Raw genomic sequence first — 57,671 nt, forward strand, 5'->3', positions numbered from 1 at the left:
GCGGATGCGCCATGGGCGGCGCGGGCGGCGGCCAGGCCCGCGACATCGGCGGCGGGAAGGAGGGCGAAGGGGGCGAGGTCAGCGGAAGGATCACCGTCTGGTCGTGGGACGTGGCCGCCAAGGCCATGAAGCGCCTCGCCCGCACCTTCGAGGAGCACCACCCCGGCACCACCGTCGACATCGTCGACATCGGCTACGACAACGCCTACGACAAGATCACCGTGGGCCTGCGCGGCGGCTCGGGCCTCGCCGACGTCCTCACGGTCGAGGGCAGCCACATGCCGCGCTACCTGGGCAACTTCCCGGGCGGTTTCTACGACCTGACGAGCCTCGGCGGCCGCTACGGGGGCGACTTCGACCGCGCCGCGTGGCGCACCGTCACGGGCAAGGGCAGCACCGTCTTCGCCCTGCCCTGGGACATCGGCCCCTGCGCGCTCTACTGCCGCACGGACCACTTCCGTGCCGCCGGAGTCGACCCCGCGTCACTGCTGACCTGGGACGACTATGTGGCAGCGGGCGTCCGTATCAAGCAGGCCACCGGCCGCAAGCTGCTCATCATGGACTCCACCGACACCGGGATCCTGCCGATGCTGCTCCAGCAGCAGGGCCAGCTCTACTTCAGGAACGGCCGGGTCGCCGTCGACACCCCTCAGGCAGTGAAGGCCCTCACGCTGATGAAGACCCTGCACGACAGGGGGCTCGTCGACTACGAGAAGGGCTGGGACGGGCTCGTCACCGGCACCAAGGAGGGCAAGGCCGCCACCACGCCCACCGCCGCCTGGTGGACGGGCACCATCACCGACGAGATGCCGGAGCTGAAAGGGAGGTTCTCGGTGGTGCCGCTGCCCGGATTCACCCCCGACGGCATCCGCACCTCCAACATCGGCGGCTCCACGCTCTGCGTCCCCGCGCAGAGCAAGAACCCCCGCCTCGCCTGGGCGTTCATCGAATTCCTGCTCACCGGCAAGGCCAACCAGGTCTCCATGCTCAAGCGCGAGGGACTCTTCCCCGCCTATCTGCCCGCACTCGACGACCCGTACCTGAGCACGAAGCGGGAGTACTTCGGCGGGCAGGCGGCCCTCGACGTGTTCGCCCGGCTCGCCCGCAACATCCCGCCGGTCGAGTACGACAAGGACGACGCGAAGGCCACCGACATCATGGTCTCCGCCGTCACCGGCGTGATGCTGCGCGGCAAGGACCCGCGCGCCGCCCTGGACTCGGCCGCGCGACAGCTCGCCACGGCCACCGGCCGCGAAAGGGTGAAGTAGCCCGATGGCAGTCCCCACCACCCACGACCGGCCCATGGCTCCCGCCCGCGCCCCGGCCCGGGCGCGCCGCGGACGGCGGCGTCCCACCGCCTGGATCTTCGCCGGACCGGCGGCCGTCCTCTTCGCGCTCTTCTTCGCCTACCCGCTGGGCGCGAGCCTCCTGCAGAGCTTCACCACCGAGGACGCCGGCGCCATCCACTGGGCCGGACTCGACCAGTACCGGCGCATGACCGACGACCCCGCCTTCCTGGAGTCGCTCGTCAACACCGGGATCATCCTCGTCGTCCAGGTCCCCGTGATGATCGGCCTGGCCCTCGTCCTCGCCGTCCTGCTCAACCAGTCCTGGCTGCGCTTCCGCGGCACCTGGCGAGCGGTCTACTTCCTGCCCGCCGTCACCACACTCGTCGCGTACGCCGTCGTCTTCCAGGTCCTCCTCAAGACCGACGGCGGCCTCGTCAACCAGATCCTCGGCGCCGTCGGCATCGGCCAGGTCGACTGGCTCAACAGCCCCACCTGGGCCCGCGTCTCCCTGATCGCGTCCCTGACCTGGCGCTGGACCGGCTACAACGCCATCATCCTGCTCGCCGGACTCCAGTCCATCGGCAAGGAACAGTACGAGGCCGCGGCGATCGACGGCTCCGGCACCCTGTCCACGTACACGCGCGTGATCCTGCCGCAGCTGCGCCCGGTCGTCCTGTTCTGTGTGATCACCTCCACCATCGGCACCCTCCAGCTCTTCGACGAGAACTACGTCCTCACCCGCGGCGGCCCCGACGACGCCACCCTCACCCCGGTCGTCTACCTCTACAAGGTCGGCTTCCAGCAGCTCGACTTCGGCTACGCCGCCGCCATCGCCTGGGTCGTCGTCGCCCTCATAGCCGCCGTCTCGGCCCTCCAGTACGTCGCCTTCGGAAGGGAGCGCCGCCGGTGACCGCCCCCCAGCAGGCCCCCGTACGCATCCCCCCGGCCCGGCGCGCCGGCCGGTACCTCGTCCGCCTCCTCCTCGCGGCCGGCGCGATCGTCAGCCTGGTGCCGTTCCTCTGGATGGCGATCGCCGCGACACACTCCACGTCCGAGCTGTTCCACTCGCCGCCGCCGTTCCTGCCCGGCGGCAGACTCCTCGACAACCTCGTCCGGCTCCAGGACACCATCGGCTTCGGACGGGTCCTCCTCAACAGCGTCGGCATCGCCGTCGTCCACACCGCGCTCAGCTCGCTGATCTCCGCCATGTGCGGCTACGGACTGGCCAAGTACCGCTTCCGCGGCCGGGGTCTGCTGCTCGGCGCGGTGCTCGCCACGATGATGATCCCGTTCCAGGTACTGCTCGTGCCGCTGTTCCAGATGATGGCGAGCGTCGGCTGGATCGACTCGTACCAGGCGGTGGTCCTGCCGTTCCTGGCGAACTCCTTCGGCATCCTCCTGATGCGGCAGAGCTTCGTCGACTTCCCCGACGAACTCCTCGAATCGGCCCGGATCGACGGCTCCGGCGAGCTGCGCACCTTCTACCAGGTCGTGCTGCCGTGCGTGCGCCCGCAACTCGGCGCCCTGGTCATCTTCACGTTCATGGCGCAGTGGAACAGCTTCATCTGGCCGCTGCTCATGCTGAACTCCGAGGACAAATACACCGTGCCTGTAGCACTCAACACCCTCACGGGGCTCTCCCACGTCGACTACTCGGGCCTGATGCTCGGCTCGCTCCTCGCCACGCTTCCGCTGATGCTCCTCTTCCTGGTCTTCCAACGGCAGTTCGTCGCCGGACTCCTCGGCGGGGCGGTGAAGGGATGAGCCGCCTGACCCGTGTCCCCGGGGTCCTCTACGGCGGTGACTACAACCCCGAGCAGTGGCCCGAGGAGGTCTGGGCCGAGGACGCCGGGCTGATGCGCGAGGCCGGAGTCACCATGGTGACCGTCGGCGTGTTCTCCTGGGCCCGGCTCCAACCCGGCCCGGAATCCTGGGACTTCGACTGGTTCGACCGTCTCCTGGACCTGCTGCACGCCCATGGCATCGCCGTCGACCTGGCCACCGCGACCGCGTCACCGCCGGCCTGGCTGGTGCGCGCCCACCCGGAGATCCTGCCGGTCACGGCCGACGGCGTACGCCTCGAATTCGGCTCGCGCCAGCACTACTGCCCGTCCTCGCCCGACTACCGCGCCGCCGCACTCCGGCTCACCCGCACCCTCGCCGAACGCTACGCACACCATCCCGCCCTCGCCCTGTGGCACATCCACAACGAGTACGGCGATCACGTCACCGAGTGCTTCTGCGCCCGCTCCGCCGCACACTTCCGCGCCTGGCTCACCGACCGCTACGGCACCGTCGGCGCCCTCAACCAAGCCTGGGGCACGGCCTTCTGGTCGCAGCGCTACAGCACGTACGACGAGATCGAACCGCCCCGCACCGCCCCTGGACCGGTCAACCCGACGCAGCTGCTCGACTGGCGGCGCTTCTGCTCCGACGCCCTCCTCGAATGCCACCGGGCCGAGCGCCGGGCACTCGCGGAGATCGCCCCCGGCACCCCGGCCACCACCAACTTCATGTCGATGTTCAAGGCACTCGACTACTGGAAGTGGGCCGAGCACGAGGACCTCGTCGCCGACGACGCCTACCCGGACCCCGCCGAACCCCGCGCCCATGTCGACGCCGCCCTCAACTACGACCTGATGCGCTCCCTCAAGGGCGGCCTGCCCTGGCTGCTCCTCGAACAGGCGCCGTCCGCCGTCAGCTGGCGGCCGGTCAACGTCCCCAAGAAATCCGGCCTGCAACGCCTCTGGTCCCTCCAGGCACTGGCCCGCGGCGCCGACGGCATCATGTACTTCCAGTGGCGCGCCTCCCGCGCCGGAGCCGAGAAGTACCACAGCGCCCTGCTCCCGCACCGGGGCACCGCGTCCCGGGGCTGGCGCGAGACGGTGCGCTTCGGCGCCGAACTCGCCCGGCTCGGCGAGGTCACCGGCACCACCGCCCCGGCGGAGGTGGCGATCGTCCTCGACTGGGACTCCTGGTGGGCCCTGGAGGCCGACGACCACCCCTCGGCCCGGATGCGCTGGCGCGAGCTGCTGCGCCCCTGGTACGCGGCGCTCCACGCCCGCGCCGTCACCATCGACTTCGTTCCCCCGCACGCCCGCCTCGACGGCTACCGGGCCGTCCTCGCCCCCAACCTCCATCTGCTGCGGCCCGAGAACGCCGCACGCCTCGCCGCCTACGTACACGGCGGCGGCCACCTCGTGTGCGGTCCCTTCTCCGGCGTCGTCGACGGCCACGACCACATCCACGACGGCGGCGCGCCCGGGCCGCTGAGGGACGTGCTCGGCGTGTCCGTCGACGAGTTCTGGCCGATCCCCGACGGCGTGGCGGTGCCCCTGGCCTCCGGCGCCGAGGCCACCCTGTGGAGCGAGTGGATCGAGCCCGGAGGCCCGGACACGGAGGCCGTCGACTCCTACGGGGCCGGCGAGCTCACCGGCCGCCCCGCGATCACCCGCCACCCCTACGGCACCGGCACCGCGTGGTACGTCAGCGCCCACCTAGGCGACGGCATCGCGGCCGTGCTCGACGGGGCGCTGGGGGCGGCGGGCGTACGGCCCGTGCTCGACGTCCCCGAGGGCGTCGAGGCGACCGTGCGCTCCGGCGCACAGGGCACGTACCTCTTCGTCCTCAATCACAACGACCACACCACCCGGACCCCGCTGACGGGCCGATACGCCATCGGCGGTACCGACCTGCTCACCGGAAGAACCGTCCGCGGCCACATCGACCTCGGCCCACTCGGCGCCGCCGTCCTGCGCATCGCCACCGACACCCCTGGAGAGACCGGGAAATGACCCGATCGAGAGACCGACACCCGACCGGACGCCGATCCCTGAGCGCCCTGACCGCGCTCCTCCTGGCGGGCGGTGCCCTCGCCGTACCGCAGGCGGCGAGCGCCCACGGGCACCCGAAGCCCCCGCCTGCGTACGCCGACGTCCTCGACCTGCACGGCACCCCCGCCGCCGCGCAGCCCGGCGACGACGAGGACAACAATCCCGTCAACGTCTTCGCCGACCAGGGGTCCTGGCACGCCTATGCCCTCCCGGAGGCCGGCGACAAGGACGCGTACGGAGGCTTCTCCGGGCCCCTCTACATCGCCCAGGAATACCCCTGGTGGCTCAGCAAGTCCTTCAGCCGCATCCGCCTCACCGAACACGGCCGCACTGTGGACCTGGCCGGCGGCGGTGCGCCCCGGCTCACCTCGCTCCCGGGCCGCCTCCTCCAGTCCTACGACCTCGGCCGCGGCCTGCGCCTCACCCTCGAACTCCGTTTCGCCACCGACCGCAGCGCCCTGGTCAGGGCGGAGGTCCGCAACACCGGCCCGGCGCCCCGCACCCTGGGCGCCGACTGGACGGGCAGCCTGCTGCGGCCCGCCGACAAGCCGATGCGCGACGCACCGTCGCTGACCGCCACCGGCTCCGGCGTCGGCGTCGACTTCGCGAAGGTCCGCGAGACATGGGACTACCTCACCGACGGCACGGAGCGCTTCGAGGTCACCCACAGGGACCGCGTCCGCACGACGGTGGACGGCGACAGCTACCGCACCGAGGCGGCGGACCCGGTGACCCTCGCCCCCGGCCGCTCGCACAGCTTCGACTGGACCGAGTCCTACACCTTCACCGCCGCCGAGCGCGGGAAGGAGCGGGCGAAGGTCCGCGAGGTGCTGGCCCGCCCCGCATCCGTCGTGTCCGCGTCCGACGCGCGCTGGCGTGGCTACGTCGCCGGGGTCACCCGGGGCGTGCCCGCCGACCGGCGGCGTACGGCCGTGAAGTCCCTGGAGACCCTCGTCACCAACTGGCGCAGTGCCGCCGGGCAGATCAAGCACGACGGGATCACACCGTCGATCTCCTACAAGTGGTTCACCGGCGGCATCTGGGCCTGGGACACCTGGAAGCAGGCCGTGGGCATCGCACGCTTCGCCCCCGGGCTGGCCCAGTCTCAGATCCGCTCCATGTTCGACTGGCAGATCCGCCCCGGCTCCACGACCCGCCCCCAGGACGCCGGGATGATCCCCGACGTCATCTTCTACAACGACCCCGCACGCGGCGGCGGCAACTGGAACGAACGCAACTCCAAGCCCCCGCTGGCCGCCTGGGCGGTGTGGGAGGTGTACAGGAAGACCGGGGACAGGGCCTTCCTGCGCGAGATGTACCCGAAGCTCGCCGCGTACCAGGCGTGGTGGTACCGCAACCGGGACCACGACCACAACGGTCTCGCGGAGTACGGTGCCACCGTCGACCCCGCCAACGACTCCCCCGAGGAGCGGCGTCTCGCCGCCGCCTGGGAGAGCGGCATGGACAACGCGCCCCGCTTCGACGCCACCCTCGGCACCGGCATCGTCGCCAACAGGGCCGCCGACGGAACGCTCCTCGGCTACTCCGTCGACCAGGAGTCCGTCGACCTGAACTCCTATCTCGCCTCCGACCAGGGGTACGTGGCGCGCATCGCGGGCGCGCTCGGCCGCGGCGCCGACGCCCGGCACTGGCAGCAGCGCTCCGAGGCCACCGCCACCGCCGTCCGCACGACGATGTACGACGCCACGGACGGCTGGTTCCACGACACCGCGCTCGGCACCGGCACACCGCTCACCTCCCGGGGCCGTGGCATCGAGGGTGCCGTCCCGCTGTGGACCGGCACGGCGTCCGCCGCACAGGCCCGCTCCGTGCGCGACAAGCTGACGGACCCGGCGGAGTTCGCCACCACCGTGCCCTTCCCGACGGTGGCGAAGAGCTCCCCCTACTTCTCGCCGACCGCTTACTGGCGCGGCCCCGTCTGGTTCGACCAGGCCTACTTCGCCCTCGGCGGCCTGCGCCGCTACGGCTACGGCAAGGACGCGGACGCCCTGACGGAGCGCCTCCTCACCCGCGCGTCGGGCCTCGCCGGCAACGGACCGATCATGGAGAACTACGACCCGACCACCGGGGCGCCGCTCAACTCGCCCAACTTCAGCTGGTCCGCGGCGTTGCTGCTGCCGATGCTGACGGGAGACAGGTAGCGGGCGGACCGCAGCCGTCCTCGGAGCGGGCGCGGGCAGGGCGGTCATGCTCGCGCCCATGTTCTCGCCGCACCGTCCGGGCCTGCCCGAGGACCTGCCCGATCCCCGGCCGATGCGGGCCGGACGGGGACTGTTCGCCGTTCGGAGGCGACCCCGCGGGAGGAGTACCGCCCGGACCGGACCGGACCGGACCGTACCGGACAGAACCGGACAGGACCGGTCACGGGCTCGGAGCGGCCCGCGCCGGACGAGGACGAGACACCCGGCCTCGCCGGGCGGCGGGGTGCCGGCCGGTGGCCGTTCGGCACCCACCCCGCCCCGCCGGTCACACCCGTCCGGTGCGCAGCCGCACCGGACCCAGCAGGCCGCTGACCCGCTGCCCGGGAAAGACGAAATGGGTCGGGCTCGTCGCGTCCAGGCGGGGTGCCAGCGTCCCGAACACGGTGATCTCCACAGCATTGGCCCCGGGCACGACCAGCCCCGTCAGCTCGAAGACGTACGGGGAACACACCCGCACCCCCGCCTCGGTGCCCCCGACCCGTACCTCCGCGGTGCCCCGGACCCGCCCGAGGTCCAGCCACACCGGACCCGCCGCGGCATCGGCGGGCACGGTCAGCACGCGGCCGTACCGCACCCCGCCGCTGTACTCGGCCAGGCCCTGGCTCTCCCAGTCGCCGAGCCGGATCCGCCCGGGGCCCACCGCGCACCGCAGCGGACCCGCCAGCGCGGCACCGCCCTCGTACCCGGGGCGCGTCCGTACCCGCAGGGCCGCGGTCCGCGGCCCGCCGCGACCGGCGGGCGGCAGCTCGGCCGTCACGGTGCGCACCCCCCGGGCATCGACGGCGGTCACGGTGGCGGGGCATTCGCAGCCGTCCACATGGACCGTGACCACGCCGTGCACCGTTGCCGTCAACCGACGTGTACCGGGCGGGAGTTCGCACCACAGCCACTCCACACCGCCCCGGCGCCCCGGAACCGCGAACCGTACCGGCACCACCGTGCCGTCGTCGGCCTCCGGGTCCAGCCACGCGGCACCCGGCAGCGGATGGGGGCGGCGGCGCAGGAACAGGGCGGCGGGATCACCCACCGGCTCCCGGCGCACCCGGACCGGCCCGCGCCCCCGCGTGTCCTCGGCCCACCAGCGGGAGTCGCTGTGCAGGGTCGCGAGCCGCCCGCCGTGCCCGTCTTCGAGGACCGCGTCCACCAGGACCGCGCGCTCGCCGTCGCCGGACGTCGCGACCGTGATCTCGTTGTCGCCGGGGCGAAGAGCGGCCGCCACGTCGTACCGCCGCACATGTGGCACCGCGTGCTCGGCGTACGGGTCGAAGCCGCCCTGCCTGCCGATGAGCCGTCCGTTCACCCGCAGGGTGCAGGGCACCCGGGAGGCCACCTGGACGACGGCCCGGCCGGGGAGCACCGACAGGTGCAACGCGGTGCCCATCGTGCCGGGTGCGTGGATCCACTCCGGGCGCCGATAGCGCCCGGGATCCCGCACGAGGGCGAAGTGTGCACGCAGCTCGCCGTCCTGATGTGCAGTCAGGTCCAGTTCGAGGAGATGGACTCCGGCCGTTGCCCGCACCGGGCCCATCGCGAGATGGCCCCCGTCGTCGAGAGCCACCGGCACGCCGTCGATCCGTACCCGCTTGGCCGCCGCGGCACCGATCGCGAGATGCCCCTCGAAGGACTCGTCCAGCCCCAGTGCCACCCGCAGCCGCACCACCTCCCCGGCGACCACGCGGCCGATGTGCGCGAACTCCTCGGGCACATGCCCCTTCGGCCCCAGAACCGCACGGTGCACCGGGTCCTTGTACACGCCCAGGGTCTCCGACCATTCGAGTACCGAGGCGTCGCGGTCCCGGCCGGGTTCCTCACGGAGCACGACCGCGCGCGGGCCGAAGGTCGCGTGGACCGTGGCCCCGGCCGTACGACCGGGGCCGCGGGGCGCGGCCCAGCCGTCCCGGACACCGTCCTCACCGGCCGCCTCCACCCGGTGCCGGAAGGTCCGGCACTCCGTGACGGCCGTACCCGTGGGCGGCCCGGTCGCGGGGCGGGCGAAGTCGCCCCAGGTGTTGTCGAGCGTCGGGACGAGCACCATGTCCCACTCCGCGTCCGGAGGGATCTCCACCACGGTGGCACCCGGCCCGGAACGGTGCGCCACGGGCGCGGCCGGCTCCCGGTCGTGCGCCGGGAAGACCAGCACGGCCGCGGGCCCGGTGTCGAAGGGCACCACGACCTCGACGGCCCGCGCGTCGTCCTCGGCGGGCAGCGTCGGCAGCGTCCGCGGAGCACCGCCGAACGGGTCCACCAGCACGGCCGGCCCCGAAACGTCCCGCACCCGTACCCGGGCCCGCCGCGCGTAGCGGCCGGGGTCGAAGTCGTAGCGGGCGTCCAGCCAGCCCAGCGCGGCGCCCCGCTCGTCGGGGGCGGCGACGGACGCGCGGGTCGCCCGGGGCGCGGCCGCGGTCAGGAACACCACCGTGGCGCCGTCCACCCGGCGCGCGAGCGCGGGCACCGGGGCCCGGACGACCGGGTGCGCACCGCCGAGGGCGGCGGCGAGCGGACCGGCCGGGTCGTCCGTCGTGGGGATGTGCACGGCCCGGCCGTCCGCGAAGCACTCCCGCAGTCCGGCCGGGGTGTCCGTGCCGGGGCCGACCAGCTGCCCGGGGAGATCGCCCAGTGCGATCAACCGCCCACCGGCGGAGGCGAATTCGACGAGCCGCCGCGCCGTCTCCCGTTCCAGGACGGTGCACGAGGGCAGCACGATCGTGGCGTACGCCTCGTCCGCGACCCGCAGCCGTACCCCGTCGTCGAGCCGGGAGACCCGGGCGCGGGCCAGCGAGGCGTCGTCGATGACATCGGCATCGAGGCCGAGGCGGTCCATGATGCCGGGCCGGGTACGGAACCAGGCCATGTCCCCGACGAGTGCGAGGTACACCGACTGGGCGCGCCGCGCCGCTTCGGTGACCCCGTCCAGGGCGGTGCCCGCCTGGGCGGTGGTGGTGGGCAGCAGGATCGCGATGTCGCACAGATGATGACCGAGGCTCAGGATCGCGCACAGCCGGGTCACGGCGTCCGCGAAGACACGGTGGTGGCGCCAGTACGGCTGGCGCCAGTCGGTCGCGGGCGGCGCCCACTCCCACCAGCCGCCCTTGGTCGTGTAGTAGACGGCATGCGGGTTGTAGAGCGTGGCGCCGGCCCGCAGCCACGGCAGCAGCCAGTCGAAGGTCTCCTCCAGGGTGCCGCCCCAGCCGGTGGAGTGGAAGGCCTCGACCCAGGTGCGGCGGTGGCCGTAGAGGTGGGCGAGCGAGGAGTGCACGCGGGCGTCCCCGTGGTGGTCGGAGCCGGGCGCCGAGAACCAGCGGTGCGTTCGCGCGTAGTCGGCGTACAGTTCCACGCCGGCCACCGGGTGCCCGGCGCGGGCGGGGTCCTGCTGGTCGCAGCCGATGAGCAGTCCATGACGTTCGTGCCAGGCTGCCAGCGGCCGGAAGAACGCCGCCTCGGCCAGTTCGGCCCGGGTCAGGTGGTAGTCGCGGCGGACCCGGTGGACGTCCGGGTCCGCGCAGCCGTCGTACAGGGCGTCGAGCCGCTCGCCGATGTCGTACCCGTGAAGGCGCCGGAAGGCGTCGGCGAAACCGGTGGACCAGGTGGGGAGGGAAGGCAGCTCGTCCTGGAACGAGCCGACGACGACGGACCCGAGCCGGTCGCCGAGCCGGCGTTCGAACTCCCCGTGCACCCGGTCCAGCAGCGCCGCACAGGCCTCGGCGCCCAGGTAGTCGAAGCCCAGCGGCACATGGTGATGGAGCGTCAGCCGCCAGTGTCCGGGGCCGGGCGCCCGTACCGCCCCGTCGGACACCGCCACCGGGACCGCCGGGCCGGTACTCCGGCCGTCGGCGTCGAGCGGTTCGGCGCTGCCGGCGAGCGGCCGGCCGTCCGGCGGACAGCGCAGCTCGCCGGCCCGGTCCGCCGCGGACTCCACCACGGCCCGCACCCGGTCGAGCCGCCGGCCCGCGTGGGCGGGCCGCTCGTCGACGAGGCGTGCCTGCAGATCGGCGCCGGAGAAGCCGAGCTGGTCGTAGAACCAGAGAGCGACCCCCAGCTCCCGGGCGTCCTCGCACACCCCGTCGAGCAACGCCCACCACGCGTCGGAGAGAAACGGCGGATCGTCGGCGTCGGAGCCGAACAACGGCCCCGACGGCGCAAGATTGAGAAGCACGAGATTGTGCACCCCACCCTGCGCGAAGCGCTCCAGCTGAGCCCGCAGCCGGGCCCGTTCGAGCCGCTCCCCGCTCCACCACCAGATCGCGACGGGTGAGAAGGCACGCGGCGGCCCGGCGAGGACCGCCGCGATGCCCGGCGGGAGGAGGGGGCCGTCCTCCAGATGTGTCATGGGAGCTCCTCAGCCCTTGAGACCGCCCGCGAAGCCCTTGATCACATAGCGCTGGAGGACCACGAAGACGATCAGGACCGGCAGCGCGGCGAGGACCAGCCCGGCGAAGACGAGTCCGTAGTCCGAGACGTACTGGCCGACGAAGGCGAAGATGCCCACCGGCACGGTCTCCTTGTCGGAGCCGCCCAGGTACAGCAGCGGAGTGAAGAAGTCGTTCCAGATGAACACGGCGTTCAGGATGATCACGGTGCCGGTGATGGGGCGCAGCAGCGGGAACACGACCCGGGTGAACGCCTGCCGGTGGTTGCAGCCGTCGATCAGCGCGGCCTGCGCGTAGTCCGGCGGCAGCGCGCGGATGAACCCGGTGTACAGGAAGACGGTGAAGGGCAGCTGGATGCCGGTGTAGAAGAGCACCATGCCCTGGTACGTGCCGAGCCAGCCCAGGTCGTCGACGAGTCTGTAGAGCGGGATCATGCCGAGCTGGAACGGCAGCACGATGCCCAGCAGGAACAGGATGTACAGCCCGTAGCCGAGGCCGCGGGCGCACCGCGCGAGGTAGTAGGCCCCCGTGGATCCGAGGACGATCAGCAGCAGCAGGCTGACCGCCGTGATGACCGTGCTGTTGACCAGGGCGGGCCCCAGCGAGGCGGAGGACCAGGCGTCGCCGAAGTTGCCGAAGGTGGGCGGCGAGGGCAGCGAGAGGGGCGATTCGGAGATCTGCCGGGGGTCCTTCATCGCCAGGGTGATCAGGGCGTACACCGGGAACAGGAAGACCACCGCGACGGCGATCATGACCAGTTCGAGGACGTACCGCCCGTACGGCGGTCTGCGGCGCCCGCGCCCGGGTGCTGCCGTTCCCGGGCTCGTCGAGGTGCTCACGCGGTGACCTCCCTCGCGCGCAGGTAGCGGAGCTGGACCAGCGAGACGGCGGCGACGAACAGCGCGAGGACCAGGGCCACGGCGGTGCTGTAGCCGAACTTTCCGTAGACGAAGGCCTCCTTGTACAGGACCGTCGACAGCGTCTCGCTGGAGGTGCCGGGTCCGCCGTTGGTGGCGGCGTAGACCTGGTCGAAGAGTTTGAGTCCGCCGATGGTCGACAGCATCAGGTTGATCGTCAGCGCCGGGGCCAGCAGCGGCCAGGTGACGTAGCGGAAGCGCTGCCAGGAACCCGCCCCGTCGATCCGGGCCGCCTCGTGGAGCTCGGCGGGTACGCCCTGGAGTCCGGCCAGGAAGACGACCATCGAGTAGCCCGCGTACTGCCACACGACCATCGCCGCGACGGACCACAGGGCGAGCGAGGGGTCGCCGAGCCAGTCCTGACGCAGTCCGCCGAGCCCGACCGCACCGAGAAGACCGTTCAGACCGGCGCCGTTCTCCGGGTTGTAGACGTACTTCCAGAGGATCGCGACCATGACCGGGCTGACCACGGCCGGCGCGAAGAAGATCAGCCGCAGTACCGCCCGGGACCTGATGTTGGTGTGGACACCGAGTGCGAGCAGCAGGCCGATGCCGTTCTGGACCACGACCACGGCGACGGTGAGCAGCAGGGTGTTGCCGACGGACTCCAGGGCCCGGCCGTCGTCGAGCAGGGTGCGGAAGTTCTCCGTCCCGGTGAAGGAGAAACCGCCGATCCCGGACCAGTCGGTGAAGGCGTACATCACCCCGGCAAGGCTCGGGTAGAGCACCACGAAGGCGTAGACGACGAGTGCCGGGACGACGAAGAGCCAGGGCGGGACGGTGTGGTCGCGGTGCCGGACCGGACGGCCGCGACCGGCCCCGGGACCGTCCCCGGCCGTACCTGCCGGGCCGGGGACCGTCTTCTCGGAGGTGCTCGTCACGACTTCTTCCCGTAGGCCTCGTCCATCTGTCCCAGCGCGCCGTCGACGTCCGTCTTGCCCGCGAGGAGGTTCTGCACGGCGGCGAAGTGGGCCGGCTGCACCTCGGCGTTGGGCCAGCTCTGGTCCATGAAGGGGACGGCCCGGTTGCCGTCGATGAGGGGCAGGAAGCCGTCGAGGACCGGGTCGGTCTTCGTCGAGGCGCCGCGCTTGAACGGGATCGCGGCCACGGACTGCGCCCAGCGGTCGACGTTCTCCTGCTTCCCGAGGAACTCGATGAACCGCTTCGCAGCGGCCGACTTCCTGGACCGCGCGGACACCCCGAGCCCGACGACGATGCCCGCCGGGATCCACAGGTCCGCGGCGTCGTCACCGCCCGGGAAGGGGAACATGCCGAGGTCGTCCGGATTCCGTGCGGCCTGGCGGAAGTTGGCGAGCACGGCGGAGACCTGGACGGCCATCGCCGCCTTGCCGCTCGCGACCATCGAGGTCTGCTGCTCGTACGTCGTACCGTTGGGGTTCTCGTTGAAGAAGCCCCGGCGTTGCAGCTCCTGGTACTTGCCCATTGCATCGGCCCACCCGGAGCCGCGGAAGTGCGCCTTGCCGGAGGCCATCTCGGCGTCGAAACCCGGGTTCTTCGCATAGACGGCGTTGGGGACCAGCGCGTAGGTGATCAGCTGGGTGACCCAGGGCGTCTGCGTGCCGAGCGCGATCGGGATGATGCCCTTGGCCTTCAGCTTCGCGCAGACATCGAGGAGTTCGTTCCAGGTCTTCGGCGGTTCGACTCCGGCCTCGGCGAAGGCCTTCTTGTTGTGGATGGCGCCGATGACGCTGCTCCCCGCCGAGTACAGATACGTTTTTCCTTCGTGCCGGTAAGCGGGGTGGAAGTTCGCCGGGACCTCTTTGGCCCACGGCTGCGCGCTGAGGTCGGCGAGCAGTCCGGCCTTGGCCAGCTCGACCATGGACATGGCGCTGCCGCTGCCGGGATAGAGCACATGGACATCGGGGGCGTTGCCCCCGGCGAGCTGGGTGCGCACCACCGTCTGCACCTGGTCCGTGGGCGCGAAGGAGGTGGCGAACTCGTCGTCGGGCCGGGACTTTCGGTAGAGGGCGACGAGCTCTTCTATCGGTTTCTGCTGGTCGGCGACGCCGACGACGCGCAGCTTGCCCGAACCGCCGGAATCCGAACAGGCCGTCAGAGCGGGCGGAAGGGCGGCGAGCGCCGCGACCCCGCCGCCGATCCGGAGAAACCCCCGGCGGCCGACCGTGCTGCGGTCCGGCCGGAAGCGAGAACCCGTCGTCATGGTGTGTCCTCCTCGTACGAACGGGCGAACGAAGGTTTCGCCGCCGGTCCTGATGTGCGTCGGCTCGGGGTGGTGGACGGCCGCGGACGGTCCGCCCCGGGCGGGTCGCCGACCGGGGGATGGGCCGCGGTGAAGCGGTAGGCACCCGAGGAAACCCGGTAGAGCACATGGTCGGCAGCGGTCGAGACCGCTGTGATGTGGCGGTCCCCGGCATCCGGGACCAGGCCCGATTCGCGGACCGACCCCGGGTCCGTCGTGGGCACGTACACCTCGGCGGTGGCGCCGGGCGGCACCAGGACACGCAGGGCGATCCGGCCGCCCCGCCGCTCCCAGGTCACCGAGACGGTGCCGCGGACCGACTCGTAGCGGGCACTCGCGTGGCGGAGCCCGCCGGGGCGCGGCCGGATCCGCAGCGTCCGGTACCCGGTGGAGTCCGGTGCCTGGTCCAGGCCGGCGACACCGCGGTAGAGCCACTCGCCGACCGAGCCGAGCGCGTAGTGGTTGAAGGAGTTCATCGACGGCGCCCTGAAACCGGCGTCGGGGGTCCACCCGTCCCAGCGCTCCCAGATGGTGGTGGCGCCGTGCCGCAGCGGAAACCGCCACGACGGCACCTCGTCGCGGAGCAGCAGCGCGTGGGCGAGATCGGCCCGTCCGTGGGCGTCGAGTACGGGCGCGGCCAGCGCCACTCCGAGAAAACCGGTCACCAGGGCCGGGCCCGCCGACTCCACGAGTTCGGCGAGACGGCGGGCGGCGGCCCCGGCGAGCCCGGCGGGCAGCAGCTCGAAGGCGAGCGCGAGGAGATACCCGGTCTGGGTGTCGCCCGCGACGCGCACGCGAAGGCCCTCCACGGCCTCCTCCGTGGTGACGAAGTGCTCGTTGAACGTGCGGCGGATGTCGTCCGCGAGCCGGTGGTGGCGCTCCCCGACGTCCTTCTGCCCGAGGGCCTCCGCGGCCTGTGCGGTGAGCCGGGCACTGTGCGCGAAGTACGCGGTGGCGACCACGTCACGCGGGGTGGGCGTGCCGGGGGCGAGCCAGTCGGAGAAGTGCGGACCCACCCGGTGGCGCCAGACCAGCCCCGGGTTGTGACGGCGGATCAGGTCGACCCAGGCGCACATGCCCGCCAGGGACCGGGCGAGGAACCGGGGATCGTTGTAGACGCGGTAGAGGTGCCACGGAATGATCACCCCCGCGTCCGCCCAGCCGGGCGCGCCCTCGTCGGCGACTCCCACGAGGCGCGGGGCGACATTGGTGAAGCCGCCGTCGGGGGTGCGGGCGTCGTCGATGTCGCGCAGCCATTTGGTGAAGAATGCGGCGACATCCGCGTTGAGCGCGGCCGTCGGCAGGAAGACCTGCGCGTCGGCCAGCCAGCCGAGCCGCTCGTCGCGCTGCGGACAGTCCGTGGGGACACTGACGAAGTTCGAGCGCTGCCCCCACGCCACACAGTCGTGGAGCCGCCTCAGTTCGGCGTCCGAACAGTCGAACTCCCCGGCCCACGGCGTGTCGCTGTGCAGTGCCACGGCGACGACATCGGACTCGGCCAGCTCCGGGATGCCGCTGATCTCCGCATACCGGAACCCGTGATACGTGAAGCGCGGCTCGAACACGAGGTGCTCGCGGCCGTCCCCGACGAGCACATCGGTCGCGGCGGCGGTGCGCAGATTGGCGGTGTACAGCCGCCGCGACCCGTCCAGCACCTCGGCGTGACGGATCACCACCCGCGCCCCGGCGGCGAGCCCACGGACCGTCAGCCGTACCCGTCCGGCGAGGTTCTGGCCGAAGTCGACGACGTGGGTGCCGGAGGAGACGCGTTCGACCGAGCACGGGCGCAGCTCGGCCATCGCCCGGACGGGCTCGTCGGCGGACGCCACCAGCAGGCGGTGATCAATCTCCGTGACCAGCGCCGGGGACCAGCCGGAATCGTCGAAACCGGGCAGCTCCCAGCCCTCGGCGGCACACCGCAGATCGTGGCATTCGCCCATCAGCAGATCCGCGTGGCGGATCGCTCCCGTGCCGGTGCGCCAGGTCTCGTCAGTGGCGATCACGGAGCTTCGGCCGTCCGGTCCGGTCAGGTGGAGTTCGGCCAGGAACTGGGGGGACGAACCGTAGTGCGCCCCTGCCCGGCGCGGCTCGAAGCCCACGAAGCCGCTCCACCAGCCGTCGGCGACGGTGGCCGCCAGGACGTTCTCGCCCTCCCGCAGCAAGGCGCTGACGTCGTACGTCTGGTACTGGACGCGGTGGCGGTAGTCGGTCCAGCCGGGGGCCAGCTCGGCGTCACCGACCCGCTCTCCGTTGAGCCGCAGCTCGTACAGACCGCGCGCGCTGACATGGACCCGGCCCAGGACACCGGCGGGCACGGTGAAGGAACGGCGCAACAGGGGGCACGGGGCGAGTCCGTGGTCGTCCAGCGCGAACTCGCCCTCGGTGGGGGCGTCCATGACACCGACCGGACACGGGCCCTGGGCGATCCACGCGGCACGCCACTGGTCCGCCCGGGTGAAACCGGTCTCGAACCACGAGTCGGCCTCGGCCGGCGCGTTTGATCCGGCCGACCACACCGAGACCCGCCAGTGGAAGCGGGTGAGGCCAAGGAGCGCAGGCCCCGCGTAGTCGACCGCCGTCGCACCGGTGCCGGTGACCCGTCCGGTGTCCCAGAGGAGTTGACCGTCGTCGTCCAGATCCTCGACGCGCCGGGCGACACGGACCCGGTACGCCACCGGGTCGTCCCCCCGGAGGTCGGAGGCCAGCCGCCAGGAGAGCCGGGGCGCGGGTTCGTCGATGCCCAGCGGGGTGGCGCGGTGCTCGCAGCGCAGCGCGTACGGCCGCAGCCTCCGGACGCCAGAACGGCCCGCCGTCCGGCCCTCGGCACGATGGCGGGCGGGTGCACCCGCTGTCGGGGAACCGGACACAGCACGTCCTTCCGTCGCACCGAATTTCCCGATGTGAAATCTAACGTTAATTCTGTGGCGTGGAGACTATGAGCCGCTCCGAGGGGTGTCAAGGGTGTCGCCGGGCTGTCGTCGGACACTGCGGAAAAGGTTGGTGTATCCCCAACTAACCGCCTGTGAACGGCAAAATGACCATGCGTGGGTAGTCTTGTGGCGCATGATTCCCCTGTGATATTCACGCTGTGATTACCACATGGACGGGCGTGAAATCACGCGCCGATCCCACCTCGTACCGGACGGAATTCCGTTCGACGAAGGGACGAGTTTCATGCAAATGAACAGTGGGTCAGGTGGTACTGGAGTGTTCGGAAGACGCTTGATGCTCGGCGGAACGGTCGGGATGGCCCTGGCCGCGGCCGGCCTGTCGGCGGGCAGGGCCTGGGGTGACGCGCCCTTCCGCGAGAACCCGTTCACCCTGGGGGTGGCGTCCGGTGACCCGTGGCCGGACGGAGTCGTGCTGTGGACCCGACTCGCCCCCCAGCCCCTCGCGCCCGACGGAAACGGCGGCATGCCGCCGTACGCCTTCGACGTGCAGTGGGAGGTCGCCCGCGACGACCGCTTCCGGTCCGTCGTGCGCCGGGGACGGACCCGTGCGGTGCCCGAACTCGCCCACTCCGTCCATGTCGAGGTCTCCGGACTCCAGCCGGGCCGGCACTACTACTACCGCTTCCGTGTCGGCGGCACGCTCAGTCCCGTCGGCCGCACCCGCACCGCGCCCCCGCCGCACAGCCGGCCCAAGGAGCTCGACTTCGCCTTCGTCTCCTGCCAGGCGTGGTTCGAGGGCTTCTACACCGCCTACCGGCACCTTGCCGAGGAGGACGTCGACCTGGTCCTGCACCTCGGCGACTACATCTACGAGAACGCCATCGACGCCATGGGCGGCGTACGCAACGTCCCCGTCGCCGCCGAACTGCGGCCCGAGCCGATGAATCTCGTCCAGTACCGCAACCGCCACGCCCTCCACCGCTTCGACCCCGACCTGATCGCCGCCCACCAGGCCCACCCCTTCGCACTGGTCTGGGACGACCACGAGGTCGAGGACAACTGGGCGGGCGACAAGTCCAAGGCCGACAACGAACCCGACCAGGACCCGGCCGTCTTCCGCGAGCGCGCGGCCGCCGCGTTCCAGGCGTACTACGAGCACCTGCCGCTGCGGCTGCCGAACAAGCCGAACGGCTTCCAGGCCCGGATGTACCGCCGTCTGCGCTACGGGCGGATGGCCACCTTCCATATCCTGGACACCCGGCTCTTCCGCGACGACCAGCCCTGTGGCGACGGCACCAAGAGCGGCTGCGACGAACGCCTGACACCGGGCCGCACCATCCTCGGCCCCGAGCAGGAGCAGTGGCTGTACCGCGGCCTCGGACGTTCCGACACGACATGGAACATGATCTCCCAGCAGATCCCCGTGACCCAGGTCGACACCGACCCGGGCCCCGGCCAGGCATTCGTGATGGACTTCTGGGACGGCTACGTGGACGCCCGCCGACGGCTGTTCAAGGAGCTCACCGACCGCAACGTGAGCAACCCCGTCGTCCTGACCGGCGACATGCACCGCCACCTCGCCTCCGATCTCAAGCAGAACTTCGACGACCCGGGGTCGCCCACGCTCGGTGTCGAGTTCGTCGGCTCGTCCATCTCCACCACCAAGGACGGGATGGACCTGGACCCCTCCGGTGCCAAGCTGCTCGCCGCCAACGAGCACATCAAGTTCACCAACTTCCAGCGCGGCTACGTACGCTGCGAGCTGACCCGGGACAGCTGCCGCGCCGATTTCCGCGTCCTGCCGTACGTGACCACCCCCGGCGCGCCCGTCTCGACGCGTACCTCCTACGTGACCGAGGCCGGCCACCCGGGGCTCCAGCAGGCCTGAGGAAACGCGGCCGCCCCCTGCCACGAGAGCGACAGGGGGCGATCCGTGTCCGGGCGGGTGTCACTGCGGCCCGGAGAGGGGGTACCGGGATCAGGCGCTCCCGCCGTTCAGCGGCGGGTAGGCGTTGCGTACCAGTTCCTGGAACTGCGCCGAGAACCAGTGGCCCGCGAGCGGGGCACCCGGCAGGGCCCCGGACGGGTTGTAGCCGTTGCGGCCGTTGCCGGTGTACGTCGGGTCGCACATCCGGTCGAAGCCCTTGCCCTCGTCGTTGTCGACGGGCTGGCTGTTGCCGTCCGACTCGCCCGGCGGCTTCGCCCAGACATAGGCGTCGATGCCCGGCTCGGGGGCGGCGGCCGGCCGTTCGCCGACGCCCGCCCCGCTCTGGTTGCACCAGTTGCCGGCATGGATGCGCCGGTCCACCCGGCCGCCGTCGACATAGGCGTCCACACCGGTCTGCGGCCCCGCGGCGGTGGGCCGGGCGGAGCCGCCCCAGCCGTTGCGCGCCGTGTCGATCAGCATGCCGATGCCCGGGGCGAAGCCCTGGCTCACCAGCTCGGTGCGCAGCGCCTGGGCGAACGACAGCTCATCGACGTAGTAGTTCCAGTCCACCCACTTGGACTGGCGCACCGTCGTCCCGTTCACCGCGTCGGTGACCTTGAAATAGGGCTCCTTCAGCGCCGAGTAGTTGGCCGTGTTGACGATGAAACCGTGCACGTCGGAGACCGTCGCTCCCTCCGTGGTCGCGGCTTTCCTGAATTCCTGCGCCGCCGGTACGAAGTTGGAGTCCCAGCCGAGCCAGCCGTGGTGGGCGGCATCGACGTAGTTGTAGACGTTGGGGATCGCGCCCAGGGTGTGCAGGGCGTAGCCGACCCCCTTCTCGTAGTTGCCGTTCGCCTTCATGGTCGCGCAGGCCTCGGTGGAGCCGGCCGTGCCGCCGGCGTTGGTCACCAGGTTCGGCAGTGAGTCCGGCTCGATGAGGGTGACGATGCGCAGGCCGGCATAGGCCGGGTCGGCGAGGATGCCGGCGATGGGATCGATGTACTCGTTCTTGTACCGGTCGATCTCCGTGGCTCCGAGCTCGCCGTTGGAGGCCAGCGCGGCGCAGTCCCTTCCCGGCAGGTCGTAGATGACCACCTGGAACAGGTCGGCGCCCTGTGCCAGTGCGGTGTCGAGATGAGCGCGCAGCCCCCGTGCGTCCCCCGTGCCCGCGATGGCCGCGATGCGGTCCATCCAGACGAACGAGGGTTCGTCGGCGATGGCTCCGCCACCCGGTTCGGCGGCGGCCCTGGCGGACCAGTCCGGATTCACGTAGGGAGTGGCGCCCGCGTAGGGGTTGTCGACCCGGGCGGCTGCCGACGCGGGTGCGGGAAGAGCGACTGTCAGTGCCGCGCCCAGGGCGAGGGCGGAGAGCGCGGCGAGCCTTCGGCGTGTCACGCGCGAAGTGGTGCCTGTCCTTCTCATTGCGGCTCCAGGTTTTCTCGGGTGCCCGCGGGTGGTCCGCCCGCGGGCATCGGGATGTGCCGTACCGGGGCAGCGGCTCGGGGCGCACTGCCCCACACCGGGCCCCGCCGGTCAGGGGGTGACCATCGGTGTGGCGTGGTGGGGGGAGAGGTGCCGGGCGACGAGCAGGGTGTGCACGGTGCGGAACGGGTCCCACAGAGGGCGGAACCCGGCGTTCAGGAACGCTCCCGCGGTCGGACCCGCGACTGTCGCTGTGTGCGACTCTTGACTGTGGGAGCGCTCCCAAGGTGACGCAGTGACACGCACCTGTCAACAGTTGAATCGGAACGGCTTCCCGGACGGAGGGGAGGAGAGGGCGGTCGGGGACGGATGAGCGACGGGCACGCGTAGGTGAGGGGCGGTCCGTACCGAACCGGAGAAGTATGCTCCGCCCGCGGCGCGTCACACCGCCCGCGGAACGGCCGACGCCCCCTTCATCGACGGATGAAGGGGGCGTGGGATGCGTCCTGGTTCCCGGCCGGGAGGGCGCGGGGAGGGGTGCGGCTCAGGATTCGCGCGTCGCCGCCATCCCGAGGGTGATCAGGCCGAGCACCACCCAGCCGAACCAGAGCCAGCCGCTGCTCCCCAGCGCCACCGTGTAGGCGGTGACCACGACCAGCGCGGTCAGCGTGAGCACTCCCATGGCCTTCGTGGATCCGGACATGCCCGCACCCTCCTCATCGGCCGTGCGGCCGTGGATGCCATCGTCACCCCTGAAGCATGCCCACCGCTACTGCCCGCGCGCCTGCAATGAGGCGAGATAGGCGTTGTACGCCTGCAGCTCCTGGTCACCGTCCCGGTCGGCCCGACGGTCCGAGCGCCTCGCCGTGCGCTGCTCGGAGCGGTACCACTGGAAGACCAGCGCGATCAGCACCAGCACCGACGGGATCTCGCTGAAGGCCCAGGCGATCCCGCCCGCCCAGCCCTGATCGCTCAGCGCGTCGATGCCCAGCGAGGCCGGCGGATGCTTGTACGTTCCCACCATCGGCGTCGTCGCCATCATCAGCGCGATACCGAAGAACGCGTGGAACGGCATCCCGGCGAACAGCTCCAGCATCCGCATCACATAGCCGGGCCGGTGCGGCCCCGGGTCCACGCCCATGATCGGCCAGAAGAACACCAGGCCGACCGCGAGGAAGTGCACCATCATCGCGATGTGGCCGGTCTTCGAGTCCATCAGGAAGTCGAAGAGCGGGGTGAAGTACAGCCCGTACAGGCTGGCGATGAAGATCGGGATGGTGAAGGCCGGATGCGTGATGATCCTCATGTACCGGCTGTGCAGCAGCTTGAGCAGCAGCTCGCGCGGCCCCGTACGGCCACGGCCCGCGACCGGCAGCGCGCGCAGCGCCAGGGTCACCGGGGCGCCCAGCAGCAGCAGGATCGGCGACAGCATGCTGATCACCATGTGCTGCACCATGTGCACGCTGAACATGACCATGCCGTAGTCGTTGAGCTTGGTGCACATCACCAGGGCGATGCTCAGTACGCCGACGACGAAGAACACGACCCGGCCGACCGGCCAGTCGTCCCCGCGTCTGCGCAGCCGCAGCACGGCGTACCCGTACAGGCCGACGGCGAGAACACAGCCGATGAGGAAGAAGGGGTCCGCGGAGAATTGGAGCCCACGTCCCAGCGTGAACGGCGGCAGATCCATGTTCATGCCGTGCCCGCTGTGATCCATCTGTTCACTCCTGCTGGGGGCGTCCCCGTTTCGTGCCGGTTGTCCCGACCAGAGTAGAACTGCCCCCGGCCGCAGCTGCGGCCGGGGGCAGTTCATGGGACGGGGTGTCGCTCAGAGCACGCATTCCGCCTCGGCGTACCGCTCGGCCGGGACGGTCTTCAGCGTCTCCACGGCCTCGCCCAGCGGCACCATCACGATGTCCGTGCCGCGCAGCGCCGTCATCATGCCGAATTCACCGCGGTGCGCGGCCTCGACCGCGTGCCAGCCGAAGCGGGTGGCGAGCACCCGGTCGTACGCGGTCGGCGTGCCGCCCCGCTGCACATGGCCGAGGATCACCGGGCGGGCCTCCTTGCCGAGGCGCCGCTCCAGCTCGCCGGAGAGCTGCGTGGCCATGCCCGCGAACCGCTCGTGCCCGTAGATGTCCTTGGTGCCCTGCTCGATCTCCATGGACGTGCCCTCGCGGGGCTTGGCGCCCTCGGCGACGACGACGATCGCGAACTTCTTGCCGGCCGAGAAGCGCTTGCCGACCACTTCGGTCAGCTCGTCGATGTCGAACGGGCGCTCCGGCACGACGATGGCGTGCGCTCCGGCCGCCATGCCCGAGTGCAGCGCGATCCAGCCGGTGTGGCGGCCCATGACCTCGACGATCAGCACCCGCTGGTGGGATTCGGCGGTCGTCTTGAGCCGGTCGAGCGCCTCGGTCGCGACACCGACGGCGGTGTCGAAGCCGAAGGTCACGTCCGTGGAGGCGATGTCGTTGTCGATGGTCTTCGGTACGCCGACGATCGGCAGCCCCGCCTCGGAGAGCAGGTTGGCCGCCTTCAGCGTGCCCTCGCCACCGATCGGGATGATCGCGTCGAGGCCGAGATCGGAGACATGACCCCTGGCCTGTTCCACGCCGCCCCGCAGATGGGCGGGCTGGACCCGGGAGGAGCCGAGGATCGTGCCGCCCCGGGCCAGGATGCCGCCGACCGCGTCGAGGTCGAGCTTGCGGTAGTCGCACTCCAGCAGGCCCTTCCACCCGTCGTGGAAGCCGATGACCTCGTCGCCGTGGTCGACCACCGCACGGTGCACGACGGAACGGATGACGGCGTTGAGGCCGGGGCAGTCGCCGCCGGAGGTGAGCACACCAATTCGCATTGCCCGGGAAACCTTTGCAACGTGGGCCGACGACCGGACCACGTCGTCCGGTTGGATCCCCGCCACCCTACCGGCGCAGGGTGGCGGGACCGAACCGGGCGTCCGCCTGCTGGACTCCGCTCAGACGAGCGGAATACGCCTCATCAGGCGGGCTGTGTGGCCGAGGCGATGCGCTCGGCGCGCAGCGCCTCGTACCAGCGGTCGTCCGTCGGCGGCAGCGCGTTCACATCGAGGGCCAGCTTCAGCAGCAGGTCCGCGATGTGCGGGTTGCGCGCCATGACGGGGCCGTGCATGTACGTACCGAAGACGGTGTCGTTGTACGCGCCTTCGGTGCCGTCACCGGTGCCGTTGCCCCGGCCGAGCTGCACCCGGGCGAACGGCCGGGCCGTCGGGCCGAGATGGGTGACGCCCTGGTGGTTCTCGAAACCGGTCAGCGGCGGCAGGCCGAGCCGGGGGTCGATGTCGGCCAGTACGTCACCGACGCACCGGGCCCCCTCGCCACGGGTGGAGGTCACGTCGAGCAGCCCGAGGCCGGGCTCGCGCTCGCCGAGGTCGTTGATGAACTCGTGGCCGAGGATCTGGTAGCCGGCACAGACCGAGAAGATGATCGCGCCGTTGGACGCGGCCCGGCTGAGCCCGCCGTCGCGGCGCAGCCGCTCCGCCGCGAGACGCTGCGGCCGGTCCTCGCCGCCGCCGATCAGATAGATGTCGCCGGACGTCGGGACCGGCTGGTCGCTGCGTACGTCGACGCGCTGCACGTCGAGACCGCGCTGCCGGGCCCGGCGCTCCACCACCAGTGCGTTGCCCTGGTCGCCGTAGGTGCTGAGGAGGTCGGGGTAGACCCAGACCAGACGCAGACCGTTGTTGCTCATGCTTCGTCCTCTCCGGAGGTGGCCGGGGCCGGGGTCAGTTGCCGACACGACGGCGCAGATCCTGGAAGGCGGTGTAGTTGGCGATGACCTCGATACGGCCGGGCGGGGCCTGCTGCACGGCCTCGTCGAGGTTCTCGCAGACCCGGAAGTCGAGACCGGCCACTTCGAGGCGGACCGCCAGGTCCAGCTTGCGGTCGCCGAGCACGAAGATCGGGTGACCGGCGAGCTGGGTGTAGTCCACGTCCCACAGCCAGGAGGTGTCCGTGCCGTCCGCGCCCCGGGCGTTGACGGAGAGGATCACCGGCGTGGGCGGCGGGTCGATCAGGGAGAACGTTTCGAGCCATCCCGCCGGGTTCTTCGCCAGCAGCAGCCGCAGCTCACGGCCGAGGAAGGACACCACGTCGTAGCGGCCCGCGACGGCCTGCACCTGGTACATCCGCTCCAGCGCGACCTGCGGCGGCACACCGAAGACGGCGGCCACGGCGGCGGAGCTGGTGGCGTTGGCCTTGTTGGCGCGGCCGGGCAGCTGGAGGTGGATCGGCCAGGCCGAACCGTGCGGGTCCAGGACGTAGTCGCCGTGCAGGACCCAGCTGGGCGCGGGCCTGCGGAATCCGCACTCGCCGCAGAACCAGTCGTCGCCGGGGCGCTGCATCACACCGCCGCAGGCGGGGCAGGACCAGGCGTCGTCCTTCCACGCCTGTCCCGCCGCGACCCACACCACATTGGGGGAGGAGGAAGCCGCCCAGACGATCAGCGGGTCGTCCGCGTTCGCCACGATCACGGCCTTCGAGCCGGACAGCCCCTCACGCCACTTCTCCGCCAGCATCCGGGTCTCCGCCGCGCGGTCCAGCTGGTCGCGGGAGAGGTTGAGCAGCGCGATCACCTTCGGCGTCGTGTCGCGCGCGACCCCGGCCAGGTACTTCTCGTCGACCTCGATCACGCCGTACTGCGCGTCCGAGCCGCCCGCCAGCGCCGAGGTGATGCCCGCGGGCATGTTGGCGCCGAGCGCGTTCGACACGACCGGGCCCGCGGCCCGCAGTGCCTCGGCGATCAGCCGGGTGGTCGTCGTCTTGCCGTTCGTCGCCGACACGAGGATCACGTCCAGGTGCTGCGCCAGCCGCCCCAGCAGGTCGGGGTCGAGCTTGAGCGCCACCCGGCCGCCGATCACCGATCCGCTGCCGCGCCCGGCGGCTCGTGACACCGCCGCCGCGGCCTTTCCCGCCGTCACGGCCAGCTTGGCCCGCGGCGACAGCGGCTCCGTGTTGCCTGCCATCGTCCTAGATCCTCCTTGCATCGGTCCACGCCCAGCCTATCGATGTCCGGCGCGGCGACCGCACCCTGGCACCGCCGGGAAGGTGGAGGTCGCGTGGAACGTACGATTGCGGCCATGCGAAACCGCCCGATCCCCGGCAGTTCCGGACTGATTCGTGCCATGAGCCTGCTCGGTGATCCGGTGCTGCACGGGACCTGTGAACCCGTCACGGACTTCGGTCCCTCCCTCACCCGTCTCGTCGAGGACATGTACGCCACGATGTACGCGGCCGAGGGCGTCGGCCTCGCGGCCAACCAGATCGGCGTTCCGCTGCGGGTGTTCGTCTACGACTGCCCGGACGACGACGATGTCCGGCACCTCGGGCATCTCGTCAATCCGCGGCTCGTCGAGGCCGACGGCATCACCGTGCGCGGCCCGGAGGGCTGCCTCTCGCTGCCCGGCCTCGAAGCGGCCACCCCGCGGTTCGACCGGGCCGTCGTGGAGGGCTTCACCGTCGACGGCGAGCCGGTCCGGGTCACCGGCACCGGCTTCTTCGCGCGTTGCCTCCAGCACGAGTGCGACCATCTCGAAGGCGAGGTCTACACGGACCGGTTGACCGGTCTGCGCCGCAGGAGGGCGCTGCGCGCGGCCCGCCGGGCGCCCTGGGCGCGCACCGGCTGACCGCGTCCGCGGTCTTCAGAATCCGGGGCCGCCCGGCCGGTCGCCCGCGGCGGACAGCCTGCCCCACAGCAGATCGGCCAGGCTGCTCACCAACTGCTCGCGGGAGCAGGGGCGTTCGCCCAGCCACCAGTCGCCCGCCGCGTGCATCATGCCGACGATGCCATGGCCCCAGATGCGCGCCATGGCCTCGCTGTCCGGGCCCAGGTCCACCCGCTCGGCGATCACCAGGGCGAGCTCCTCGCCTAGCCGGCGCAGCAGCGGCGCCGAGTGCCGTCCGACGTCGAAGCCCTGCTCCGTGGCGGGCGCCGCGTCGTCGGCCGGGTGCATCAGGAAGCGGTAGACCTGCGGGCGGGCCTCGATCGCCGCCAGGTAGGTGTCGAGCGTCGATTCGACGCGTCGGCGGCGCTCGGCGGGGGCGTCGAGCGCCGCCCGCAGGGCGATCAGCAGGGCGTCGGTGTGACGTTTGGCGAGGGCGCGGTAGAGCCCGCCCTTGTCGCCGAAGTGCCGGTAGAGAATGGGTTTGGTGATGCCGGCCTCGGCCGCGATGGCGTTCATCGAGGCCCCCGGCCCGTCTCTGAGCACCACGCGGTCGGCGGCTTCGAGCAGCTCGCGGCGGCGGCTCTCGGCCGCTGTCCGCTGGCGCTCTGCCTGTCGTGTGCTCTCCATGTCGCCTCTCCCCGCCCCTGGCTGCGCAAATGCGTCCTGCCTGCGCAACGTAACACCCTGCCCAGCGTGGCGCGGAGGGGAACCGGGGCGGTTGACAGGGGCTACTTGTCGGTAACAGACTGCGGTTACCGCAAGTAACGAGTGGTTTTTTCACGGCAGTACGTGGAGGGGAACATGGCGGAGTTCACGCTCGAACTCAACGATGACCAGAAGCAGGTCCGTGACTGGCTTCACGGCTTCGCCGCGGATGTGATCCGCCCGGCGGCCTCGGAATGGGACGAGCGTGAGGAGACGCCCTGGCCCGTCATCCAGGAGGCGGCCAAGGTGGGCATCTACTCCCTCGACTTCTACGCCCAGCAGTTCTTCGACCCGACGGGGCTCGGCATCCCGATGGCGATGGAGGAGCTCTTCTGGGGGGACGCGGGCATCGCCCTGTCCATCGTCGGTACGGGCCTGGCGGCCGTGGGCGTCCTCGCCAACGGCACCGAGGAGCAGATCGGGACCTGGATCCCGCAGATGTACGGCGACGCCGACGACGTGAAGGTCGCGGCCTTCTGCTCCTCCGAGCCGGACGCGGGTTCCGACGTCGCCTCGATGCGCACCCGCGCGGTGTACGACCAGGCCAAGGACGAGTGGGTGCTGAACGGCACCAAGACCTGGGCGACCAACGGCGGCATCGCCAACGTCCATGTCGTCGTCGCCGTGGTCGACCCCGAGCTGGGTTCCAAGGGGCACGCCTCGTTCATCGTGCCGCCGGACACCCCCGGCCTCTCCCAGGGCCAGAAGTTCAAGAAGCACGGCATTCGCGCCTCGCACACCGCCGAGGTCGTCCTGGAGGACGTCCGGGTCCCCGGTCACTGCCTGCTCGGGGGCAAGGAGAAGCTCGACCAGCGCCTGGCGCGGGCCCGCGAGCGCGCCGCCTCCGGTGGCGAGCGGGTGAAGAACGCCGCGATGGCCACCTTCGAGGCATCCCGCCCCGCGGTCGGCGCGATGGCGGTGGGCACCGCCCGCGCGGCGTACGAGGTGGCACTGGACTACGCGAAGACCCGCACCCAGTTCGGCCGTCCGATCATCGACAACCAGGGCATCGCCTTCCAGCTCGCCGACATGCGTACCCGGATCGACGCGGCCCGGCTGCTGGTCTGGCGCGCCTCGTGGATGGCGACCACCGGCAAGCCGTTCACCTCGGCCGAGGGCTCCATGTCCAAGCTGTACGCGAGCGAGACGGCGAAGGAGGTCACCGCCCAGGCCGTCCAGATCCTCGGCGGCAACGGCTTCACCCGTGAGTACCCGGTGGAGCGGATGCACCGGGACGCCGCGATCTACACGATCTTCGAGGGCACCAGCGAGATCCAGCGCCTGGTCATCGCCCGCACCCTTTCGGGCATGCCGATCCGCTGAGACCGTCCCGCCGGGGCTGTCCCCGGTCGCCGGACGGGCCTGGATTCCGGCCCGTCCGGCGACCGGGGACGCGGCATGTCAGGCCGGCAGGAGGGACTCGACGGCCGTGACGAGCTCGGGCGACTCCGGCTCGACGCGCGGGCGCAGCCGCGCGACCGGCTCGCCCGCCGGGGAGATGAGGAACTTCTCGAAGTTCCACTGGACGTCACCGGCCTCGCCGTCCGCGTCCTCCAGCCGAGTCAGCTCGGCGTAGAGCGGGTGACGCCCTTCGCCGTTCACCTCGGTCTTCTCCAGCAGCGGGAAGCTGACGCCGTACGTCGTCGAGCAGAAGGTCTGGATCTCCTCCGGGCTCCCCGGCTCCTGGCCGGCGAACTGGTTGCACGGCACGCCGAGTACGGTGAAGCCGCGGTCCGCGTACTCGTTCTGGAGCTTCACCAGGCCCGCGTACTGCGGGGTGAGCCCGCACTGGGACGCGACGTTCACCAGCAGGACCACCTTGCCGCTGTAGTCGGCCAGGGAGGTGGGCTCACCGGTGAGAGTGCGGAGCGGGATGTCGTGCAGCGTCATGAGGGTCTCCTCGTAGATGTGGCTTCCGCTGCCATTGTCACGCCCCGGACCGGTCCGTACGAAGCCGGTCCTCGGCCGCCCGGAGCCCGCGCACGCCGCCGACCTGCGGGACTCCCGGCACCGCGTCGAACGCGGCATGACCCCGATGGGCGACCCGCGTACGGTTTGCGCCGGGCGCCGAACTCCTGTGCCCCGCGCAGGAGATCGGCGCCGGTGCCCACGTCGTCAACGCGACGGTGCGGGGTGCGCGGAACCGATCGCCTTGTAGTAGAGCGTCGTCGGCTTCAGGGTCCCGGCCGGGTTCCCGGCGTAGTCCGGGATCGAACCGCACTCCGTCCAGCCGGCCGAGCGGTAGAGCCGCTCGGCCGGGCTTCCGCTCTCGGTGTCGAGGACCAGCAGTGTGACGCCCGTTCCGGCGGCCGAACGCTCGACGGTGTCGAGCAGCGACCGGCCGACGCCCCGGCCGCGGGCCGACGGACGCACCATCAGCTTCGCCACCTCCGCACGGTGGCGGGCGTTGGGCAGCCGGGCCGGGACCAGGCCGATGGTTCCCGCGACCCGCTCCGCGTCACGGGCGATCCAGACCTGAAGGAGGCCGGCCTCGACGGCCCCGGCCCTCTCCCGCCACCAGGCGGCGGCCGTGTCACGGTCCAGTGGCGCGAGGAAACCCACCGACGAACCGCCGTTGACGGTGTCCACCAGGAGAGCCGCCAACTCATCGGCGTAGGTGATCAGTTCGGGGCCGCCCACGGGGACGATCTCGGTCATGTACGGAGTCCTTTCACAGCTTTCGCTGCTTTCGCAGCTTTCGCGGCCCGCCCGGCCGTCATGGCAGCACGATCATCAGGGCGTAGCGGACCCGCTCCGGTCCCGGGCAGTGGAAGTGCGAGGGGCCGCGCAGCCGGAACCGGAGACAGTCGCCGGTGCGCACCGTGTGCACCGTGCCGTCCACGGTGATCTCGACCGTCCCCTCCAGTACCCAGACATGCTGCTCCACGCCGGACACCGGTGCGTTCTCGTACGCGACGGCGGCCCCCGCGTCGAGGATGCCCTCGACGACCTCCGCGCGCAGACCGGTGTGCGGTGGCGACACCGAGCGGCGTACGAATCCCGACGCCTCGTCCCGCCAGACCGGCTGCCGCGCGGCCGGTACGAGGTGCGGGGGATCCGCCTCCACCTCCAGCAGCAGCCGGGACATCGTCCGGCCGTAGACCGTGCACAACGTGCCGAGCAGGGCGGCGGTCGGGCTCAGCTCGCCGCGCTCCAGCCGGGACAGCGTGGAGCGGCTCACCCCGCTGCGCCGCGAGAGTTCGTCCAGGGACCAGCCGCGTTCGGTGCGCAGTTCGCCCAGCCGTGCGGCGAGCCGGGCATCGACGGAGCCGGGCCCCGTCTCGTCGAGTTCTCTCATCATGGAGATGATATCCCTGTCTGGAGACGGGGCGTGTCCGGGATCGTGTCTGACGGCGCCCCGGAATCGGTCGTTCTGCCGACCGGGCGCCGCCGTGACACCCTTGTTCGGACAGGCGCCGGTGGCCGCTCGGCCCACCGGGTCGCTCGTCTACCCGAGGAGGCCGCAATGGCAAGTACCGCCAACGGGCCGGGCGTGGCCCCCCACGCCGCCCGGAGTTCGAACCATCCCTTCCGGATCGGCTGGACCGCCTTCGCGGCGGTGCTGATGATCTTCGGGGGAGCGATGGCGATCTTCGAGGGAATCGCGGCCATCGCCAAGAGCAACGTGTTCGTCGCCACGCGCGACTACGTGTTCCGCTTCAACCTCACCGGCTGGGGCTGGATCCATCTCGCTCTCGGCATCGTCATCGTCCTCGCCGGTTGCGCGCTGTTCACCGGGGCCGCCTGGGCCCGTGTGGTGGGTATCGTCCTCGCGGGCCTGGGCGCACTCGCCAACTTCCTCTGGCTGCCGTACTTCCCGCTCTGGTCCCTCGTGCTCATCGCCATCAACGTCTTCATCATCTGGGCGCTGTGCGCGAATCCGCAGGAGGAGGAGAAGAGCGTCTGAGGCCGCGGCAGGGGCCGCCGTCCGCGATCCGGCCGGGCGGCGGCGGGGGGACGGCGCACCGTACCGGCCGGGGAGGCGCCGTCCCGCCCCCGATCGTCGAGGCTCTCCCCGGTTCCGGCCCCATCCGAACGCCGCTGTCACGCCCCGCGCCCGCACCGCTACCGACGTTCCGGGCGGGCGATCACGGGGGAGAGGGCGGAGTGCGACCGAGGACGATCCTTCCGAACGGGGCCGTCCGGGAGTTGGACGCTCATGGACCGATACCCGCCCATAGCCGAACACGGGCTGGTGGGAGACCTGCAGACCGCCGCGTTGGTCTCCTCGCAGGGGGTCGTCGACTGGTTCGCCGCCCCGCGGTTCGATTCCCCCAGCATTTTCGCCGCACTGCTCGACCACGACGGCGGCGGCTTCTTCCGGCTGGCGTCCGACGACCCCGGGAGCACCCGCCGACAGCTCTACTACCCGGACACCGCGGTCCTGGTCACCCGCTTCATGTCCCCGGACGGCGTCGGAGAAGTGCTCGACTGGATGCCGCCCGGACGCACCGGGACCCCCACCGACCGGCACACCCTGGTGCGGGCCGTGCGCGCGGTACGCGGGACCGTGCGGTTCGCCATGGAGTGCCGGCCCCGGTTCGACTACGGCCGGGCCTCCCACACACTCGCACTGGTCCCCGGAGGAGCCGTGTTCCGGGCGCCGGGGATCGCGGCCCACCTCCGGGCCGCATTCCCCGTGGCGCGCGATGGCCCGGACGCCGTGGGCGAAGTGGTCCTGGAGGTCGGCGAGTCGAGCGTCGTGGCCCTCACCGTCTGCGCGGCGGACGGGCCCGCACCGCCCGTGCCGACCGTCGGCGCCTTCACGGAACAGCTCTGGGAGACCGTCGACTTCTGGCAGCGGTGGGTGCGCGGCTCCCGCTACCGGGGCCGCTGGTCCGACATGGTCAACCGTTCCGCCATCACCCTCAGACTGCTCACCTACGCCCCCTCCGGGGCCCCTGTCGCGGCGGCGACCATGGGTCTGCCCGAGCAGATCGGGGGCGAACGCAACTGGGACTACCGCTACACCTGGGTCAGGGACGGTGCGCTGTCGGTCCGGGCCCTGCTCGACCTCGGGTTCGTGGACGAGGCGATCGCCTTCACCCACTGGATCGGCGACCGGCTGCGGGAGGACACCGGCGAGGAACCCCTCCGGATCATGTACCGCGTCGACGGGGAACCTCTGCTGCGGGAGGAGATCCTGCCCCACTTCGAGGGCTACCGGGGCTCGTACCCGGTACGGCTCGGCAACGCGGCCGCCGGCCAGTTGCAGCTCGACATCTACGGAGAGGCCCTCTACGCCCTGTCCGAGGCCCGTGAGGTGGGCATCCAGGCGGGCTACCGGGGCTGGAAAGTCGTGGCCCGGACGCTCGACTGGCTCGTGGACTCCTGGGACCGGCCCGACGAGGGCATCTGGGAGACCCGCGGCGGACGGCAGGACTTCACCTACAGCCGGGTGATGTGCTGGGCGGCGTTCGACCGCGGTCTGCGCCTGGCGTCCGAACTCAGCCGGCCCGCCGACACCGCCCGGTGGACCCGGACCAGGGACGCGGTTCTCGAACAGGTCATGGAACGGGGCTGGAGCGAGTCCGAGCAGGCCTTCGTCCAGTACTACGGCGGCGGCGTGCTCGACGCCTCGCTGCTGCTGATGCCCAGGGTGGGGTTCCTCGCCCCGAAGGACCCGGGCTGGCTCGCCACGCTCGACGCCATGGACCGCACACTCGTCTCCGACAGCCTCGTCTACCGCTACGATCCGGCGGCCTCCCCGGACGGACTGCGGGGCTCCGAGGGCACGTTCAGCCTCTGTACGTTCCTGTACGTGGACGCCCTGGCCCGCGCGGGCCGGCTGCGCAAAGCCCGATACACCTTCGAGAAGATGCTCACCTACGCCAATCATGTCGGCCTGTTCGCCGAGGAGATCGGCCCCAGCGGCGAGCAACTCGGCAATTTCCCCCAGGCGTTCACCCATCTCTCGCTCATCACGGCGGCCCGGACCCTGGACGAGGCGCTGGACGCGGCGCACGCCGAGGGACACGGCTGACGGCGCTCAGGGCGACGGCGGCCGCGACGGGGGACCCAGGAGGACGGCGGTGTCGCCCGGCCGGACCTCGGGGATGTGCGCGTGAGTGACCGGGGCGAGCCGCCCGTCGGCGCGTACGACGAACAGCACGTCGTGCCCGGCCGGGACGGCCCCGTCGGCCCGCCGCGTCAGCACCCGGGCTCCGGCCTCGTACCGGCGGGCCAGCTCCGGCCCGGTCAGGCCGGTACGGAAGAGAGGCTCGCCCCCGGTGTACGGCGCCACCACGCCCTGGCTGTCGGTGCCCGGGGCGAGCCGGTGGACCGGGCCCTCGACACTCTCCCGCAGCGTCATGGCGGCCAGTGCGTTGAAGTCGTCCTCCTCGGTGAGCAGCAGCACACCGGTGATGCCCTCCAGCTCCGCCCCGGCACCGGAGGCCGCCGCGAGCAGCTCGCCCGGCGCCAGCGCCAGCCCGGCCTCCGCGATCCGGGCCCGCTGTCGCTCGGCGCCCGCCCACATCAGCACGTCCAGCCCCGCCGAGTTCAGCGCGCGCCCCAGGTCGACCGCCCAGGGCGAACCGCCCACCAGCAGCGGCCGGGAACGGGACGGGCGCAGCACTCCGAGCCGCCGGGCGACCGGAAACGCCGTCAGGCCGTACAGCGTGACGGTGGCGACGATCACCACGAAGGTCGCGGGCAGAATCCGCTCGGCGCCGTCGACGCCCCGCGCCACCAGAGTCGCCGAGAACGTGGAGGCGGTCGCCGCGGCGACGATGCCGCGCGGGGCCATCCATCCGATGAACCACCGCTCGCCGCCGCGCACATCGGTCCCGGCCGTCGACACCAGCGCCACGAGCGGGCGCACCACCAGGACCAGCAGAGCGACCAGCGCCAGCGCGGGCAGCACCACGTGCCGCAGCGAGGCCGGGGTGACCGTGGCCGGGATGGAGATGAACAGCAGACCGATGATCAGCGAGACCAGTGTGTCCAGGAACGGCCGGCGGGCCGGAAGGTCCAGGCCCGGCAGATTCGCCATGGCCATTCCCATCACGACCGCGGAGATGAGCCCGGTGTCCTCGCGGATCGCGTCGCAGGCGGCCGCGATCCCGATCACCGCGGCGATCTGCGCGGAAGTGGCCAGCTCCTCGCTCAGCCGGGCACGGCGCAGCAGCAGCCAGAGCACACCCGCCCCGACCACGCCGCCCACCGCACCCACCGCGGCGCTGGCCGAGAACTGCTCCACCTGGCTCCCGAACCCCTTGAGCTCACCGGCGACGACGGCATGGAAGACCAGCGCCCCCAGGATGCCGCCGACCGGGTCGATCAGGGAGCCCTCCCAGATCAGGACGCGTTGCAGCCGCTCGGAAGGCCGTACGAAATTGAGCAACGGCCCGACGACCGTCGGCCCGGACACGACGAGGATCGCGCCCAGCATCACCGCCGCGCCCTTGGACATGCTCAGCACCGGCACGGCGAACAGGGCGGCGGACAGCCAGGTGATGAGCGCCCCCAGCCAGATCAGCCTGACCACGATGCGACGCGTATGGCCCCGCAGCCGCCCGATCTCCAGGCCGAGCCCGGCCTCGTAGAGAATCACCGCGACCGCGAGGGAGACCAGCGGGGAGAACGCCTCGCCCAGCAGCTTCACGGGGTTGACGTCGTCCGTCAGAGCCCCGGCGGTGAAGCCGACCGGCAGCAGGATCAGCAGCGCGGGCACCCGCAGCCTGCTCGCCACGAGCTGGGAGCCGACCGCCAGAACCACGATGAGGCCCACGCCCACCATCACTTCATCGGCCGTCATCTCCGTGCCTCCTCGGACGCCCTGCTGCCCGGCAACCATCGGCGGCGGTGGCGGAGAGGCGGGGCGCGGCTCGCGCCACTGGGCCGTCGGAGTGACCCGTTGTCCCTCCAACGGCCCAACGGGTCCGCATCCCCCGTGTCCCCGACCGAGATGCGCACCGGCCCGCCCACTGCTCCAATGACGGAGGCACAGGCCCCGTCCGGACGTGGGGCAGTCGAGATTCTGAGGAGCCGGTGTGAACAGCGAGACCGACGAGACGGGGCCGATCGACTACCTGGTGATCGAGTTCCCGGGAAGCCGGATGACGGGCGAGGGACTGCCCCTGCTGGTCGATCTGGTCGACCGGGGAATCATCCGGATCCTGGACCTGGTCTTCGTCAGGAAGAACCAGGACGGAACGGTGGACGGCGTGGAACTCTCCGAGCTGACCGCGAACGGCCAGGAAGACCTCGCCGTCTTCGAAGGGGTGTCCTCCGGCCTGCTCGGACGGGACGACATCGACGAGGTGAGCGCGGTCCTCGAACCCGGCAGCGCGGCCGGGATCGTCATCTACGAGAACGTGTGGGCCGGACCGCTCGCGGCCGCCCTGCGCCGCTCCGGGGGACGCCTCGTCGCCAACGGACGCATCCCGGTCCAGGACATCCTGGCGTCGCTCGACGCGGCCGAGGCCGGGTCCAGGGCCTGAGCCGCCTTCCAGGGGCGGCCGTCCCGCGCTGCGGAGCGCGGGCCGTCCCCGCAGAGCCAGTCAAAGGAGATGCACCATGCCAGGCCTTCTTCGTGGCGTCGCCCGTACAGCGGTGATCGCCGGAACCGCCACCTCGGTCTCCAACCGGGTCTCCCGGCGGCAGGCGGGCCGCTGGGCGCGCCAGGACGCCGAGCAGGCCCAGGCGCAGCAGGCCCCCGCGGCGCCCCCGCCCCCCGCGCCGGCCCCCCTGGCGCCGGAGGACGAGATGAGCAACAAGATCGCCCAGCTCAAGGAGCTCGGCGACCTCAAGAGCCAGGGAGTCCTGAGCGAGAGCGAGTTCGAGGCGCAGAAGGCCAGGATCCTCGCCCCCTGACCGGCCCGGCCCCGCACTCCGCTCAGGTGCGCTTGTCGTCCCAGGGCGTGCCCAGCCAGCCGTCGAAGGTGGGGATCAGCGCGCTCAGCGCGGCCGCGAGCCGCCGGTCGACCCACGGCGCTTGGACATGGATCTCGTCGTCGTCCGAGAAGAACTCCAGCGGCACCTCCCGGCCGGCCCGCCAGATGACGCGGCGCGGGCCGCGCGCCACATCGCCCCCGCCGTTCAGGAGGCTGCCCACGCCGATCGCGACCTGGACCGGGAACAGCAGCCACCACACGTACCACCAGAAGATCCGGCCCTTGAGTCCGACCGCTTCCGGGCAGCCGGCCTGGGCGACCGTCCAGCGGGTCCGCAGTCCCCTGCCGGAGAGTGCCTTCTCCCGGACGAGCGTGCCGATGAGCTCGCCGCGTGCGCCCAGCACCCGGTACGTGGCGACGCCGTCGGCCGCGGACGCGGTGACCAGGGTGGCCAGCCGGGCCCGTCGCTCGGGGTCGGCCCACAGGACGAGGGAGCGCGCCCCCGACTTGCGGGCCGCGAGATACGCGGGTATCCCGCCTTCCGGCAGTTCGCGCTCCACATGGGCGACCACCCGGGACTCGCCGCCGGGCGCGTCGGTGCACTCGACGACATGGCCGACGGGCGAAACCTCCACCCCGACTCGTTTCAGGGCCAGCACGCTGCTCACCAGTGATCTCCTCCGTCGTGTGCTGCTCGGACGTCGCAGAGTAGACGGGCGTCCTGAGAAGATCGATCCGTGGAATCCGCCGATCCCTTCCCCGAGCCCTTCCCTGGCACCGGCACCGGCACCGAGCCCTCGCCCGAGGACGACGCGGCCGGCCGTCCCGCCCGGCGAAAGGTGGTGCGCTGCCGCATGTGCGGCCGTCCGCTCACCGGTACGGAGTCACGCCGTTCCGGCCTCGGCCCCGCCTGCGACGCCAAACTCCACCCCGCGCCGCCGGACATCCGCACCCGCCGCCACGAGGTCGAGCAGGACCCGCTGCCCGGCATCTGACTCCGGGCGGCGGGCTATGCGCCGAGACGGCGGAACAGTCCCTCCTGCACCACGGACACCAGCAGATTGCCGCCCCGGTCGTAGATACGGCCACGGGCCAGTCCCCGCCCGCCGGTGGCGACCGGTGACTCCTGGTCGTACAGGAACCACTCGTCGGCCCGGAACGGCCGGTGGAACCACATCGCGTGGTCCAGCGACGCCATGTCGAAGCCACGCGGCCCCCACAGCGGCTCCACCGGGATACGGACCGCGTCGAGCAGCGTCATGTCACTGGCGTACGTCAGCGCGCAGGTGTGCACCAGGGGGTCGTCGCCCAGCGGGCCGACCGCCCGCATCCACACCGCGCTACGCGGGTCGGCGTCCTCGACCTCCTCCTTCGTCCAGCGCAGCCGGTCGACGTACCTGATGTCGAAGGGCTGCCGGCGTGCCATCCGCTCCAGAGCGTCCGGCAGCACGCCCAGGTGCTCACGGACCTCCTCGGCGACGGTCGGCAGCTCCTCGGGATCCGGGACCTCGCGGGCCGGCGGCAGCTGGTGCTCGAAACCCGCCTCCTCCGGCCGGTGGAAGGACGCCGTGAGGTTGAAGATCGTCCGGCCCTGCTGGACGGCCGTGACCCGGCGGGTGGTGAACGACCGGCCGTCCCGGACGCGCTCCACCTCGTACACGATCGGTACACCCGGACGTCCCGGCCGCAGGAAGTACGCGTGCAGCGAGTGGACCGGCCGGTCCCCGTCGGTGGTCCGGCCGGCCGCTACCAGCGCCTGCCCGGCGACCTGCCCGCCGAAGACCCGCTGCAGGGACTCCTGCGGGCTGCGCCCACGGAAGATGTTGACCTCGATCCGCTCCAGGTCGAGCAGATCGACCAGGCGCTCGGCGGGATTCGTCATGCCGTTCGTCTCCACTCTCGCAGCGGCGCCGCCCCCACGGCGTACGCCCTCACAGCTGACCGACCGAGGTCACGCGGACCACGGCCCGGCCCTCCTCGTCGGAAGCGGCCAGATCGATCTCCGCGCTGATGCCCCAGTCGTGGTCGCCGTTCGGATCGGCGAAGGTCTGGCGGACCCGCCACAGACCGTGCGCCGCGTCCTCGTCGATCTTCAGCAGCTTCGGGCCGCGGGCGTCCGGACCCGTGCCCAGGTCCTCGTACTCGTCCCAGTAGGCGTCCATCGCCTCGCCCCACGCGTCCTCGTCCCAGCCCGCCTCGCCGTCCAGCTCACCGAGATCACGGACCCGGTCCAGTGCGGCCAGCTCCACCCGGCGGAACATCGCGTTGCGCACCAGCACCCGGAAGGCGCGGGCGTTGGCCGTGACCGGCTTCACCTCGTCGGCCCGCTCCTGCGCCTGCTCGGCGGTCTCCACCTCCGGGTTGGCCAGCTGCTCCCACTCGTCCAGCAGACTGGAGTCCACCTGGCGGACCATCTCACCCAGCCAGGCGATCAGATCCTCCAGGTCCTCGGACTTGAGGTCGTCCGGGATGGTGTGCTCAAGAGCCTTGTACGCACTGGCGAGATAGCGCAGCACGATGCCCTCGGTACGGGCCAGCTCGTAGTTGGAGGTGAACTCCGTGAACGTCATGGCGCGTTCGTACATGTCACGGATCACGGACTTCGGCGACACCGGATGGTCGCCCACCCACGGGTGGCTCCTGCGGTACACGTCGTAGGCGTGCCACAGCAGCTCGCTCAGCGGCTTCGGGTACGTGACCTCCTGGAGCAGCTCCATCCGCTCCTCGTACTCGACGCCGTCCGCCTTCATCTGCCCGACCGCCTCGCCGCGCGCCTTGTTCTGCTGCGCGGCGAGGATCTGCCGGGGGTCGTCGAGCGTCGACTCGACGACGGAGACCATGTCCAGCGCGTACGAAGGGGAGTCCGGGTCCAGCAGGTCGAACGCGGCCAGCGCGAAGGTGGACAGCGGCTGGTTGAGCGCGAAGTCCTGCTGGAGATCGACGGTGAGCCGGACGATCCGGCCCTCCGCGTCCGGCTCGGCGAGCTGCTCCACGACACCGCCGTCCAGCAGCGAGCGGTAGATCGCGATGGCCCGGCGGATGTGCCGCAGCTGCGCCCGGCGCGGCTCGTGGTTGTCCTCCAGCAGACGTCGCATCGCCTCGAAGGCATTGCCGGGACGCGCGATCACGGACAGCAGCATGGTGTGCGTGACCCGGAACCGGGAGGTCAGGGGCTCCGGGTCGGACTGGATCAGCTTGTCGAAGGTGGTCTCCGACCAGGCGACGAAGCCCTCGGGGGCCTTCTTGCGGACCACCTTGCGCTTCTTCTTCGGATCGTCGCCCGCCTTCTTGACGGCCTTCTCGTTCTCGATGACGTGCTCGGGCGCCTGCGCCACGACGAAGCCCGCCGTGTCGAAGCCGGCCCGGCCCGCACGGCCGGCGATCTGGTGGAACTCCCGGGCGCGCAGTGTACGGACGCGGGTGCCGTCGTACTTGGTGAGCGCGGTGAACAGCACGGTGCGGATGGGGACGTTGACGCCTACGCCGAGGGTGTCCGTACCGCAGATCACCTTCAGCAGACCGGCCTGGGCGAGCTTCTCCACCAGGCGCCGGTACTTCGGCAGCATGCCCGCGTGATGCACCCCGATGCCGTGCCGCACATAACGCGAAAGGTTCTGGCCGAACTTGGTGGTGAAGCGGAAGTTGCCGATCAGATCGGCGATCTTCTCCTTCTCCTCCTTGGTGCACATGTTGATGCTCATCAGCGACTGCGCCCGCTCGACGGCCGCGGCCTGGGTGAAATGCACGATGTAGACCGGCGACTGCCTGGTGTCCAGGAGTTCGGTGAGGGTCTCGGTGATCGGGGTCAGCCGGTACTCGTAGCTGAGCGGGACCGGCCGGGTCGCGGAGCGCACCACGGAGGTGGGACGGCCGGTGCGGCGGGTCAGATCCTCCTCGAACATCCGGACGTCACCGAGCGTGGCCGACATCAGGATGAACTGCGCCTGCGGCAGCTCCAGCAGCGGGATCTGCCACGCCCAGCCACGGTCCGGCTCGGCGTAGAAGTGGAACTCGTCCATCACGACCTGGCCGATGTCGGCGTACTTGCCGTCACGCAGCGCGATGGACGCCAGCACCTCGGCCGTGCAGCAGATCACCGGGGCGTCGGCGTTGACCGAGGCGTCGCCGGTGAGCATGCCGACGTTCTCCGTACCGAACAGCTTGCACAGGTCGAAGAACTTCTCCGAGACCAGTGCCTTGATCGGCGCGGTGTAGAAGGTGACCTTGTCCTGGGCCAGCGCGGTGAAGTGCGCACCCGCCGCGACCAGGCTCTTCCCGGAGCCGGTCGGAGTGGAAAGGATCACATTCGCGCCGGAGACCACCTCGATCAGCGCCTCCTCCTGGGCCGGATAGAGGGTGATGCCCTGCGTCTCGGTCCATGACGAGAAAGCCTCGAAGAGGGCGTCGGGGTCGTCGGTCGGGGGCAGCTGATCGATAAGGGTCACGCCCCCATCTTGCCTGCCTTCCGCCCGGATGAGGGAACCGGACGACCGTATGAAGATCATGGGCGATACGCTTCCCACTCAACTCGGCCGTGCCGTAACGGCAATGGCAGCGATACGACTCTGGGGGCGGGAAGAACCATGATGGGACCGGCACACTCTCTGTCAGGGGCGGCGGCCTGGCTGGGGGTGGGCGCGGCGGCGGCGGCCGCCGGCCACGCGATGCCCTGGCCCGTCCTGGTCGTCGGCGCGCTGATCACCGCCGGAGCCGCGCTGGCCCCGGACCTCGACCACAAGTCCGCGACCATCTCGCGCGCCTTCGGGCCGGTGTCCCGGGGGCTCTGCGAGATAGTCGACAAGCTCTCGCACGCCGTCTACAAGGCGACCAGGATGCGTGGCGACTCGACCCGCAACGGCGGCCACCGGACTCTGACCCACACCTGGCTCTGGGCGGTCCTGATCGGTGCCGGGGCCTCCGCCGCGGCGATCACCGGTGGCCGGTGGGCGGTCCTGGCGATCCTCTTCGTCCATCTGGTGCTCGCCGTCGAAGGGCTCCTGTGGCGGGCCGCCCGGATGTCCAGCGACGTCCTGGTCTGGCTGCTCGGCGCGACCAGCGCCTGGATACTGGCCGGCGTCCTGGACAAGCCGGGCAACGGCTCGGACTGGCTGTTCACCGCCCCCGGCCAGGAGTACCTCTGGCTCGGGCTGCCGATCGTGCTCGGCGCCCTCGTCCACGACATCGGTGACGCGCTGACCGTCTCCGGCTGCCCGATCCTGTGGCCCATCCCGATCGGACGCAAGCGCTGGTACCCGGTCGGCCCCCCGAAGGCCATGCGGTTCCGGGCCGGGAGCTGGGTGGAGCTGAAGGTGCTGATGCCGGTGTTCATGGTGCTCGGGGGAGTGGGCGGGGCGGCCGCGCTGAACTTCATCTGACGGCGCGGGCGGCTCCGCCGCCACGGCATCGGCGGTCCGCGCCACCGGCGCGGTCGGGACTCGCCCGGTGACCAGGTAGCCGGTGCCGTTGGTCCGCAGGGAAGCGGACGCCGTCAGGATCGAGGAACTGGATCAGTTCCAGGAGCGAATTCCTGAGATCGGCTGGCCGCTCGGCCGGTGCGGTTCGCGTCGCCGATGTCGTCGCTCAGGGTGTCGAACCGGACCGCGAACGCGGAGTTCTGTCGAGGCGTCGGCAGAACTCCGCGTCACCGATGCGGCTCTCGCCGTCGTCGGCGACCATGACTCCGCCGATGGCACGCTGCTCGCCGCGGAGGAGAACGAACCCTGCATCGGTTCGCCGGCCCTTGCCCGGCCTTCCCCGGAGCCGCCCGGGCGGCTCCGGGGCGGTGCGCTCAGCCGTGCCAGGACCGCCAGAGCGCCGCATACGCGCCGTCCGCCGCCACCAGCTCGTCATGACCGCCCAGTTCGCTGATCCGGCCGCCCTCCACCACCGCGATCACATCCGCGTCGTGCGCGGTGTGCAGCCGGTGCGCGATCGCCACGACCGTACGGCCGTCCAGCACCCGGGCCAGGGAGCGCTCCAGATGTCTGGCGGCCCGCGGGTCCAGCAGTGAGGTCGCCTCGTCCAGCACCAGGGTGTGCGGATCGGCCAGGACCAGCCGGGCCAGGGCGATCTGCTGGGCCTGGGCCGGGGTCAGCGCCAGACCGCCGGAGCCGACCTCGGTGTCCAGCGCCTCCTCCAGGTTCTTCGCCCAGCCGTCCGCGTCGACGGCCGCCAGCGACGCCCACAGCTCGGCGTCCTCGGCGCCCGCACGGGCCAGCAGGAGGTTGTCCCGCAGCGAGCCGACGAACACATGGTGCTCCTGGTTGACCAGCGCCACATGCGTACGTACGTCCTCCGCCCTCATCCGTGACAACTCGGCGCCGCCCAGAGTCACTTCGCCCGTGCGCGGGGCGTAGATCCCGGCCAGCAGCCGCCCCAGCGTGGACTTGCCGGCGCCGGACGGGCCGACCAGCGCGAGGCGCGTACCAGGTGCGACATCCAGCGACACCCGGTGCAGTACGTCGAGGCCGGCGCGGTACCCGAAGCGCACCTCGTCGGCCCGTACGTCCCGGCCGTCCGGGACGACCTTCGCGTCGCCCGCGTCCGGTTCGATGTCCCGCACGCCGACCAGCCGGGCCAGCGACACCTGGGCCACCTGCAGCTCGTCGTACCAGCGCAGGATCAGACCGATCGGGTCGACCATCATCTGCGCCAGCAGCGCGCCCGTCGTCAGCTGTCCCACGGTCAGCCAGCCCTCGATGACGAACCAGCCGCCGAGCATCAGCACCGCGCCCAGAATCGTCACATAGGTGGCGTTGATGACCGGGAAGAGCACGGAGCGCAGAAATAGCGTGTAGCGCTCCCAGGCGGTCCACTGCGCGATGCGCCGGTCCGACAGGGCCACCCGGCGCGCACCGAGGCGGTGCGCCTCCACGGTCCGTCCGGCGTCCACGGTCTCCGCGAGCATCGCGGCGACCGCGGCGTATCCCGCGGCCTCCGAACGGTACGCGGACGGCGCCCGCCTGAAGTACCAGCGGCAGCCGATGATCAGCACCGGCAGCGCGATCAGTACCGAGAGCGCCAGCGGCGGAGCCGTCACGGTGAGGGCGGCTAGCAGCAGCCCCGCCCACACCACGCCGATCGCCAGCTGCGGCACGGCCTCGCGCATCGCGTTGGCCAGCCGGTCGATGTCCGTGGTGATCCTGGAGAGCAGATCTCCGGTACCGGCCCGCTCCAGCACCCCCGGCGGCAGCCCGACCGACCGCACGAGGAAGTCCTCGCGCAGATCGGCCAGCATCTCCTCGCCGAGCATCGCGCTGCGCAGGCGCATCAGCCGGGTGAACACGGTCTGCACGACCAGCGCGAGCGCGAACACCCCGGCGGTGCGCTCCAGATGGAGGTCCCGCACACCGTCGGAGAGGTCCTCGACCAGCCCGCCGAGCAGATACGGGCCGGTGATCGACGCGATCACCGCGACGGCGTTGAACACGACGAGCACGGTGAACCGTGCGCGATGGCGCCGCAGCAGTTCCCGTACATAGCTCCGTACGGTGGTGGGGGTGCCGACCGGCAGGGTCGTCGCCGACTCCGGCGCGGCCGGGTCGTACGCCGGTTGTGCGACGCCGATCATGCCCGTTCCTCGACTTCCTCGATCGTTGCGGTCGTGCCCCGGGAGGCCAGGGCCGCGATCTCCTCGTCCGTCTCACGTGTCACGACGGCCCGGTAGCGCGGTTCCGTGCGCAGCAGCTCGCGGTGGTTCCCGACCGCGACGACGGTGCCCCCGTGCACCAGCACCACCCGGTCCGCCAGGTCGAGCAGCAGCGGTGAGGAGGCGAACGCCACGGTGGTACGCCCCCGGCGCAGTGCCTTGATTCCGGCGGCGACCCCGGCCTCCGTGTGCGAGTCGACGGCGGAGGTCGGCTCGTCGAGCACCAGTGCCTCCGGGTCGGTCACCAGGGAGCGGGCCAGCGCCAGCCGCTGGCGCTGGCCGCCCGAGAGCGAGCGGCCGCGCTCGGTGATCCGGCTGGTCATCGGGTCGCCGTCCGTGGCGGGCGAGGCCTGCGCCAGGGAGTCCAGCACATCGCCGCACCCCGCGGCCGTCAGCGCCTCCTCGGCGGTGACCCGGCCGGACGACGGAACATCCAGCAGCTCGCCCAGCGTGCCGGAGAGCAGAACCGGGTCCTTGTCCTGGACCAGCACGGCGGCCCGGGCGGAGTCCAGCGGGAGCTCGTCCAGCGGTACGCCGCCGAGCAGCACGGACGGGACCTCGCGCTCCGCGGCGTCCTCGTCCGGGCCGGCGCCCGCCTGTGCGTGCCCGCCGAGGCGCTCGGCCAGCCGGCCCGCCTCGTCCGGATCGCCGCAGACCACCGCGGTGAACAGGCCGGCCGGAGCCATCAGACCGGTGACCGGGTCGTACAGATCGCCGGTCGGCGAGGCATCGAGGGTCGACGGCCTGGCCGTGCGGTGCAACGACAGCACCCGGACCGCGCGCTGGGCGGACGGCCGGGAGAAGGAGTACGCCATCGCGATCTCCTCGAAGTGGCGCAGCGGGAACAGCAGCAGCGTCGCCGCGCTGTACACCGTGACCAACTGGCCGACGCCGATCCGGCCGTCCCGTGCCAGCGTTGCCCCGTACACGACCAGCGAGATGAGCAGCAAGCCCGGCAGCAGCACCTGGATCGCCGAGATCAGCGACCACATCCGCGCGCTGTGCACCGCCGCCTCGCGGACCTCCTGGGAGGCGCGCCGATAGCGGCCGAGGAACAGCTCCTCGCCGCCGATCCCGCGCAGTACCCGCAGCCCGGCCACGGTGTCCGAGGCGAGTTCCGTGGCCTTGCCCGCCTTCTCGCGCTGGAGGTCCGCGCGCCGGGTGGCCCGGGGGAGCAGCGGCAGCACGGCGAGGGCCAGCAACGGCACGGCGACCGTCACGAGGATGCCCAGCGACGGCAGGTAGAGGAGGAGCCCCGCACAGATCAGAACCAGGGCGGCGGCAGCCGCGGCGAAGCGCGAGAGCGCCTCGACGAACCATCCGATTTTTTCGACGTCACCGGTGGAAACCGCGACCACTTCGCCCGCCGCGACCCGACGGGTCAGCGCCGAGCCGAGCTCCGCGGTCTTACGGGCCAGCAGCTGCTGGACCCGGGCGGCAGCGGTGATCCAGTTGGTGATGGCCGTCCGGTGAAGCATGGTGTCGCCGAGCGCGATCAGCACGCCCAGCACCGCGATCAGCCCGCCCGACCAGGCGAGCCGGCCGGCGGAGCGGTCGACGACCGCCTGGACGGCCAGACCGACGGCGGGCGGCAGCCCGGCGATGGAGCACTGGTGCAGCAGCCCCCAGGCCATGGATCTGAGCTGGCCCCTGAGCTGATTGCGGCCGAGCCAGAGCAGGAAACGTGGCCCTGACCGGACATCGGGATCGCCGGGATCCGGGTAGGGAAGATCGCGAATCTGCATGACGTCCCATGGTTCGGTGTGACTGGTCGTTCGGTGCATGGATCAAGGCGAATGATCCAAACCGTGCCAGGTTCGCCCCAGGACGTCGGTTCTAGCAATTGGTTTTCTCCGGGAACGGCCGTATCGCGCCACGGCCGCGACGGCGCACCAGCGGGCCGGGCACGGGTCCCGCAGGGCCCGCGCCCGGCCCGGCCGGCCGCTCAGGCCTTCTCGGGGTTCTCCGAGTCCATGCCGGAGCGGGCCTTCTTCCACTCGCCCCGGGTGAAGTCCGGGATCTGTTGCGGCGCGCCCTTCGCCCGGATGGACAGGTGGCTGAGCGGCACGGGAGACGTCCAGGTCGCCGCGTCGTACACATCGAAGTCGGGGACGAGGCCGAGCCGCATGCACTGCATCAGCCGGAACACCAGCATGTAGTCCATGCCGCCGTGGCCCCCCGGCGGATTGGCGTGTTCCTTCCACAGCCAGTGGTCCCACTCCTGGTACTTGGAGAAGTCGCCCCAGCTGTCGTCGGTGTGGTCGGGCTCGATGTAGATACGTGCGGGGTAGTCCTCGAAGACGCCCTTCGTGCCGCCGAGGCTGTTGATCCGCGAGTACGGATGCGGGGTGGACACATCGTGCTCCAGCCGGATGACCCGTCCCTTGGCGGTCTGGACGAGACTGATCGTCCGGTCGGACTCGACATATGTCTCCTTCCAGCTCGGGTCACCGGCCGGCATGTTCTTCTCGCGGTACTCGGCGAGCCCGAGGGACGGGGAACCGACGCTGGTGATGCTCACCGCACGGTCGCCGCGATTGATGTCCATGTAGTTGGCGACCGGGCCGAACCCGTGGTTGGGGTAGAGATCGCCCCGCAGCCTGGTGTGCCAGAGCCTGCGCCAGGGGCCTTCGTAGTAGTCCGGGTCGAACATCAGGCCACGCAGATCGTGGTTGTACGCGCCCGCGCCGTGCAGCAGGTCACCGAAGAGACCGGCGTGCGCCATGCGCAGCACCCGCATCTCGTTCTGTCCGTAGCAGCAGTTCTCCAGCTGCATGCAGTGGCGTCTGGTGCGCTCGGACAGATCGACCAGTTCCCAGAGCTGGTCGAGCTGGAGAGCGATCGGACACTCCACACCGACATGCTTGCCGTTCAGCATGGCGGTCTTCGCCATCTGGAAGTGGAAGTCCCACGGAGTCGCCACATAGACGAAGTCGATGTCTCCGCGCTTGCAGAGGTTCTCGTAGTCGTCCTCACCGTTGGTGTAGACGGCGGGTGCCGGCTGACCCGCGGCGGTCACCTTCGCGGCGGCCCGTTGGGCCTTCGCCTTGACCGGGTCGCAGACGGCGACGACCTGTACGCCGCTGACGGCGAGGAAGAGATCGATCATGCTGCCGCCGCGGTTGCCGAGGCCGACGATGCCGACCCGGACGGTGGAGCGCCGGTCGAAGGGGACCCCCACCATGGTCCGGCCCTGGCGCTTCGGAGCCTCCGCCGGGTCCGCGGCGGTCTCCTGGACCCGGTCGGTGGCGGCTGCCGCGGTGGAGCTGCCGAGGGCGCCGAGCCCGAGCCCGGCGCCAGCCACCGAGGCGGTCGTCCACAGGACCGAGCGGCGGCTCATGGAGCCCTCGCCGCCGCCCTGCGTACCGTCGTTCTGCTGTGCTGCGTCGTTCATCGATCCTCCGTGAAGGGGGTCTGACGTGCGCGGCTGGTGAATGAATCTCGTTAAGGACCTTCGTAGTTGGGGCTGTTGTTGCGCAAGGGGAGCGATTGGACTCCCGTTCCGAAACCATGGACTTTCGTGCCTGCGCGAAAACGCCGGGCGGGCTCGAAGGTGTCGAGCCCGCCCGGCGATACGGGGCGGCTGCGGGGGCCGGCCGGCCCCGTGATCAGCGCACCACAGCCCCTGGGCGGGTGGCCCGCTCCAGTTCCATCAGCACCGAGTAGTACGAGTGGCCCGTGGCCCGGTCCATGCCGATCTCGCACATCCGGTTGGCCGAGAGATAGGCGTCGTACTCACGCCCGTTGACCTCGGCGGCCTCCTTCGCCGTCGCCGAGGCCGTCAACTCCTTGTGCAGCATGCCCCGGTCGCCCGCGAAGGCGCAGCAGCCGGCGTCGTCGGGGATCACGACCTCCTCGGCGCAGGCCTCCGCAACCGTACGCAACTGCTGCACATCGTCCAGATGCTGCATGGAGCACGTCGGATGCAGGACCGCCGAACCGGTCTTCCGGAGGACCGTCAGCTTCGGAAGCAGCTCGTCGGCCGCCCAGACCAGGGAGTCGACGATGGTCAGCTCCCGGTGCAACTCCCGGTTGTCGTCGGTGAGATACGGCACCACCTCATGGGCGATGCCCAGGGTGCACGACGAGGCGTCGACGACCAGCGGGAGCTTTCCGCCGGCCGTCCAGCCCCAGGCCGCCTCCACGATGCGGTTGGCCATCACCGCGTTGCCCTCGTCGTACCCCTTGGAGTGCCAGATCGTCGCGCAGCAGGTCCCCGCCACGTCGTCCGGGATCCATACCGGCTTTCCGGCGCGGGCGGAGACGGCGACGACGGCCTGCGGCAGCGACGGACCGCGATGGCCCTCGGGGCCGCCGAAGATGCGGTTCACACACGCCGGGTAGTAGACGGCGCTCGCCCCGGCACGGGAGGTGCGGGGCAGCTTCCGTGCGGCGGCGCCGGGAATCTCCGGCAGCCACTCGGGCACCAGATCGGGGCGCACGGCCTTGCGGGCGAGAGCGGTGATGGTCTCCAGCGGTCCGTCGCCGAGCCGCTCGCCGAGCCGGTCGGCCGCGGCCACCGCGAGCCGCGCCGCCGCCTCCACCGCCTTGAAGTTCTTCGCCGTGAGCGCCGCGATCCGCTCCTCGCGCGGCGAGTGCCGCCGGTGACGGAAGTCCTTCATCATCGCGCCGGTGTCGATGCCCACCGGGCAGGCGAGCTTGCACGTCGAGTCGCCCGCACAGGTGTCGACGGCGTCATAGCCGTAGGCGTCGAGCAGCTGCGTCTCCACCGGGGAGCCGCCGGGCTGCCGCATCATCTCCCGGCGCAGCACGATCCGCTGGCGCGGGGACGTGGTCAGGTCGTGGCTGGGACAGGTGGGCTCGCAGAAACCGCACTCGATGCAGGGGTCGGCGATCTCCTCGACCTCGGGAATGGTCTTCAGCCCGCGCAGATGGGCCTTCGGGTCGCGGTCGAGGACGATCCGGGGGGCCAGGACGCCGTCGGGGTCGATGATCTGCTTGGTGCGCCACATCAGCTCGGTCGCGGTGGGGCCCCATTCCAGCTCCAGGAAGGGGGCGATATTGCGGCCGGTGGCGTGCTCGGCCTTCAGGGAGCCGTCGAAACGCTCCACCGTCAGCCGGCAGAAGTCGTCCATGAACGCGGCATAGCGGTCGACGTCGGACGGCTTCGCCGCGTCGAAGGCGAGCAGGAAGTGGAGGTTGCCGTGTGCCGCGTGGCCCGCCACGGCGGCTTCGAAACCGTGGTCCGCCTGGAGCGAGAGCAGGGCCTCGCAGGCCTCGGCCAGCCGGGAGGGCGGCACCGCGAAGTCCTCCGTGATCAGCGTCGTACCCGAGGGGCGGGAGCCGCCGACCGCGGTGACGAATGCCTTGCGGGCCTTCCAGTAGCCGGAGATGACCTTGGCGTCGCGGGTGAACCCATTGGTCACCGAGGGGACGGGCGCGACCAGGTCGAGCCCGTCGACGACGGCTGCCGCCGCCCGCTCGTACGCCTCCTGGCCGTGCTCGTCCGGGGCCCGGAACTCCACCAGAAGCGCCGCGGTCTCCTTGGGCAGCTGGGCCCAGTCCGCCGGAACGCCCCGGACACTCACCGAGGCGCGCAGCGTATTGCCGTCCATCAGCTCGACGGCGATCGCACCCGCCTCGTTGAACCGGGGAACGGCGGCCGCCGCCGCGGTCAGGGACGGGAAGAACAGCAGGGCCGTGGAGATCCGGCGGTCCAGCGGCAGTGTGTCGAAGACGACCTCGGAGATGAAGCCGAAGGTGCCCTCGGAGCCGACCATCAGGCCGCGCAGGATCTGGACCGGTGTCGTGCCGTCCAGGAAGGCGTCGAGGCGGTAGCCGTTGGTGTTCTTGATCTCGTACTTGGCGCGGATCCGGGCGGTGAGCGCGGCATCCGCCTCGATCTCCGCCTTCAGGGCCAGCAGCCCCTCGCACAGCCGCGGCTCGGCGCGGGCGAGGTCCGCGTCCGCGGCCGGATCGGCTGTGTCGACGACGGTGCCGCTCGGCAGCACGAAGGTGAGGGAGGAGACCGTGCGGTAGGAATTGCGCGTGGTGCCCGCCGTCATCCCCGAAGCGTTGTTGGCGACGACTCCGCCGATCGTGCAGGCGATGGCACTGGCCGGGTCGGGGCCCAGCAGCCGGCCGTGGCGGGCGAGGGCGGCATTGGCCCGCACGACCGTCGTGCCCGGCCGGATGCGGGCCTGTGCGCCGTTGTCCAGCACTTCGATGCCCGACCAGTGGTGGCGGACGTCGACCAGGATGTCCTCGCCCTGGGCCTGGCCGTTCAGGCTGGTGCCGGCCGCCCGGAAGACGACCTCACGGCCCCTGCCGTGCGCGTACGACAGGACCGCCGAGATGTCGTCGATGTCCTCCGGGACCACGACGACCTGGGGGACGAAGCGGTAGGGGCTGGCGTCGGAGGCGTACTTCACCAGGTCGGAGACCTTCCAGAGCACCTTCCCCGGACCGAGCAGGGCGATCAGGTCGCCGCGCAGCGGTTCGGGCGTGCCCGGAGCCTGCCGGTCGGGGACCCGGTCCACGGACGGCGTCCGCACCGCTTCGGGGCGGAGTGCTTCCGGCTTCGGCTCCAGCAGTGGCATGTCGAGGTCTCCTCGGCGGTTCGGTTCGGTACCACGGCGGCGGACGCGCTTCACCCGGTGGGCGCAGGCATGTCCGTGCGGTGTTCTAACAGCGGCGCTCCGGCATTCCGTCGACCAGAGCGGACAGCAGTCCGCCGAGCACCTCGCGCTGATCGGCGGTCAGTGGGGCCAGGATCTCCTCCGCGGCGGCGCGGCGCGCGTCGCGCAGCGACCGGAGGGTGGCGAGGCCCTCCTCGGTGATCTCGATGCGGACCACCCGGCGGCTGTCCGGATCGGGGGCGCGACGCACCCGTCCGCTCGCCTCCAGGCCGTCGACCAGGGTGGTCACGGCGCGCGGGACGACATCCAGGCGCTGCGCGAGATCGGCCATCCGGGGCGGGCCGTCGTAATGCGCGACGGTGCGGAGCAGCCGGAACTGTGCGGGAGTGATACCCATCGGCTCCAGCTGGCGGCTCTGGATCCGCTGGAGCCTGCGGGTCACCCGCAGCAGCTGTTCGGCGAGCACGCCGTCGGCGTCGGAGGAGTCCATGGAGGGAACAATATCAGGACCCCGTTCATTGTGAGTATAGGTAACAATGGGCTAGGCTCTCAAAAGTCCGCTTGCTGCGAGCGCCCGCTCGGAGTCCTGTCCGACCCCGCTCGATTCGCAGCCACCGCACGCCCGACGAAGGAGCCCATGAAACCCGACGCAATCAACTGGACACCCCCGCCGAAGGACGCGAGCCGTCCGCCCGCCGAGGTGCGCCGCATCCTGCGCCTCTTCCGCCCCTACCGGGGCCGGCTCGTGCTGGTCGGAGTGCTGGTCGGCGCCTCGTCGCTGGTCTCGGTCGCCTCGCCCTTCCTGCTGCGCGAGATCCTGGACACCGCCATCCCCCAGGGGCGTACGGGGCTGCTGTCGCTGCTCGCCCTCGGCATGATCCTCACCGCCGTGCTGAACAGCGTCTTCGGTGTCCTGCAGACCCTGATCTCCACCACGGTCGGCCAGCGGGTCATGCACGACCTGCGCACCGCCGTCTACGCCCAGCTGCAGCGGATGCCGCTCGCCTTCTTCACCCGGACCCGCACCGGCGAGGTCCAGTCCCGCATCGCCAACGACATCGGCGGCATGCAGGCGACGGTCACCTCCACCGCGACGTCGCTGGTCTCCAATCTCACCGCGGTCGTCGCCACGGTCGTCGCCATGCTGGCGCTCGACTGGCGGCTCACCCTGGTCTCGCTCCTGCTGCTGCCGGTCTTCGTCTGGATCAGCCGCCGGGTCGGCCGCGAGCGCAAGAAGATCACCACGCGGCGCCAGAAGCAGATGGCCGCCATGGCGGCCACGGTCACCGAGTCGCTCTCCGTCAGCGGCATCCTGCTCGGCCGGACGATGGGCCGAGCCGACTCCCTCACCAAGGGTTTCGCCGAGGAGTCCGAGAAGCTCGTCGATCTCGAAGTGCGCTCCAGCATGGCCGGGCGGTGGCGGATGTCCACGATCGGCATCGTCATGGCCGCCATGCCCGCGGTCATCTACTGGGCGGCCGGCCTCGCCCTGCAGTCCGGCGGCCCCGCCGTCTCCATCGGCACCCTCGTCGCCTTCGTCTCGCTCCAGCAGGGCCTCTTCCGGCCCGCCGTGAGTCTGCTCTCCACCGGGGTGGACATGCAGACGTCCCTGGCGCTCTTCCAGCGGATCTTCGAGTACCTCGACCTCGACGTGGACATCACCGAGCCCGAGAACCCGGTCCGGCTGGAGACGATCCGCGGTGAGATCCGCTTCGAGGACGTCGACTTCAGCTACGACGAGAAGAGCGGTCCGACCCTCAGCGGCATCGATGTGACCGTCCCGGCCGGCGGCAGCCTGGCGGTCGTCGGACCGACCGGATCGGGCAAGTCCACGCTCAGCTATCTGGTCCCCCGGCTCTACGACGTCACCGGTGGCCGGGTCACGCTCGACGGAGTCGACGTACGCGATCTGGATTTCGACACCCTGGCGAGAGCCGTGGGAGTGGTCTCCCAGGAGACCTACCTCTTCCACGCCTCGGTCGCCGACAATCTGCGCTTCGCCAAGCCGGACGCTACCGACGCCGAGATCGAGGCGGCCGCCCGCGCGGCACAGATCCACGACCACATCGCGTCACTGCCCGACGGCTACGACACCCTCGTCGGCGAGCGCGGCTACCGCTTCTCCGGCGGCGAGAAGCAGCGCCTCGCGATCGCCCGCACGATTCTGCGCGACCCGCCCGTCCTGGTACTCGACGAGGCGACGAGCGCCCTCGACACCCGTACGGAATTCGCCGTGCAGGAAGCGATCGACGCGCTGTCCGAAGGGCGTACGACCATCACCATCGCGCACCGGCTCTCCACGGTCCGCGACGCCGAGCAGATCGTCGTCCTGGACGGCGGCCGGACCGCCGAGCGCGGCAGCCACGAGGAACTGCTCCAACAGGACGGCCGCTATGCCGCGCTGGTCCGCCGGGACACCCAACTGGCCCCCGCGACTGGCTGATCGACGAGAGCGGTCGGACGGCCGGGCCGCACACGCGGCGACGCCGCCGCTCCCGTGGGACGGGGAACGACGGCGCCGGGCGGAGCAATGGTCAGATGAGCCAACCCACGAAGTGGACGATGCCGGCGAGCAGGTTGGTGATGACGTTCATTCGGTGTTTCTCCTTGTGCGTGATGCATATGTGGGACAGCACAGTCGCGGTCTGCAGCCCGTCGCTTGCGCCCTGTAATCATCCTGCGTCGCAGGGGAGCTGAGCAACGAATGGCGGAACGATCACGCGTTCCAGCGAACATCCGATCCCTTGTTCGTGTGTTCCATTCCGGGAATGCCTGGTCCGTGTCGCCCGGGCCACGGTTCCGGACGGGCAGATAGCGTGCCCGCATGGTGAACGAGTCCCCGGACACCCCGCCCCGTCACAGGCGCCGCCCGACCCGGCGCGGCCGTCTGGCGCTGTTCATCGGCATCCTGCTCGTCGTGGTCGTGGCGGCGGTGCTTGTGCCGCTGCTGACCAGGGGGCCGCAGGTCGAGCGGGCCCGCTCGCTCGTGATTCCCGAGGGGTGGCGGGCCTCCCAGGTGTACGCGGCGGTGGACAGGATTCTCGCGGTGGAGCCCGGGACCACCGAGAAGGCCGCCGGCACGGCGGACCTGCCGCTCCCGGCCGCGGCGAAGGGCAACCCCGAGGGCTACCTCTTCCCGGCGACGTACCCGGTCACTTCCGGCACGACCCCGCAGAGCCTGCTCAGGTACATGGCCGACACGGCGGTCCAGCGATTCGGCGCGGACCACATCACCGAGGGCGCGCGGCGCAACGGCGTCTCGGTGTACCAGACGGTGACCATCGCGAGCATCGTGCAGGCCGAGGCGGACAGTGTGGCCGACATGGGCAAGGTCGCCAGAGTCGTCCACAACCGGCTGGACCGGGGCATGCCGCTCCAGATGGACTCCACGCTCAACTACGCGCTGAACCGCAGCACCTTGCACACCACCGAGGGCGACACGAAGATCGACAGCCCGTACAACAGCTATGAGCGCAAGGGGCTGCCGCCCACCCCCATCGGGAACCCGGGGGAGCAGGCGATGTCGGCGGCCATCGATCCCACTCCCGGATCGTGGCTGTACTTCGTCACGGTCAAGCCGGGGGACACCCGCTTCACCAGCAGTTACACGGAGCACCAGAAGAACGTGGCGGAGTTCAACCGCAACCACCGCGGCGCGTCCAGCGGCTGAGCACCCGCACCGTCACACCACGGCCGGCGCGAGCGCAGCACCGGCCTCTGCCACCGCGTCCTGCCCGTGCAGCAGCCGGCCGATCGCACGCACCGCCGCCCGTCCCGCCCGGTTGGCGCCGATCGTGCTGGCGGACGGCCCGTAGCCGACGAGATGGATGCGCGCGTCCCGTACCGCCCGAGTGCCCTCGACCCGGATGCCGCCGCCCGGCTCGCGCAGCTTCAGGGGCGCGAGGTGATCGATGGCGGCCCGGAATCCGGTGGCCCAGAGGATGACGTCCGCCTCGACCGTCCGGCCGTCGTTCCAGGCGACCCCGCCGGCCGTGATCCGGTCGAACATCGGCAGCCGGTCCAGCACCCCCGTCTCGCGGGCGCGCCGCACCGCGTCCGTGAGCGGCAGCCCGGTCACGCTCACCACACTCCGCGGGGGCAGCCCGCGCCGCACCCGCTCCTCCACCAGCGCCACCGCCGCCCGTCCCCGGTCCGCGTCGAAGGGGCCGTCCCGGAAGACGGGCGGCCGTCGCGTCACCCAGTACGTCTCGGCCGCCACCTCGGCGATCTCCATCAGATGCTGCGTACCGGAGGCACCGCCGCCGACCACCACCACGCGCTGTCCGGCGAATTCGGCCGGACCCGGGTAGGTCGCGGTGTGCAGCTGCCGCCCCCGGAAGCTCTCCTGCACCGGATAACGCGGCCAGAACGGCCGGTCCCAGGTGCCGGTGGCATTGATCAGGGCGCGGGTGGCGTACGTACCCTCGGAGGTCTCGACGAGCAGCCGCCCGTCGACGCCCTCACGTACCGTGCTCACCTCGACGGGGCGGTGGACCCGCAGCTCGAAGGCGCGCTCGTACGCGGCGAAGTACTCACCGATCACCTCGGAGGAGGGGCGGTCGTCGTCCGCTCCGGTGAGCTCCATGCCGGGCAGGGCGTGCATGCCGTGGACCTTGCCGTACGTCAGCGAGGGCCAGCGGAACTGCCAGGCGCCGCCGGGGTGCGGGGCGTGGTCCAGCACGACGAAGTCGCGATCGGGCGCCAGGCCGGTGCGGCGCAGATGGTAGGCGCCGGACAGTCCGGCCTGTCCGGCGCCGATCACGACGACATCGATGTTGCGTGCTGCGACCACCCCAAAGTTGTTCACGTTTCTACCAACTGTGATGGGGCCGAGGATCTTCCCCGAACGGCAGACCGGGGCTTTTCCCGGGAACCGGTGCGGACGGGCCGGCCCGTCCGCACCGGTTCCCGGTCAGCGTCCCCCGGCGACCAGCAGCGGTGCCCCGCCCGGCGCTGAAGCCGCCCGGCCGTTCGCGGCAGCCACCCCCAGCAGCGGCGACGCGGGAACGGTCGACAGCAGGCCGCGTGCCGCCAGCTCGGGCGTGACGCCCTCACCGAACCAGTACGCCTCCTCCAGATGCGGGTAGCCGGACAGCACGAAGTGCTCCACCCCCAGCGCGTGGTACTCCTCGATCCGGTCGGCGACCTCCGCATGACTGCCGACCAGCGCGGTCCCCGCGCCACCCCGCACCAGCCCGACGCCCGCCCACAGGTTCGGTGAGATCTCCAGCTTGTCGCGCGAGCCGCCGTGCAGCGCCAGCATCCGCTGCTGCCCGACCGACTCGCTCCGCCCCAGTGCCTGCTGGGCGGCGGCGATCGTCCCGGCATCGAGATCGCCCAGCAGTCGGTCGGCCGTCGCCCAGGCCTCGCGCGAGGAGTCGCGGGAGATCGTGTGCAGCCGGATACCGAAGCGGACCGTACGCCCCTGTTCCTCGGCGAGACCCCGGATCCAGTCGATCTTCTCCTTCACCGCGCCCGGCGGCTCGCCCCAGGTCAGATAGACATCGGCATGTGCGGCGGCCACCGGACCGGCCGCCGACGACGACCCGCCGAAGAAGATGTCCGGCAGCGGGTCCGGCGGCAGCGCCGTCAGCCCGCCCTCCACCTGGTAGTGCTCGCCGTCGAAGTCGAAGGGCCGCCCGCTCCACGCGCCCCGCACCACCGAAAGGAACTCCGCGGTCCGTGCGTAGCGCCGGTCGTGGTCCAGATGGTCACCGAACCGCCGCTGCTCGGTCGAGTCGCCGCCCGTGACGACATTGAGCAGCAGCCGTCCCCGGGTGATCCGCTGATAGGTCGCGGCCATCTGCGCGGCGAGCACCGGTGAGATCATGCCCGGCCGGAACGCCACCAGGAACTTCAGCCGTTCGGTGTGCTGGGCCAGGGCCACCGTCGTCAGCCAGGCGTCCTCGCACCAGGTTCCGGTGGGCGTCAGCACGGCCTCGAAGCCCAACTGCTCGGCGGCCTTGGCGATCTGCGCCAGATACTCGATGTCGGGGGCGCGCACGCCGCTCACCGGTGTGATCCGGTTCCGCTTGATCCCGCCGTCGGTGTACGCGTGCCGGTCGACGAGCGTGCGCCCGTCGCCGCCGGTGGGCAGGAACCAGTGCAGATGAACATTCATGACGAGGCCTTTCCGTACGAGCGGGGAGCGGTGGAGGACGGGGGCAGATCGCGGTTGAACCGGGTGTCGACGTAGTCCTCGAAGGAGAAGCGCCGCGGGATGAGCTTCAGATCGGCGAAGGTGTCGGCGATGGCCTGCTCGGAGGCGATCGCGGCGGGGTCGACGGCAACGGACACACGGGTCCCGGAACTCCGCTCGACCGCGTCCAGGGCCACCTCGTAGGGCAGCCCGGTCTCTTTCGCCCAGACCTTCGCCCAGGCACCGGGGTGCTTGAACACCCAGGACTGCGCGCGTTGCAGACGCACCAGCAGATCCCCGATCGCCCTGGACTTCCCGCCGTCCTCCAGTGCGTCCGGCGAGGCCACCTGGAAGCTGAGACCGTTCACCACGCCCTGCCCGGTGGTCAGCACCCGGGACTTCGTGCTGCGCAGTACCTGAGAGGTGTACGGATCCCAGATCGCCCAGGCATCGACCTTGCCCCGGCTGAACGCGGCGAGCGCATCGGCCGGCTGAAGGTACTTCAGCTTCACGTCCCCGATGCCGAGCCCCGCCTTCTTCAGCGAGGCGATCAGCTGGTAGTGGGCCGAGCTGCCCTGCGCCACCGCGACCGACCTGCCCCTGAGCTGCTTCGGGGACTTCAGCGGCGAGTCCTCGGGAACGACGATGGCCTCGCCTTCGGACGAGCCGTGACCGGCGCCCACCACGACGATCCTGGAATCGGAACCCGCCGCGAACACCGGCGGCGTGTTGCCGACGCCCCCGATGTCCACGGCCTTGGCGTTGATCGCCTCCAACAGGGGTGGGCCCGAGGTGAAGGTCGACCACTTGATCCGGTAATCGAGGTCGTCGAGTTCACCGGAGGCCCGCAGAATCGCTTCGTAACCCCCCTTCTGATCACCGATGTTGAGGGTGACGCTGCCCTTCCCGTCGGTGTTCTCGGTGGTGGAGGCGGAGGTGGTGGTGCCGCA

At 71.2% G+C, this 57,671-nt stretch carries 42 protein-coding genes and 1 pseudogene (2 of these 43 only partly in view); 16 read left to right on the top strand and 27 right to left on the bottom strand.

Annotation, left to right across the window (positions count from 1 at the left end):
- The 5 genes in view from AB0D53_RS31350 to AB0D53_RS31370 are tightly spaced (at most 4 nt apart) and all read left to right on the top strand, a layout consistent with a single transcriptional unit that may run on beyond the window.
- Positions 1-1,268 carry the 3' portion of a sugar ABC transporter substrate-binding protein gene (locus AB0D53_RS31350; protein ID WP_362452488.1) on the top strand. 70 nt of this gene lie to the left of the window's left edge, so only the last 1,268 of its 1,338 coding nucleotides appear in the window; its start codon lies beyond the left edge, outside the window; its stop codon occupies positions 1,266-1,268.
- A 4-nt stretch (positions 1,269-1,272) separates the two neighbouring features.
- Positions 1,273-2,199, top strand: a complete 927-nt coding sequence (locus tag AB0D53_RS31355; RefSeq protein ID WP_362452490.1) for a sugar ABC transporter permease — start codon at positions 1,273-1,275, stop codon at positions 2,197-2,199.
- Complete coding sequence (locus tag AB0D53_RS31360; protein ID WP_362452492.1) at positions 2,196-3,053, top strand: carbohydrate ABC transporter permease; 858 nt, start codon at positions 2,196-2,198, stop codon at positions 3,051-3,053. Before AB0D53_RS31355 ends, AB0D53_RS31360 begins: the two co-directional genes overlap by 4 nt.
- On the top strand, positions 3,050-5,083 hold the full coding sequence (locus tag AB0D53_RS31365; protein WP_362452493.1) for a beta-galactosidase: 2,034 nt from the start codon (positions 3,050-3,052) through the stop codon (positions 5,081-5,083). Before AB0D53_RS31360 ends, AB0D53_RS31365 begins: the two co-directional genes overlap by 4 nt.
- The gene (locus AB0D53_RS31370) at positions 5,080-7,284 is read left to right on the top strand and encodes a trehalase family glycosidase (RefSeq protein ID WP_362452494.1); all 2,205 of its coding nucleotides are present in this window, start codon (positions 5,080-5,082) and stop codon (positions 7,282-7,284) included. Before AB0D53_RS31365 ends, AB0D53_RS31370 begins: the two co-directional genes overlap by 4 nt.
- Before the next feature lie 325 nt (positions 7,285-7,609).
- Here the strand turns inward: AB0D53_RS31370 and AB0D53_RS31375 are convergent, their stop codons facing one another.
- Genes AB0D53_RS31375 through AB0D53_RS31395 form a run of 5 tightly spaced genes read right to left on the bottom strand, consistent with a single transcriptional unit; the run spans position 7,610 to position 17,716 of the window.
- Positions 7,610-11,671: a hypothetical protein gene (locus tag AB0D53_RS31375; protein ID WP_362452495.1), complete on the bottom strand. Its 4,062-nt coding sequence runs from the start codon at positions 11,669-11,671 to the stop codon at positions 7,610-7,612.
- Between the two features lie 9 nt (positions 11,672-11,680).
- Positions 11,681-12,550 carry a carbohydrate ABC transporter permease gene (locus tag AB0D53_RS31380; RefSeq protein WP_362452496.1) on the bottom strand — a complete coding sequence of 290 codons (870 nt, stop codon included), beginning with the start codon at positions 12,548-12,550 and terminating at the stop codon, positions 11,681-11,683.
- A complete protein-coding gene (locus AB0D53_RS31385; RefSeq protein WP_362452497.1) occupies positions 12,547-13,509 on the bottom strand; it encodes a sugar ABC transporter permease in 963 nt (320 codons plus the stop codon). Before AB0D53_RS31385 ends, AB0D53_RS31380 begins: the two co-directional genes overlap by 4 nt.
- Positions 13,506-14,810 carry an extracellular solute-binding protein gene (locus AB0D53_RS31390; protein WP_362452498.1) on the bottom strand — a complete coding sequence of 435 codons (1,305 nt, stop codon included), beginning with the start codon at positions 14,808-14,810 and terminating at the stop codon, positions 13,506-13,508. The genes AB0D53_RS31385 and AB0D53_RS31390 overlap by 4 nt, the downstream gene beginning before the upstream one ends.
- Positions 14,807-17,716: a family 78 glycoside hydrolase catalytic domain gene (locus tag AB0D53_RS31395; protein WP_362452499.1), complete on the bottom strand. Its 2,910-nt coding sequence runs from the start codon at positions 17,714-17,716 to the stop codon at positions 14,807-14,809. Before AB0D53_RS31395 ends, AB0D53_RS31390 begins: the two co-directional genes overlap by 4 nt.
- 340 nt (positions 17,717-18,056) lie before the next feature.
- Here AB0D53_RS31395 and AB0D53_RS31400 point away from each other — a divergent pair, with 340 nt between their 5' ends.
- Positions 18,057-19,628 (top strand): alkaline phosphatase D family protein, encoded by a 1,572-nt coding sequence (locus AB0D53_RS31400; protein ID WP_362452500.1) that lies wholly within the window; start codon positions 18,057-18,059, stop codon positions 19,626-19,628.
- Positions 19,629-19,724: 96 nt separating this feature from the next.
- Here the strand turns inward: AB0D53_RS31400 and AB0D53_RS31405 are convergent.
- From AB0D53_RS31405 to AB0D53_RS31430, 6 genes and pseudogenes are all read right to left on the bottom strand, one after another.
- A pseudogene (locus tag AB0D53_RS31405) lies at positions 19,725-21,089 on the bottom strand (glycoside hydrolase family 6 protein); the annotation flags it as partial.
- 544 nt (positions 21,090-21,633) lie between these two features.
- Complete coding sequence (locus AB0D53_RS31410) at positions 21,634-21,792, bottom strand: hypothetical protein (RefSeq protein ID WP_107408259.1); 159 nt, start codon at positions 21,790-21,792, stop codon at positions 21,634-21,636.
- Positions 21,793-21,858: 66 nt separating this feature from the next.
- A complete protein-coding gene (locus AB0D53_RS31415) occupies positions 21,859-22,809 on the bottom strand; it encodes a cytochrome c oxidase assembly protein (RefSeq protein WP_329820779.1) in 951 nt (316 codons plus the stop codon).
- A 111-nt stretch (positions 22,810-22,920) separates the two neighbouring features.
- Positions 22,921-23,949 carry a 6-phosphofructokinase gene (locus tag AB0D53_RS31420; protein ID WP_362452501.1) on the bottom strand — a complete coding sequence of 343 codons (1,029 nt, stop codon included), beginning with the start codon at positions 23,947-23,949 and terminating at the stop codon, positions 22,921-22,923.
- 143 nt (positions 23,950-24,092) lie between these two features.
- Positions 24,093-24,821, bottom strand: a complete 729-nt coding sequence (locus AB0D53_RS31425) for a glutamine amidotransferase (RefSeq protein ID WP_362452502.1) — start codon at positions 24,819-24,821, stop codon at positions 24,093-24,095.
- Positions 24,822-24,855: 34 nt separating this feature from the next.
- Positions 24,856-26,094 carry a MurT ligase domain-containing protein gene (locus AB0D53_RS31430; RefSeq protein WP_072486330.1) on the bottom strand — a complete coding sequence of 413 codons (1,239 nt, stop codon included), beginning with the start codon at positions 26,092-26,094 and terminating at the stop codon, positions 24,856-24,858.
- Between the two features lie 114 nt (positions 26,095-26,208).
- Between AB0D53_RS31430 and def the strand changes: the two genes are divergently transcribed.
- Positions 26,209-26,754, top strand: a complete 546-nt coding sequence (def, locus tag AB0D53_RS31435) for a peptide deformylase (RefSeq protein ID WP_362452504.1) — start codon at positions 26,209-26,211, stop codon at positions 26,752-26,754.
- Between the two features lie 15 nt (positions 26,755-26,769).
- Here the strand turns inward: def and AB0D53_RS31440 are convergent, their stop codons facing one another.
- Positions 26,770-27,420 (bottom strand): TetR family transcriptional regulator, encoded by a 651-nt coding sequence (locus AB0D53_RS31440; protein ID WP_362452505.1) that lies wholly within the window; start codon positions 27,418-27,420, stop codon positions 26,770-26,772.
- A 174-nt stretch (positions 27,421-27,594) separates the two neighbouring features.
- On the opposite strand from AB0D53_RS31440, the gene AB0D53_RS31445 reads away from it, so the two are divergent.
- Positions 27,595-28,821 (top strand): acyl-CoA dehydrogenase family protein, encoded by a 1,227-nt coding sequence (locus tag AB0D53_RS31445; protein ID WP_362452506.1) that lies wholly within the window; start codon positions 27,595-27,597, stop codon positions 28,819-28,821.
- Positions 28,822-28,899: 78 nt separating this feature from the next.
- Here the strand turns inward: AB0D53_RS31445 and AB0D53_RS31450 are convergent, their stop codons facing one another.
- The 3 genes from AB0D53_RS31450 to AB0D53_RS31460 form a co-directional block, all read right to left on the bottom strand.
- Positions 28,900-29,388, bottom strand: a complete 489-nt coding sequence (locus AB0D53_RS31450; RefSeq protein ID WP_362452507.1) for a glutathione peroxidase — start codon at positions 29,386-29,388, stop codon at positions 28,900-28,902.
- 225 nt (positions 29,389-29,613) lie between these two features.
- The gene (locus AB0D53_RS31455) at positions 29,614-30,156 is read right to left on the bottom strand and encodes a GNAT family N-acetyltransferase (RefSeq protein WP_362452508.1); all 543 of its coding nucleotides are present in this window, start codon (positions 30,154-30,156) and stop codon (positions 29,614-29,616) included.
- A gap of 58 nt (positions 30,157-30,214) precedes the next feature.
- Positions 30,215-30,796 (bottom strand): XRE family transcriptional regulator, encoded by a 582-nt coding sequence (locus tag AB0D53_RS31460; protein WP_362452509.1) that lies wholly within the window; start codon positions 30,794-30,796, stop codon positions 30,215-30,217.
- A gap of 168 nt (positions 30,797-30,964) precedes the next feature.
- On the opposite strand from AB0D53_RS31460, the gene AB0D53_RS31465 reads away from it, so the two are divergent.
- Positions 30,965-31,405, top strand: coding sequence for a hypothetical protein (locus tag AB0D53_RS31465; RefSeq protein ID WP_362452510.1), 441 nt, complete (start codon positions 30,965-30,967; stop codon positions 31,403-31,405).
- Positions 31,406-31,657: 252 nt separating this feature from the next.
- Positions 31,658-33,481, top strand: coding sequence for a glycoside hydrolase family 15 protein (locus AB0D53_RS31470; RefSeq protein ID WP_362452512.1), 1,824 nt, complete (start codon positions 31,658-31,660; stop codon positions 33,479-33,481).
- Positions 33,482-33,487: 6 nt separating this feature from the next.
- Here AB0D53_RS31470 and AB0D53_RS31475 read toward each other — a convergent pair whose 3' ends face one another.
- Positions 33,488-35,257, bottom strand: coding sequence for a cation:proton antiporter (locus tag AB0D53_RS31475; RefSeq protein WP_362452514.1), 1,770 nt, complete (start codon positions 35,255-35,257; stop codon positions 33,488-33,490).
- A 235-nt stretch (positions 35,258-35,492) separates the two neighbouring features.
- On the opposite strand from AB0D53_RS31475, the gene AB0D53_RS31480 reads away from it, so the two are divergent.
- Both AB0D53_RS31480 and AB0D53_RS31485 read left to right on the top strand, forming a co-directional pair.
- Positions 35,493-35,942 (top strand): DUF6325 family protein, encoded by a 450-nt coding sequence (locus AB0D53_RS31480; RefSeq protein WP_362452516.1) that lies wholly within the window; start codon positions 35,493-35,495, stop codon positions 35,940-35,942.
- Positions 35,943-36,018: 76 nt separating this feature from the next.
- Positions 36,019-36,315 carry an SHOCT domain-containing protein gene (locus tag AB0D53_RS31485; RefSeq protein ID WP_362452518.1) on the top strand — a complete coding sequence of 99 codons (297 nt, stop codon included), beginning with the start codon at positions 36,019-36,021 and terminating at the stop codon, positions 36,313-36,315.
- Between the two features lie 22 nt (positions 36,316-36,337).
- On the opposite strand, the gene AB0D53_RS31490 is transcribed toward AB0D53_RS31485, so the two are convergent.
- The gene (locus AB0D53_RS31490) at positions 36,338-37,003 is read right to left on the bottom strand and encodes a hypothetical protein (RefSeq protein ID WP_362452520.1); all 666 of its coding nucleotides are present in this window, start codon (positions 37,001-37,003) and stop codon (positions 36,338-36,340) included.
- Between the two features lie 69 nt (positions 37,004-37,072).
- Here AB0D53_RS31490 and AB0D53_RS31495 point away from each other — a divergent pair, with 69 nt between their 5' ends.
- Positions 37,073-37,330: a DUF6011 domain-containing protein gene (locus AB0D53_RS31495; RefSeq protein ID WP_362452522.1), complete on the top strand. Its 258-nt coding sequence runs from the start codon at positions 37,073-37,075 to the stop codon at positions 37,328-37,330.
- A 14-nt stretch (positions 37,331-37,344) separates the two neighbouring features.
- Here the strand turns inward: AB0D53_RS31495 and AB0D53_RS31500 are convergent, their stop codons facing one another.
- Both AB0D53_RS31500 and AB0D53_RS31505 read right to left on the bottom strand, forming a co-directional pair.
- Entirely contained in the window at positions 37,345-38,217 is an 873-nt protein-coding gene (locus AB0D53_RS31500) for an acyl-CoA thioesterase II (protein ID WP_329820765.1), read from the bottom strand.
- 49 nt (positions 38,218-38,266) lie between these two features.
- Positions 38,267-40,840 (bottom strand): DUF3516 domain-containing protein, encoded by a 2,574-nt coding sequence (locus tag AB0D53_RS31505; protein ID WP_362452525.1) that lies wholly within the window; start codon positions 40,838-40,840, stop codon positions 38,267-38,269.
- Positions 40,841-40,918: 78 nt separating this feature from the next.
- On the opposite strand from AB0D53_RS31505, the gene AB0D53_RS31510 reads away from it, so the two are divergent.
- Complete coding sequence (locus tag AB0D53_RS31510; protein WP_362452527.1) at positions 40,919-41,710, top strand: metal-dependent hydrolase; 792 nt, start codon at positions 40,919-40,921, stop codon at positions 41,708-41,710.
- Positions 41,711-42,123: 413 nt separating this feature from the next.
- Here the strand turns inward: AB0D53_RS31510 and AB0D53_RS31515 are convergent, their stop codons facing one another.
- The 5 genes from AB0D53_RS31515 to AB0D53_RS31535 all read right to left on the bottom strand — a co-directional run bounded on the left by AB0D53_RS31515 (position 42,124) and on the right by AB0D53_RS31535 (position 51,072).
- A complete protein-coding gene (locus AB0D53_RS31515; protein WP_362452529.1) occupies positions 42,124-43,905 on the bottom strand; it encodes an ABC transporter ATP-binding protein in 1,782 nt (593 codons plus the stop codon).
- Positions 43,902-45,728 (bottom strand): ABC transporter ATP-binding protein, encoded by a 1,827-nt coding sequence (locus tag AB0D53_RS31520; RefSeq protein WP_362452531.1) that lies wholly within the window; start codon positions 45,726-45,728, stop codon positions 43,902-43,904. Before AB0D53_RS31520 ends, AB0D53_RS31515 begins: the two co-directional genes overlap by 4 nt.
- Positions 45,729-45,928: 200 nt before the next feature.
- The gene (locus AB0D53_RS31525; protein ID WP_362452533.1) at positions 45,929-47,377 is read right to left on the bottom strand and encodes a Gfo/Idh/MocA family oxidoreductase; all 1,449 of its coding nucleotides are present in this window, start codon (positions 47,375-47,377) and stop codon (positions 45,929-45,931) included.
- 214 nt (positions 47,378-47,591) lie between these two features.
- A complete protein-coding gene (locus tag AB0D53_RS31530; protein ID WP_362452535.1) occupies positions 47,592-50,543 on the bottom strand; it encodes an FAD-binding and (Fe-S)-binding domain-containing protein in 2,952 nt (983 codons plus the stop codon).
- 85 nt (positions 50,544-50,628) lie between these two features.
- The gene (locus tag AB0D53_RS31535; protein ID WP_093550968.1) at positions 50,629-51,072 is read right to left on the bottom strand and encodes a MarR family transcriptional regulator; all 444 of its coding nucleotides are present in this window, start codon (positions 51,070-51,072) and stop codon (positions 50,629-50,631) included.
- A 147-nt stretch (positions 51,073-51,219) separates the two neighbouring features.
- On the opposite strand from AB0D53_RS31535, the gene AB0D53_RS31540 reads away from it, so the two are divergent.
- On the top strand, positions 51,220-53,025 hold the full coding sequence (locus tag AB0D53_RS31540) for an ABC transporter ATP-binding protein (protein WP_362452537.1): 1,806 nt from the start codon (positions 51,220-51,222) through the stop codon (positions 53,023-53,025).
- 381 nt (positions 53,026-53,406) lie between these two features.
- Positions 53,407-54,252, top strand: coding sequence for an endolytic transglycosylase MltG (gene mltG, locus AB0D53_RS31545; protein WP_362452539.1), 846 nt, complete (start codon positions 53,407-53,409; stop codon positions 54,250-54,252).
- 12 nt (positions 54,253-54,264) lie between these two features.
- Here the strand turns inward: mltG and AB0D53_RS31550 are convergent, their stop codons facing one another.
- From AB0D53_RS31550 to AB0D53_RS31560, 3 genes are all read right to left on the bottom strand, one after another.
- Complete coding sequence (locus AB0D53_RS31550) at positions 54,265-55,374, bottom strand: NAD(P)-binding domain-containing protein (RefSeq protein WP_362452541.1); 1,110 nt, start codon at positions 55,372-55,374, stop codon at positions 54,265-54,267.
- Between the two features lie 120 nt (positions 55,375-55,494).
- Entirely contained in the window at positions 55,495-56,703 is a 1,209-nt protein-coding gene (locus tag AB0D53_RS31555; protein ID WP_362452543.1) for an LLM class flavin-dependent oxidoreductase, read from the bottom strand.
- Positions 56,700-57,671, bottom strand: partial view of an ABC transporter substrate-binding protein gene (locus AB0D53_RS31560; RefSeq protein ID WP_362452545.1) — the 3' portion only. The gene runs 57 nt beyond the window's last position; 972 of the gene's 1,029 nt are visible here — the last part of the coding sequence; its start codon lies beyond the right edge, outside the window; the stop codon is at positions 56,700-56,702. The genes AB0D53_RS31555 and AB0D53_RS31560 overlap by 4 nt, the downstream gene beginning before the upstream one ends.

The organism is Streptomyces sp. NPDC048295 (genome assembly GCF_040652135.1).
Taxonomy (GTDB): Bacteria; Actinomycetota; Actinomycetes; order Streptomycetales; family Streptomycetaceae; genus Streptomyces.

What these genes read in the sequence shown, in the direction of transcription:
- AB0D53_RS31555 (WP_362452543.1), bottom strand. Translation starts at nt 56,703, where the DNA reads ATGAATGTTCATCTGCACTGGTTCCTGCCCACCGGCGGCGACGGGCGC.
- AB0D53_RS31445 (WP_362452506.1), top strand. Translation starts at nt 27,595, where the DNA reads ATGGCGGAGTTCACGCTCGAACTCAACGATGACCAGAAGCAGGTCCGT.
- AB0D53_RS31520 (WP_362452531.1), bottom strand. Translation starts at nt 45,728, where the DNA reads ATGCAGATTCGCGATCTTCCCTACCCGGATCCCGGCGATCCCGATGTC.
- AB0D53_RS31450 (WP_362452507.1), bottom strand. Translation starts at nt 29,388, where the DNA reads ATGACGCTGCACGACATCCCGCTCCGCACTCTCACCGGTGAGCCCACC.
- AB0D53_RS31540 (WP_362452537.1), top strand. Translation starts at nt 51,220, where the DNA reads ATGAAACCCGACGCAATCAACTGGACACCCCCGCCGAAGGACGCGAGC.
- AB0D53_RS31475 (WP_362452514.1), bottom strand. Translation starts at nt 35,257, where the DNA reads ATGACGGCCGATGAAGTGATGGTGGGCGTGGGCCTCATCGTGGTTCTG.
- def (WP_362452504.1), top strand. Translation starts at nt 26,209, where the DNA reads ATGCGAAACCGCCCGATCCCCGGCAGTTCCGGACTGATTCGTGCCATG.
- AB0D53_RS31525 (WP_362452533.1), bottom strand. Translation starts at nt 47,377, where the DNA reads ATGAACGACGCAGCACAGCAGAACGACGGTACGCAGGGCGGCGGCGAG.
- AB0D53_RS31440 (WP_362452505.1), bottom strand. Translation starts at nt 27,420, where the DNA reads ATGGAGAGCACACGACAGGCAGAGCGCCAGCGGACAGCGGCCGAGAGC.
- AB0D53_RS31415 (WP_329820779.1), bottom strand. Translation starts at nt 22,809, where the DNA reads ATGGATCACAGCGGGCACGGCATGAACATGGATCTGCCGCCGTTCACG.
- AB0D53_RS31355 (WP_362452490.1), top strand. Translation starts at nt 1,273, where the DNA reads ATGGCAGTCCCCACCACCCACGACCGGCCCATGGCTCCCGCCCGCGCC.
- AB0D53_RS31390 (WP_362452498.1), bottom strand. Translation starts at nt 14,810, where the DNA reads ATGACGACGGGTTCTCGCTTCCGGCCGGACCGCAGCACGGTCGGCCGC.
- AB0D53_RS31485 (WP_362452518.1), top strand. Translation starts at nt 36,019, where the DNA reads ATGCCAGGCCTTCTTCGTGGCGTCGCCCGTACAGCGGTGATCGCCGGA.
- AB0D53_RS31510 (WP_362452527.1), top strand. Translation starts at nt 40,919, where the DNA reads ATGATGGGACCGGCACACTCTCTGTCAGGGGCGGCGGCCTGGCTGGGG.
- AB0D53_RS31425 (WP_362452502.1), bottom strand. Translation starts at nt 24,821, where the DNA reads ATGAGCAACAACGGTCTGCGTCTGGTCTGGGTCTACCCCGACCTCCTC.
- AB0D53_RS31365 (WP_362452493.1), top strand. Translation starts at nt 3,050, where the DNA reads ATGAGCCGCCTGACCCGTGTCCCCGGGGTCCTCTACGGCGGTGACTAC.
- AB0D53_RS31410 (WP_107408259.1), bottom strand. Translation starts at nt 21,792, where the DNA reads ATGTCCGGATCCACGAAGGCCATGGGAGTGCTCACGCTGACCGCGCTG.
- AB0D53_RS31530 (WP_362452535.1), bottom strand. Translation starts at nt 50,543, where the DNA reads ATGCCACTGCTGGAGCCGAAGCCGGAAGCACTCCGCCCCGAAGCGGTG.
- AB0D53_RS31535 (WP_093550968.1), bottom strand. Translation starts at nt 51,072, where the DNA reads ATGGACTCCTCCGACGCCGACGGCGTGCTCGCCGAACAGCTGCTGCGG.
- AB0D53_RS31465 (WP_362452510.1), top strand. Translation starts at nt 30,965, where the DNA reads ATGGCAAGTACCGCCAACGGGCCGGGCGTGGCCCCCCACGCCGCCCGG.
- AB0D53_RS31460 (WP_362452509.1), bottom strand. Translation starts at nt 30,796, where the DNA reads ATGAGAGAACTCGACGAGACGGGGCCCGGCTCCGTCGATGCCCGGCTC.
- mltG (WP_362452539.1), top strand. Translation starts at nt 53,407, where the DNA reads ATGGTGAACGAGTCCCCGGACACCCCGCCCCGTCACAGGCGCCGCCCG.
- AB0D53_RS31515 (WP_362452529.1), bottom strand. Translation starts at nt 43,905, where the DNA reads ATGATCGGCGTCGCACAACCGGCGTACGACCCGGCCGCGCCGGAGTCG.
- AB0D53_RS31500 (WP_329820765.1), bottom strand. Translation starts at nt 38,217, where the DNA reads ATGACGAATCCCGCCGAGCGCCTGGTCGATCTGCTCGACCTGGAGCGG.
- AB0D53_RS31505 (WP_362452525.1), bottom strand. Translation starts at nt 40,840, where the DNA reads ATGATCTTCATACGGTCGTCCGGTTCCCTCATCCGGGCGGAAGGCAGG.
- AB0D53_RS31455 (WP_362452508.1), bottom strand. Translation starts at nt 30,156, where the DNA reads ATGACCGAGATCGTCCCCGTGGGCGGCCCCGAACTGATCACCTACGCC.
- AB0D53_RS31370 (WP_362452494.1), top strand. Translation starts at nt 5,080, where the DNA reads ATGACCCGATCGAGAGACCGACACCCGACCGGACGCCGATCCCTGAGC.
- AB0D53_RS31430 (WP_072486330.1), bottom strand. Translation starts at nt 26,094, where the DNA reads ATGGCAGGCAACACGGAGCCGCTGTCGCCGCGGGCCAAGCTGGCCGTG.
- AB0D53_RS31420 (WP_362452501.1), bottom strand. Translation starts at nt 23,949, where the DNA reads ATGCGAATTGGTGTGCTCACCTCCGGCGGCGACTGCCCCGGCCTCAAC.
- AB0D53_RS31470 (WP_362452512.1), top strand. Translation starts at nt 31,658, where the DNA reads ATGGACCGATACCCGCCCATAGCCGAACACGGGCTGGTGGGAGACCTG.
- AB0D53_RS31375 (WP_362452495.1), bottom strand. Translation starts at nt 11,671, where the DNA reads ATGACACATCTGGAGGACGGCCCCCTCCTCCCGCCGGGCATCGCGGCG.